The sequence below is a fragment of the Phenylobacterium sp. genome, assembly GCF_036402295.1.
In the GTDB taxonomy this organism is placed as follows: domain Bacteria; phylum Pseudomonadota; class Alphaproteobacteria; order Caulobacterales; family Caulobacteraceae; genus Phenylobacterium.
The window spans coordinates 1-46087 of record NZ_DASWTE010000302.1 but is presented as its reverse complement, the minus strand read 5'-3'; the positions used below and the strand labels follow the sequence as shown (position 1 = coordinate 46087).

The 46087-nt window shown below is 70.4% G+C and carries 47 protein-coding genes and 1 tRNA gene; 32 read left to right on the top strand and 16 right to left on the bottom strand.

Annotated features, from left to right (window positions below; all coding sequences use genetic code 11):
• The 14 genes from VGD44_RS18370 to VGD44_RS18305 form a co-directional block, all read left to right on the top strand.
• Window positions 1-288 (top strand): DNA-directed RNA polymerase subunit alpha C-terminal domain-containing protein (locus VGD44_RS18370; protein ID WP_331089805.1); only part of this gene is annotated, 288 nt, incomplete at its 5' end.
• 177 nt (window positions 289-465) lie between these two features.
• Window positions 466-885, top strand: coding sequence for a 50S ribosomal protein L17 (rplQ, locus tag VGD44_RS18365; RefSeq protein WP_331089803.1), 420 nt, complete (start codon window positions 466-468; stop codon window positions 883-885).
• A 311-nt stretch (window positions 886-1196) separates the two neighbouring features.
• Entirely contained in the window at window positions 1197-1676 is a 480-nt protein-coding gene (locus VGD44_RS18360) for a VOC family protein (protein ID WP_331089801.1), read from the top strand.
• Window position 1677: 1 nt separating this feature from the next.
• Window positions 1678-2151 carry a VOC family protein gene (locus VGD44_RS18355; RefSeq protein WP_331089799.1) on the top strand — a complete coding sequence of 158 codons (474 nt, stop codon included), beginning with the start codon at window positions 1678-1680 and terminating at the stop codon, window positions 2149-2151.
• Entirely contained in the window at window positions 2144-2599 is a 456-nt protein-coding gene (locus VGD44_RS18350; RefSeq protein ID WP_331089797.1) for a VOC family protein, read from the top strand. The genes VGD44_RS18355 and VGD44_RS18350 overlap by 8 nt, the downstream gene beginning before the upstream one ends.
• Before the next feature lie 154 nt (window positions 2600-2753).
• Window positions 2754-3077: a metalloregulator ArsR/SmtB family transcription factor gene (locus VGD44_RS18345; protein ID WP_331089795.1), complete on the top strand. Its 324-nt coding sequence runs from the start codon at window positions 2754-2756 to the stop codon at window positions 3075-3077.
• A complete protein-coding gene (locus tag VGD44_RS18340) occupies window positions 3074-3541 on the top strand; it encodes an SRPBCC family protein (RefSeq protein ID WP_331089793.1) in 468 nt (155 codons plus the stop codon). The genes VGD44_RS18345 and VGD44_RS18340 overlap by 4 nt, the downstream gene beginning before the upstream one ends.
• Window positions 3542-3593: 52 nt before the next feature.
• Complete coding sequence (locus VGD44_RS18335; protein ID WP_331089791.1) at window positions 3594-4856, top strand: TCR/Tet family MFS transporter; 1263 nt, start codon at window positions 3594-3596, stop codon at window positions 4854-4856.
• The gene (locus tag VGD44_RS18330) at window positions 4853-6097 is read left to right on the top strand and encodes an MFS transporter (protein ID WP_331089789.1); all 1245 of its coding nucleotides are present in this window, start codon (window positions 4853-4855) and stop codon (window positions 6095-6097) included. Before VGD44_RS18335 ends, VGD44_RS18330 begins: the two co-directional genes overlap by 4 nt.
• A gap of 75 nt (window positions 6098-6172) precedes the next feature.
• A complete protein-coding gene (locus VGD44_RS18325; RefSeq protein ID WP_331089787.1) occupies window positions 6173-7573 on the top strand; it encodes a Do family serine endopeptidase in 1401 nt (466 codons plus the stop codon).
• An 18-nt stretch (window positions 7574-7591) separates the two neighbouring features.
• Window positions 7592-8899 carry a replication-associated recombination protein A gene (locus VGD44_RS18320; RefSeq protein WP_331089785.1) on the top strand — a complete coding sequence of 436 codons (1308 nt, stop codon included), beginning with the start codon at window positions 7592-7594 and terminating at the stop codon, window positions 8897-8899.
• Between the two features lie 73 nt (window positions 8900-8972).
• Entirely contained in the window at window positions 8973-9413 is a 441-nt protein-coding gene (locus VGD44_RS18315; protein ID WP_331089782.1) for a hypothetical protein, read from the top strand.
• A gap of 10 nt (window positions 9414-9423) precedes the next feature.
• Window positions 9424-10149, top strand: coding sequence for an RluA family pseudouridine synthase (locus VGD44_RS18310; RefSeq protein ID WP_331089780.1), 726 nt, complete (start codon window positions 9424-9426; stop codon window positions 10147-10149).
• Between the two features lie 74 nt (window positions 10150-10223).
• Window positions 10224-10712: a CC0125/CC1285 family lipoprotein gene (locus VGD44_RS18305; RefSeq protein ID WP_331089778.1), complete on the top strand. Its 489-nt coding sequence runs from the start codon at window positions 10224-10226 to the stop codon at window positions 10710-10712.
• 2 nt (window positions 10713-10714) lie between these two features.
• Here VGD44_RS18305 and VGD44_RS18300 read toward each other — a convergent pair whose 3' ends face one another.
• Window positions 10715-11965: a hypothetical protein gene (locus VGD44_RS18300; RefSeq protein ID WP_331089776.1), complete on the bottom strand. Its 1251-nt coding sequence runs from the start codon at window positions 11963-11965 to the stop codon at window positions 10715-10717.
• 56 nt (window positions 11966-12021) lie between these two features.
• On the opposite strand from VGD44_RS18300, the gene crcB reads away from it, so the two are divergent.
• The 3 genes from crcB to VGD44_RS18285 are packed head-to-tail and all read left to right on the top strand — an operon-like array spanning window position 12022 to window position 14872.
• Window positions 12022-12405 (top strand): fluoride efflux transporter CrcB, encoded by a 384-nt coding sequence (gene crcB / locus VGD44_RS18295; RefSeq protein ID WP_331089774.1) that lies wholly within the window; start codon window positions 12022-12024, stop codon window positions 12403-12405.
• Window positions 12402-13379, top strand: a complete 978-nt coding sequence (locus tag VGD44_RS18290) for an RluA family pseudouridine synthase (RefSeq protein WP_331089772.1) — start codon at window positions 12402-12404, stop codon at window positions 13377-13379. Before crcB ends, VGD44_RS18290 begins: the two co-directional genes overlap by 4 nt.
• Window positions 13376-14872: a putative 2OG-Fe(II) oxygenase gene (locus VGD44_RS18285; RefSeq protein WP_331089770.1), complete on the top strand. Its 1497-nt coding sequence runs from the start codon at window positions 13376-13378 to the stop codon at window positions 14870-14872. Before VGD44_RS18290 ends, VGD44_RS18285 begins: the two co-directional genes overlap by 4 nt.
• A 95-nt stretch (window positions 14873-14967) precedes the next feature.
• On the opposite strand, the gene dinB is transcribed toward VGD44_RS18285, so the two are convergent.
• The 5 genes from dinB to VGD44_RS18260 all read right to left on the bottom strand — a co-directional run bounded on the left by dinB (window position 14968) and on the right by VGD44_RS18260 (window position 20475).
• The gene (dinB, locus tag VGD44_RS18280; protein ID WP_331089768.1) at window positions 14968-16209 is read right to left on the bottom strand and encodes a DNA polymerase IV; all 1242 of its coding nucleotides are present in this window, start codon (window positions 16207-16209) and stop codon (window positions 14968-14970) included.
• A 74-nt stretch (window positions 16210-16283) separates the two neighbouring features.
• Window positions 16284-17129 (bottom strand): MBL fold metallo-hydrolase, encoded by an 846-nt coding sequence (locus VGD44_RS18275; RefSeq protein ID WP_331089766.1) that lies wholly within the window; start codon window positions 17127-17129, stop codon window positions 16284-16286.
• A gap of 152 nt (window positions 17130-17281) precedes the next feature.
• Window positions 17282-17740, bottom strand: a complete 459-nt coding sequence (locus tag VGD44_RS18270; RefSeq protein WP_331089764.1) for a hypothetical protein — start codon at window positions 17738-17740, stop codon at window positions 17282-17284.
• Window positions 17741-17872: 132 nt separating this feature from the next.
• On the bottom strand, window positions 17873-19048 hold the full coding sequence (locus VGD44_RS18265; RefSeq protein WP_331089762.1) for a DUF1501 domain-containing protein: 1176 nt from the start codon (window positions 19046-19048) through the stop codon (window positions 17873-17875).
• Window positions 19045-20475, bottom strand: a complete 1431-nt coding sequence (locus VGD44_RS18260; RefSeq protein WP_331089760.1) for a DUF1800 domain-containing protein — start codon at window positions 20473-20475, stop codon at window positions 19045-19047. Before VGD44_RS18260 ends, VGD44_RS18265 begins: the two co-directional genes overlap by 4 nt.
• 71 nt (window positions 20476-20546) lie before the next feature.
• On the opposite strand from VGD44_RS18260, the gene VGD44_RS18255 reads away from it, so the two are divergent.
• Entirely contained in the window at window positions 20547-21281 is a 735-nt protein-coding gene (locus VGD44_RS18255; RefSeq protein WP_331089758.1) for an ATP12 family chaperone protein, read from the top strand.
• On the opposite strand, the gene VGD44_RS18250 is transcribed toward VGD44_RS18255, so the two are convergent.
• The 6 genes from VGD44_RS18250 to VGD44_RS18225 form a co-directional block, all read right to left on the bottom strand.
• Window positions 21278-21571 carry a putative quinol monooxygenase gene (locus VGD44_RS18250; protein WP_331089756.1) on the bottom strand — a complete coding sequence of 98 codons (294 nt, stop codon included), beginning with the start codon at window positions 21569-21571 and terminating at the stop codon, window positions 21278-21280. The two genes, VGD44_RS18255 and VGD44_RS18250, sit on opposite strands and share 4 nt — an antisense overlap.
• 47 nt (window positions 21572-21618) lie before the next feature.
• Entirely contained in the window at window positions 21619-22560 is a 942-nt protein-coding gene (locus VGD44_RS18245; protein ID WP_331089754.1) for a homocysteine S-methyltransferase family protein, read from the bottom strand.
• An 11-nt stretch (window positions 22561-22571) separates the two neighbouring features.
• Window positions 22572-23387, bottom strand: a complete 816-nt coding sequence (locus VGD44_RS18240) for an alpha/beta hydrolase (protein ID WP_331089752.1) — start codon at window positions 23385-23387, stop codon at window positions 22572-22574.
• An 80-nt stretch (window positions 23388-23467) separates the two neighbouring features.
• Window positions 23468-24226 carry a sterol desaturase family protein gene (locus VGD44_RS18235; RefSeq protein WP_331089750.1) on the bottom strand — a complete coding sequence of 253 codons (759 nt, stop codon included), beginning with the start codon at window positions 24224-24226 and terminating at the stop codon, window positions 23468-23470.
• Between the two features lie 78 nt (window positions 24227-24304).
• Entirely contained in the window at window positions 24305-25090 is a 786-nt protein-coding gene (locus VGD44_RS18230; RefSeq protein ID WP_331089748.1) for a hypothetical protein, read from the bottom strand.
• Window positions 25091-25186: 96 nt separating this feature from the next.
• On the bottom strand, window positions 25187-27010 hold the full coding sequence (locus tag VGD44_RS18225; RefSeq protein ID WP_331089746.1) for a hypothetical protein: 1824 nt from the start codon (window positions 27008-27010) through the stop codon (window positions 25187-25189).
• A 108-nt stretch (window positions 27011-27118) separates the two neighbouring features.
• Here VGD44_RS18225 and VGD44_RS18220 point away from each other — a divergent pair, with 108 nt between their 5' ends.
• From VGD44_RS18220 to VGD44_RS18205, 4 genes are all read left to right on the top strand, one after another.
• The gene (locus tag VGD44_RS18220) at window positions 27119-28651 is read left to right on the top strand and encodes an acyl-CoA carboxylase subunit beta (protein ID WP_331089744.1); all 1533 of its coding nucleotides are present in this window, start codon (window positions 27119-27121) and stop codon (window positions 28649-28651) included.
• Window positions 28652-28888: 237 nt separating this feature from the next.
• Window positions 28889-32743, top strand: a complete 3855-nt coding sequence (locus tag VGD44_RS18215) for a type VI secretion system tube protein Hcp (protein WP_331089742.1) — start codon at window positions 28889-28891, stop codon at window positions 32741-32743.
• Between the two features lie 86 nt (window positions 32744-32829).
• Window positions 32830-33990, top strand: a complete 1161-nt coding sequence (locus tag VGD44_RS18210; protein ID WP_331089740.1) for a BON domain-containing protein — start codon at window positions 32830-32832, stop codon at window positions 33988-33990.
• An 88-nt stretch (window positions 33991-34078) separates the two neighbouring features.
• A complete protein-coding gene (locus VGD44_RS18205) occupies window positions 34079-34576 on the top strand; it encodes an ion channel (RefSeq protein ID WP_331089738.1) in 498 nt (165 codons plus the stop codon).
• On the opposite strand, the gene VGD44_RS18200 is transcribed toward VGD44_RS18205, so the two are convergent.
• Together VGD44_RS18200 and msrB are read right to left on the bottom strand one after the other, a co-directional pair.
• A complete protein-coding gene (locus VGD44_RS18200; protein WP_331089736.1) occupies window positions 34573-35397 on the bottom strand; it encodes a hypothetical protein in 825 nt (274 codons plus the stop codon). The genes VGD44_RS18205 and VGD44_RS18200 overlap by 4 nt on opposite strands.
• On the bottom strand, window positions 35397-35897 hold the full coding sequence (msrB, locus tag VGD44_RS18195; protein ID WP_331089734.1) for a peptide-methionine (R)-S-oxide reductase MsrB: 501 nt from the start codon (window positions 35895-35897) through the stop codon (window positions 35397-35399). The genes VGD44_RS18200 and msrB overlap by 1 nt, the downstream gene beginning before the upstream one ends.
• Window positions 35898-35951: 54 nt before the next feature.
• Between msrB and VGD44_RS18190 the strand changes: the two genes are divergently transcribed.
• From VGD44_RS18190 to VGD44_RS18180, 3 genes are read left to right on the top strand one after another with little or no spacing between them, the layout of a single operon-like run.
• Entirely contained in the window at window positions 35952-36275 is a 324-nt protein-coding gene (locus VGD44_RS18190; RefSeq protein WP_331089732.1) for a heavy metal-binding domain-containing protein, read from the top strand.
• Window positions 36276-36283: 8 nt separating this feature from the next.
• Window positions 36284-38257 (top strand): acetyl/propionyl/methylcrotonyl-CoA carboxylase subunit alpha, encoded by a 1974-nt coding sequence (locus VGD44_RS18185; RefSeq protein WP_331089730.1) that lies wholly within the window; start codon window positions 36284-36286, stop codon window positions 38255-38257.
• A 25-nt stretch (window positions 38258-38282) separates the two neighbouring features.
• Window positions 38283-38678 (top strand): DUF805 domain-containing protein, encoded by a 396-nt coding sequence (locus VGD44_RS18180; protein ID WP_331089728.1) that lies wholly within the window; start codon window positions 38283-38285, stop codon window positions 38676-38678.
• A gap of 8 nt (window positions 38679-38686) precedes the next feature.
• On the opposite strand, the gene VGD44_RS18175 is transcribed toward VGD44_RS18180, so the two are convergent.
• Window positions 38687-38953 carry a hypothetical protein gene (locus VGD44_RS18175; RefSeq protein ID WP_331089726.1) on the bottom strand — a complete coding sequence of 89 codons (267 nt, stop codon included), beginning with the start codon at window positions 38951-38953 and terminating at the stop codon, window positions 38687-38689.
• Window positions 38954-39539: 586 nt separating this feature from the next.
• On the opposite strand from VGD44_RS18175, the gene VGD44_RS18170 reads away from it, so the two are divergent.
• Together VGD44_RS18170 and VGD44_RS18165 are read left to right on the top strand one after the other, a co-directional pair.
• Complete coding sequence (locus tag VGD44_RS18170) at window positions 39540-40127, top strand: CAP domain-containing protein (RefSeq protein WP_331089724.1); 588 nt, start codon at window positions 39540-39542, stop codon at window positions 40125-40127.
• 61 nt (window positions 40128-40188) lie between these two features.
• The gene (locus VGD44_RS18165) at window positions 40189-41850 is read left to right on the top strand and encodes an amidohydrolase (RefSeq protein WP_331089722.1); all 1662 of its coding nucleotides are present in this window, start codon (window positions 40189-40191) and stop codon (window positions 41848-41850) included.
• Here the strand turns inward: VGD44_RS18165 and lipB are convergent.
• On the bottom strand, window positions 41847-42569 hold the full coding sequence (gene lipB, locus VGD44_RS18160; protein ID WP_331089720.1) for a lipoyl(octanoyl) transferase LipB: 723 nt from the start codon (window positions 42567-42569) through the stop codon (window positions 41847-41849). The two genes, VGD44_RS18165 and lipB, sit on opposite strands and share 4 nt — an antisense overlap.
• Before the next feature lie 10 nt (window positions 42570-42579).
• Between lipB and VGD44_RS18155 the strand changes: the two genes are divergently transcribed.
• The 5 genes from VGD44_RS18155 to VGD44_RS18135 form a co-directional block, all read left to right on the top strand.
• The gene (locus tag VGD44_RS18155; RefSeq protein WP_331089809.1) at window positions 42580-42888 is read left to right on the top strand and encodes a FliM/FliN family flagellar motor switch protein; all 309 of its coding nucleotides are present in this window, start codon (window positions 42580-42582) and stop codon (window positions 42886-42888) included.
• Window positions 42889-42952: 64 nt separating this feature from the next.
• Window positions 42953-43037: transfer RNA gene (locus VGD44_RS18150), tRNA-Leu, on the top strand.
• 64 nt (window positions 43038-43101) lie between these two features.
• A complete protein-coding gene (gene mgtE / locus VGD44_RS18145; RefSeq protein WP_331089717.1) occupies window positions 43102-44517 on the top strand; it encodes a magnesium transporter in 1416 nt (471 codons plus the stop codon).
• A 70-nt stretch (window positions 44518-44587) separates the two neighbouring features.
• Window positions 44588-45880, top strand: a complete 1293-nt coding sequence (locus tag VGD44_RS18140) for a lysozyme (RefSeq protein ID WP_331089715.1) — start codon at window positions 44588-44590, stop codon at window positions 45878-45880.
• 37 nt (window positions 45881-45917) lie between these two features.
• The coding region (locus VGD44_RS18135; RefSeq protein ID WP_331089807.1) for an acyl-CoA dehydrogenase family protein at window positions 45918-46087 on the top strand (170 nt) is incomplete at its 3' end.

The following is a 46087-nucleotide window of genomic DNA, read 5'->3' as shown; positions in this document are numbered from 1 at the left end:
GCCAAGCCGGAACTGCCGTTCAACCCGGCGCTGCTGAAGAAGGTGGACGAGCTCGAGCTCTCCGTCCGTTCGGCCAACTGCCTGAAGAACGACAACATCGTCTACATCGGCGACCTGATCCAGAAGACCGAGGCGGAGATGCTCCGTACCCCGAACTTCGGCCGCAAGTCGCTGAACGAGATCAAGGAAGTTCTCGCCGGGATGGGCCTCCACCTCGGCATGGACGTGCCGAACTGGCCGCCCGAGAACATCGAAGAGCTCGCCAAGAAGTTCGAAGACCAGATGTAAGACTGCTTTCGCGCCGGCTCCGGGCCGCTTCGGCGGTCTGGGCCCGATGAAGCCGCAACAGCGGTGGAGGGTCCCGGCGCTTCGTATTGACCCAGGCGGGAGCAGGCTGGGCCTTGGTTAGGCAGACGCCCAGGAGATCGGGCGTCAGGCGGGCCGCAGCGCCCAGGAGAACTTGAGATGCGTCACGGCAAAGCCCACCGCAAACTGGGTCGTACGACCGCCCACCGGACGGCGATGTTCGCCAACATGTCCGCGAGCCTGATCAAGCACGAGCAGATCGTGACCACCCTGCCGAAGGCGAAGGAGCTGCGGCCCGTCGTCGAGAAGCTGGTGACGCTCGCCAAGCGCGGCGACCTGCATGCCCGCCGCCAGGCGATCAGCCAGGTCCGCGACGTTGAACAGGTCGGCAAGCTCTTCGCCGTGCTGGGCCCGCGCTACAAGGACCGCAACGGCGGCTACATCCGCGTGCTCAAGGCCGGCTACCGTCATGGCGACAACGCCCCGATGGCGGTGATCGAGTTCGTCGACCGCGATCCGGCCGAAAAGGGCAAGGATTCGGGTCCGACGGCGGAAGGCCTGTTCGGCGCGGACGAATAGTCCGAACACCATAAGTTTCGGAGACGCCCCGGAAGCCCAGCTTCCGGGGCTTTTCGTTTGCGGAAAGCGTCGTGCGGTGCGGCTATCTGACCGCCATGTTGCGCCTCCTTGCCGTCTGCCGCCGGGGCGCGACGCGCCGCCTCTGTCATCCTGATCTCGATCGACGGGTTCCCGGCCCGACTATCTGGCGCGGCTACTCCATGTGCAGCCGGCCCGAGGCGTGGATGGGCGGATCGCGGACGAGCGTTCGGCCTTGACGAGATAGTTGCGATATGCGTTAAATATTGCGGCTGAAGGCAAGGAAATTGGTCATGACCCAGCGTCCCGCCGTCGTACCCTGCATCTTCTACAAGGACCCCATCGCCGCCATGAAATGGCTCGAGGCCGCGTTCGGCTTCGAGACCACCGAGCTGGTGACCGACGCTGAGGGCAATGTCGGTCACGCCGAGATGGACTGCCTGGGGTCGCCCATCGGTGTCGGCGGCGAGTGGGCCGGGCCGCAGCTGGGCGGAGCGGCCATGAAGTCGCCCGCCAGCCTGGGCGGCGTGGGCACCGTGTTCCTGCGCATCACCCTTCCGGAAGGTCTCGACGCCCACTGCGAACACGCCCGCGCAGCCGGCGCCCGCATCACCGACGAGCCGGCCGACCAGTTCTACGGCGCGCGCACCTACCGGGCGATGGACCCGGAGGGCCACATCTGGAACTTCGCGCAGGAGGTCCGGGTGGTTTCGACCGAGGACATGCACAAGGCCAGCGGGCTGACGTTCGCGACCTCGCTCAAGGAGGCCTGAGATGGACGAGCGTTCCGCCCTGCCCACCATCGGACCGTTGCTCTGGTACCAGGACCCGAAGGCGGCCATCGCCTGGCTCGAGCGCGCCTTCGGCTTCGAGACCCGCCTGATCGTGGAGAGCGCCGACGGCGGCGTGGTCCATTCGGAACTCCTCCTCGGCGACGGCTACGTCATGGTCGTGGGACCGCCGGAGGGCAAATCGGTCAGCCCGATGGCCTTTGGCGGCCGCTCCACCCAGTCGGTGCATGTGCAGCTCAAGGACGGGATCGACGCGTGCTGCGAGCAGGCGCGCGCCATCGGCGCCAAGATCGAGCGCGAGCCCGCGACCCAGCCCTACGGCGACCGCGTCTTCACCTGCCGCGACCTGGAGGACCATCCGTGGTCCTTCGGGCAGACGGTCAAGGTCATGACCCGCGACGAGATCGCCGAGGCCACGGGCCACACCATGCACACGAAGGAAGCCTCCCATGGCTGACTGGCGCGGAAGCCTGATGTCGGCCGTGGTCTATCGCGACCCAAAGGCGGCGCTGAGGTTCCTGGAGGCGGCGTTCGGCTTCGAGCTCTTCATGCTGATCGAGGACGACGCCGGGAACCTGGCCCACTCCGAGATGCGGCTGGGCGATAGCGTGCTGATGGTCGGCTACGAGTGGAGCGACGAATACAAGAGCCCGGCGTCCATCGGCGGCAAGGTCACACAGTCGATCCACATCCAGATCGAGAGCGACGTCGACGGCCACTGCGCGCGGGCGCGGGCGGCGGGCATGGAGATCCTGATGGAGCCGTCCGACCAGTTCTACGGCGACCGCACCTACCGCTGCCGCGACCCGGAGGGGCACATCTGGACGGTCGGCCAGAACGTGAAGGCCGTGAGCCGCGAGGAGGCGGAAGCCGCCAGCGGGCTCAAGATCACGGGGTGGATCTGATGGTTTTCCGGTTCCGCTCATCCCGGCGAATGCCGGGACCCAGATCCCATAGCGCCCATGCGGGTTGGATCGGCGCGAAGTCCCGGGAACCCACCTCTGCAGTTGTCCATCTGGGTCCCGGCATTCGCCGGGATGAGCGGAGGAGGGGGTAGCCTTGCCCGCCGCCGCTCTCGACCAGACCCTGGCCGCGCTGGCCGATCCGCATCGGCGTCGCGTCGTCGACTTGCTGGCCGAACGTCCGCGCGCGGCCGGCGAACTGGCGCGCGAGCTCGACATCTCGGCGCCCGCCATGAGCCGCCACCTGCGCACCCTGCGGTCCAGCGGCCTCGTCGAGGAGTCGCATCCGGAGTTCGACGCGCGCGTGCGCATCTATGCCCTGAGGCCCGAACCCATGGTCCACCTGCTGCGTTGGCTGGAGGAGAGTGAGCGGCTCTGGAGCGCCCAGCTGCTCGCCTTCAAGGCCCACATCGAGAGATGACTTCGAAAGTCTATGTGGCGCTGCGGGTGAAGGCGACGCCCGACCGTGCATTCGCCGTGTTCACGCAGGAGATCGGCGCGTGGTGGCGACCGAACATGATGTTCCAAACCACGCCGCGGCCGCCCGGGCGGCTGGCGTTCGAGCCTGGGGAAGGCGGCCGGCTGACCGAGACACTGGCCAGCGGCAAGGTGTTCGAGATCGGCAAGGTGCTGGCCTGGGAGCCACCGGACCGGCTGGCGTTCTCCTGGAGGCAAGCGAACTTCCCGCTGGATCTTCACACCGAGGTGGAGGTGCGCTTCGAGGCCGTCGGCGACGAGACCCGGGTCAGCATCGAGCACCGCGGCTTCCATCAGGTCCCGGCCGAGAGCGCCGCGCGGCACGGGTTCCCCGACCAGATCCTGCTCACCCGGCTGGGCGAGTGGTGGCAGGCGCAGCTGCGTTCGATCCGCGACACGGTGGCGTAACGCGGTTGCGCGGGTTCTTGTTTTGTTTCAAGGTGACGGCGAGGGAGACGTCATGAGCGAGGGCCGGGAAGCAGGCGCCGCCGTGCGCGGCCGGCGAGCCGCCGTCGGCTTCATCCTCGTCAGCGTCTGGCTCGACGTGCTGTCGCTGGGCGTCATCATCCCGGTCTTCGCGCCGCTCATCCAGAACGAGTTTACCAACGGTAGCGCCGCCGTCGCGGCCGGGTGGATCGGCATCTTCTCGACGACGTGGGCGCTGGCGCAGTTCGTGGGCTCGCCGATCCTGGGCGCGCTCTCCGACCGCTTCGGGCGTCGGCCGGTGTTGCTCATCTCGCTGTTCGGCTTGGCGTTCGACTACCTGGTCATGGCCTTCGCCCCGGAGCTCTGGTGGCTGTTCGTCGCCCGGGTGGTCTCGGGCTTCACGGCGGCAGGCATGGCGGTCGCAAACGCCTACATCGCCGACGTCACGCCGCCCGAAAAGCGGGCGCACACCTTCGGCCTGATCGGCGCGGCCTGGGGCGTGGGCTTCATCGTGGGCCCGGCCATCGGCGGCTTCCTGGGAGACTTCGGCCTGCGCGTCCCGTTCTTCGCCGCGGCCGCGCTCACCTTCGTTGGCGCGCTCTACGGCGTGTTCGTCCTGCCGGAATCGCTCAAGCGCGAGGACCGCGCGCCCTTCGAGTGGCGCAAGGCCAATCCGGTGAGCTCGCTGGGCTTCCTGGCGGCGCACCGCGAGCTCCTGCCGCTGTCGCTGGTGAACCTGCTGGTGCAGACCGCGCACTACGTCCTGCCGACCATCTACGTGCTCTACGCGTCCAACCGCTACAACTGGACGCTGTCGCAGACGGGCGGGGCGCTGGCCCTCACCGGCGTCTGCAACATCATCGTCCAGGGCCTCCTGGTGAAGCGGGTGGTGGGCCTGATCGGCGAATGGGGCGCGGTGCTGGCCGGCCTCGTCCTGGGCGGCCTGGGTTTCGCGCTGTTCGGGATCGCGCCGGAGGGCTGGGGCTTCCTGGCGGCCACGCCGGTGTTCTCGCTGATCGGCCTGTTCGGCCCCGGCTTCCAGGGCCTGATCACGCGGCGCGTGGCGCCCAGCGAGCAGGGCCGGCTGCAGGGCGCCAACGCCAGCCTCGCGGGCCTCGCCGGGGTTGTCGCCCCGACGGTGTTCGGGTTCACCTACGCTTGGTTCGTCGCGGCGGGACACCCTTACGTGCCCGGCTCGGCATTCCTGCTGGCCGCCGGCCTGCACGCCATCGCCGCCCTCATCGCGCTCACGGTAATGGCCCGGGCGCCCAAGACTGCCGGAGCTGCTTCCCCGTGACCGATCCGACGTCCGCAGCCGCCGGCCGTCGCGCCAGCTTCGGGTTCATCTTCGCGCTGGCGCTGATGAACTCGATCTCGTTCGGCATCATGATCCCGATCCTGCCCAACCTGATCCGCGAGCTGGCGGGCGGCGACACGGCGGCGGCCTCCGAGTGGAACGTGGTCTTCGCCACCTCGTGGGGGATCATGCAGTTCTTCTGCGGTCCTTTGCTGGGGATGCTCTCCGACCGGTTCGGGCGGCGGCCGGTGCTGCTCCTGTCGCTGCTGGGCCTGGGCGTGGACTTCCTGTTCATGGCGTTCGCGCCGACGCTGTGGTGGCTGCTGCTGGGCCGGCTGCTGAACGGGGCCACGGCGGCCTCCTTCTCGACCGCCAACGCCTACCTGGCCGACGTCACGCCGCCGGATCAGCGGGCCAAGGTGTTCGGCTGGATGGGCTCGGCGTTCTCGTTCGGCTTCATCATCGGCCCGACGATCGGCGGCCTCTTGGGCGAGCACGACCTGCGCACACCGTTCCTGGCGGCCGCGGCGCTCACCTTCGCCAACTTCCTCTACGGCCTGTTCGTGCTGCCGGAGTCGCTGCCCCCCGAACGGCGGGCCAAGATCTACGACTGGCGGCGCGCCAATCCGGTGGGCGCGCTGCGGCTGCTGCGCTCGCGGCTGGGGCTGCTGCCGCTGGCGATCGTGGGCTTCCTGTTCCAGTTCGGCCACATCGTGCTGCCGACCATCTTCGTGCTCTACACGACCCATCGTTACGGCTGGAGCCCGGGCGTCCTGGGCCTGACCTTCCTGCTGACCGGCGTACTGGGTGTCCTGGTGCAGATGTTCCTGGTGGGGCCGACGGTGGCGCGGATCGGCGAGCGGCGCACGCTGCTGCTGGGCCTGGCGGCCGGGGCGGCGGCCTTCATCTGGTACGGCTGGGCGTCGATCGGCTGGGTCTACCTCCTGGGCGCGCCGGTGTTCGCGCTGACCGGGTTCATCATGCCGGGCCTGCAGGGCCTGATGACGCGGAAGGTCGAACCCTTCGAGCAGGGCCAATTGCAGGGCGCGAACCAGAGCCTGACCGGCATCGCCGCCATGGCCGGCCCCGCCGTGTTCGGCCTGATCTTCGCCTGGTCGCTGCGACATGGCCATCCGCCGGGCCTGGCGATCTACGTGGCGGGCGGGCTGTTCCTGCTGGCGTTCGCGCTCGCCTACGCCGCCGCGCGCCAGCCCGCGCCGGCCGCGGCTGCGGCGGAGTAGGGTCCGCGGGGCGGCTTCGCCATGATTGCGCCGGAAACCGGTGTAGCGTTCCGCCGTTCGACCACCGGAGACCCTATGCGCGCGCATCGCGTCCTGCCCCTGCTGATCGCTCTCACCGCCGGCGCCGCCCAGGCCCAGCCGGCCATGCCCGACGCCACCCGCAAGCCGCCTGAGAGCGCGGCGGCGATGAAGGCGTCGTTCGCGCCCGTCGTGCGGCGCGCCGCGCCCGCGGTGGTGAACATCTCGGCCAAGCGGCTGGTGCGCCAGCAGGTCGACCCGTTCTGGTCGCTGTTCGGTGCGGGCGTGCCCCGCGCGCGGGTGGCTCAGAGCCTGGGCTCCGGCGTGATCGTTCGGCCCGACGGCGTCATCGTCACCAACAACCACGTGGTGGAAAACGGCCAGGAAATCACCGTCGCGCTGAACGACCGCCGGGAGTTCGCCGCCCGTATCCTGCTGGCCGACCCGCGCACCGACCTGGCGGTGCTGAAGATCGACGTGCCGCTGGGAGAGCGCCTGCCCACCCTCGCGCTGGACGACAGCGACGACACCCAGGTGGGCGACCTGGTGCTGGCCATCGGCGACCCCTTCGGCGTCGGCCAGACGGTGACCAACGGCATCGTCTCGGCGCTCAACCGGACCACCGACCCCAGCGGGGAGGCGGGCTCGGCCTTCATCCAGACCGACGCGGCGATCAACCCGGGCAACTCGGGCGGCGCGCTGGTCGACATGGACGGTGACCTGATCGGGGTGAACAGCTTCATCCTGTCGCGTTCGGGCACCTCGTCGGGCGTGGGCTTTGCGGTACCCGCGGCGGTGGTGCGCCGGGTGGTCGAGACCGCGGCCGGCGGCGGCCGGGCCGTGGTGCGCCCGTGGCTGGGGGCGCGCACCCAGACCGTGAGCGCCGAGATCGCGCGTAGCCTGGGCCTGGCGGCTCCGCAGGGCGCCCTGATCGCCGACCTCTGGCCTGGCGGCCCGGCCGCGCGGGCGGGCCTGCGTCAGGGCGACGTGGTGCTACAGGCCGACGGCCGGCCGGTCACCGACGCGGCGACACTCAGCTACGTGATCCGCAACCGCCGACCGGGCGAGACCATCCCGCTCACGGTGCGGCGCGCGAACGGCCAGGACCAGCAGCTTACCCTGCGCGCCGAACCCGCGCCGGCCACGCCCGCCCGCGACGAGCGCAAGCTGGCCGGCCGCCACCCGTTCGACGGCGCCACGGTGGTCAACCTGTCGCCGGCGGTCGCCGACGAGCTGGGCCTGGACGCCTTCGCGGGCAACGGCGTGCTGGTGAGGGACGTCGGCGTGGGGGTCGCGCGCAGCCTCGGCCTGCGTCCGGGCGACATCGTCCGCGCCGTGAACGGCCAGCGCATCGAGAGCGTCCGCGACCTGGCGGGCGTGGTCGGCGAGCCGCAAGCGGCCTGGCAGCTCACCATCGAGCGCGACGGCCGCCAGGTGACGGCGACCTTCCGGGGTTAGCATGCTAGACGCAGGCCCATGGCCGATCTGTTCGAAGCCGCGGGCCTGAAGCCGACCCAGCCGTCGCCGCTGGCCGACCGTTTGCGCCCGCAGACGCTCGCCGAAGTGGTGGGCCAGGACCACCTGCTGGGGCCGGAAGGTCCCATCGGGCGGATGGCCGAGGCGAAGCGGCTGTCGTCGATGGTCCTCTGGGGCCCGCCGGGCACGGGCAAGACCACCATCGCCCGGCTGCTCGCCAAGGCGGCCGGCTATGAGTTCCAGCAGCTTTCGGCGGTGTTCTCGGGCGTCGCCGACCTCAAGAAGGCCTTCGAAGGTGCGCGGATGCGGCGCGCGGCCGGGCAGGCCACGCTGCTGTTCGTCGACGAGATCCACCGGTTCAACCGCGCCCAGCAGGACGGCTTCCTGCCCTTCGTGGAGGAGGGCATCGTCACCCTGGTGGGCGCGACCACCGAGAACCCGTCGTTCGAGCTGAACGGGGCCTTGCTGTCGCGCTGCCAGGTGTTCGTGCTGAAGCGGCTGGACGACGAGGCGCTGGAGCAGCTCTTGGCCAAGGCCGAGGCGCACGAGGCGCGCCAGCTACCGCTTGAGCCCGAGGCGCGCGGGGCGCTGATCGCGCTGGCCGACGGGGACGGCCGCTACCTGCTGACGCTGGCCGAGACCCTGTTCAACATCGCCTCGGCCAAGCCGCTGTCGACGAAGGACCTGGGCCAGGTGCTGCAGAAGCGCAGCCCGGCCTACGACAAGGACCGCGAGGAGCACTACAACCTCGTCTCGGCGCTGCATAAGTCGATCCGCGGTTCGGACCCCGATGCGGCGCTCTACTGGCTGGCGCGCATGCTGGCCGGCGGCGAGGACCCGCTGTTCATCGCGAGGCGCCTGGTCCGCGCCGCGGCCGAGGACATCGGCGAGGCCGACCCGACGAGCCTGATCCTCGCCAACGCCGCCAGGGACACCTACGACTTCCTGGGCTCGCCCGAGGGCGAGATCGCGCTGGCGCAACTGGTCGTGCACCTGGCCTGCGCGCCGAAATCGAACGCCGTCTACATGGCCTTCGGCGCGGCGATGAAGGCCGCCAAGGAGACCGGCTCGCTGACGCCGCCGTCGCACATCCTGAACGCGCCCACCCGGCTCATGAAGGAACTGGGCTACGGCAAGGGCTACGCCTACGACCACGACGCCGCCGAGGGCTTCTCGGGCCAGAACTATTTTCCGGACGGCATGGCGCGGCGGCAGTTCTACCAGCCGCGCGGTGAGGGGAACGAGGCGCGGATCAAGGAGCGCCTGGAGCGGTGGTCCGAGCTGCGTCGGAGCCGCGGCGAGGGCTGATCCGGCGACCGTTGTTCGCTCAGGCGACGCAGCCTAGGCTCCGCTCCGGGAAATCCCTGGGGAGGGAGCGAGAATGACGACAACGACGGAAACCGAAGCCCCGCGCAGCACACCCTGGCACTTCTGGGTCGTGGCGGTGGTGAGCCTGCTCTGGAACGGCTTCGGCGCGTTCGACTACACGATGAGCCACGTGCAGGGCGAACCCTACTATCGGCAGATGGGCATGACCGACGCCCAGATCGCCTACATGGACACCTACCCGACCTGGATGCACGCCGTCTGGGCCATCGGGGTCTGGGGCTCGGCGCTGGGGGCAGTGCTGCTGCTCCTGCGCTCGAAGTGGGCGTTCCACGCCTTTGCGGTGTCGATCCTGGGCGCGATCGGCAACGTGCTCTACTCGGCGATGAATCCGAGCCCCGAAATGGGCCTGACCATGCCGGTCGTGATCGTGGTGATCTGCGCGGTGTTCATCTGGTTCGCATGGACGATGACGAAGCGGGGCGTGCTCCGCTAAACCCCGCGGGGTGAAGGTCCCGGTCAAGCTCACCGCCGACGAGGTCGCGTTCGTGCGCGGCCTCGTCCTGTACGAAGACGCCGATATCCTGGCGCTGAACAAGCCTGCGGGCCTGTCCAGCCAGGGCGGGCGCGGGCAGGTGAACACCCTGGACGAGCTCCTGTGGGCGTTCGCGAAGCCGGGCAAGGCGCGGCCGCGGCTGATCCACCGGCTGGACCGCGACACCTCGGGCGTGATCCTGACGGCGAAGACCCACCCGGCTGCAAGTTTCCTCGGCAAGGCCATGATGCGGCGGGCTTTTTCCAAGACCTACGTGGCGATCGTGACGCCCGGCGCGCCCGAGCCGAAGGGCGGGGTGATCGATGCGCCGCTGCGCCGGGTCGAGGCGGGGCGCGAGGCCTATATGCAGGTCTGCGCGGCCGACCATCCAGACGCGGAGGCGGCGCGGTCGCGCTACAAGACGCTGAAGGCGGGCGAGGGCGCGGCGCTCTTGCAGCTCGATCCGGAGACCGGGCGCATGCATCAGCTGCGGGTGCACTTGGCCTCGATCGGGCGGCCCATCGCGGGCGACGCGCGCTACGGCGGGGCGCTGATGGTGGGCGGCCATCCGGTCCCGCGGCTGATGCTGCACGCCCGCGCGCTGGGCTTCCCCCATCCCGGCGGCGGGACGAAGCGGCTGGAGGCCGAGCCGCCTGCGGATATGGCCGAACTGATCGGAAAGCTCGGCCTCGGTTGAACCGGGGCGCGGCCGTGGCCGTTTCGGGCTACAAGCTACGGAAGGGACGCCGTTTTTCGCTCGGACCGTTCGCCATGACCCGCTTGCTTCTCATCGCCGCCGCCGCGCTCAGTCTTTCGGCCTGCGCCAGCGCGCCCACGCTGTACCAGCCGGCCCAGGGGCCGCAGGCCGTGGGCTACCACGAGTACCGGATCGAGCCCGGGCGCTACCGCGTCACCTTCCAGGGCGGTCCGGGCGCGCCGGTGCAGCAGGTGCAGGACTACGCGCTGCTGCGCGCCGCCGACCTCGCCCTTGCCGACGGCTACGACTGGTTCCGGGTCGCCGACCGCTTCCTGCAGGGCCGCCCCGACCGCGGCCCGCATATGAGCCTGGGCGTCGGCGGCGCCAACTACGGACGCCGCTCGGCCGTGGGCGTCGGCGTGGGGCTCGGCAGCATCAGCCTGGGGCCCGGGCCCTCGGTCTCGACGACGATCGAAGTGGTGATGGGCCGTGGCGAACGACCCCGCGGGACCGACACCTATGACGCCCGGGCGCTGCGCCGCACGCTGGGCGAGCGGGTCTAGCCTCAGGCCACGTCGCGGCGGCTGACGGTCTTCGGGACGCCGCGGGTGGCGGCGTGGGTGAAGCCGGCGGCGTCGGCCATCTCGAGGTGCAGGCGCTCGCCCAGGCCCTGCGCGATCAGCGCCGGCGCCTTGCCGCGCATCTGGTGGGCCATCAGGCGCATGAAGGCCTCGAGCTTGGCGTCCGGCAGCCCGAGGTCGGCGAAGTCCACCGTCAGGCCGTTGAAGCGCGCGCCCGCGACAGGGCTCAGCGCATCGCGGGTGGGCTGCAGGCGGGCCAGCACGCCGCGGGTGACACGGCCGACCAGGCTCGCCACCTCGACGAGGCGGCCGTTCGGCGTGCCGCGGTCGACGTCCACGAACTCGATCATCGCCCCCTGGCGCACCTGCTCGGGGGAGGCTCCGGGCACGTTGATCAAGAGCTGGCGGCCCTTGCGCCCGGCCAGGGTGCGGAACGAGGCGGGCAGGATCAGCGGCGGCTGGAGCCGCGCGTCCTCGGGCATGAACAGACCGCCGAAGGCCAGGGTGGCCCGGTCGATGGCGTGCATGTCCTCGTCGGCCAGCTTCAGGAACTTGCGCGGCGGGATGACCTCGCCGGTCGCGTGGAAGGCCACGGTCGGCTCCACCCGCAGCACCGCGGTGACCCCGTGGCGCAGGCTGACCACGTGCTCCAGCGCGTAGTCGATCTGCAGCTTCTGGCCGTTGGAGGCTACGAATGACACGGGATTGCGCTCGCGCTCGGCCTCGGCGCTGACCAGGCTGCGGTACGGCGACACCGCTTGGGCGCGCTCGGGATCGGAGTGACGGGCCGTGGCGCGGGCGGTGGCGATGGCCTCGGGGTCGATGTCGTTGCAGGCGAGATAGGGGCCGTCGATGCGGTTGACGGCGCGGATGCGGATGTCCTTGCGCTCGGCGGCGCCCAGGAAGAACTCCAGCACGTCCTCCAGCACCTTCATGCCCACCGCCTGGGCGGCCACGCCGTCCTCGGTGGTCATGGCGACCAGGACCTCGGTCTCGCTGAGCCGATGGTGGATGTCCTGGTACGAGAGATACTCGTTCAGCTTGCGGCCGAGATAACCCCAGACGTCGTCGCGCTTCTTGTCCCAGCGGTCGCCGGACCGCTCCCTGATCGCCTCGACGCTGACGATGAAGACAGCACCGCGCTCCAGCCGGTCGGAACCGGCCAGCCGCTCCAACACAGAGGCCGCGTCCGCGGCCGCCGTGATGCGGGTGATGTCAGCGGGGGCGCGCGACATGCCGTCACCTTCGCTGACGTTGGCAAACGAAGTCTTGCCGCGCATAAGCGCACGAGATGCAGACTCTCCTTCTCGTGGCGGGCGGCGGCGCGACCGGCGCGGTCCTGCGCTATCTCGTCGGCGTGCAGGCGGTGCGGACCCTGGGCCACGGCTGGCCGTATGGGACCCTTGCCGTCAACGTCCTGGGCGGGCTCCTGATGGGCGTGCTCGTGGGCGCGCTGGCGTTCCGCGGCGGGGCCGACCAGGAGAAGTGGCGGCTCTTGCTGGGCGTCGGCGTCCTGGGCGGCTTCACCACGTTCTCGGCCTTCTCGCTGGAGGTGGCCCTGATGATCGAGCGCCGCGCCTGGGGCGAGGCCTTCGGCTACAGCCTCGTGTCGGTCGTGCTGTCGGTGGCGGCGCTGTTCATGGGCCTCTACCTCATGCGGCGGGTGCTGGTGTGAAGGAGGTCAGGACGCTCTACGTCGACAAGGGCGAGGAGGGTGTGCGCCTGGACCGCTGGTTCAAGCGCCGCTGGCCGCATCTGAACCACATCCAGATCCAGAAGCTGACCCGCTCGGGGCAGATTCGCGTGGACGGCGCCCGCGCCAAGCCCGACACGCGGCTCTCGGCCGGCAGCCAGGTGCGCGTGCCACCGCTCCCCGACGCCCCGCCGCCCCGCGAGAAGGGGCAGATCGACCCGCGCGAGGCCGCCTACGCCAAGAGCCTGGTGATCTACGAGGACGAGGAGGTGCTGGCGCTGAACAAGCCGTCGGGCCTGGCCGTGCAGGGCGGCACCAAGACCACCAAGCACGTCGACCGGCTGCTGTCGGCCTGGGGTGAGGGCCTGGAGCGGCCCCGGCTGGTCCACCGCCTGGACCGCGACACCTCGGGCGTGCTGGTGCTGGGCAAGACGCCGGGCGCCGCGGCGAAGCTCGCCGGCGCGTTCGCCAGGCGCCGGGCGCAGAAGATCTACTGGGCCATCGTGGCGGGTTTCCCGAAACCCGGCCAGGGCGTGCTGGAGCTGCCCCTGGCCAAGAAGGGCGTCGGCGACCGCGAGATGATGGTCCCCTGTGATCCCAAGGACGAGCGCGCCGAGGCCGCCGAGACCGAGTTCACCACAGTCGCCCGCGCCGGCCCGCGCGCCGCCTGGATGGCGCTCTGGCCCCACACCGGGCGCACGCACCAGCTGCGGGCGCACATGCTGGCCATGGGCCACCCGATCCTGGGGGACCCCAAGTACAACAACGAGGCCTCGGTCGCGTTGTCCGAAGGACTGAAGTTGCAGCTCCACGCGCGGCGGCTGGTGCTGCCGCATCCCTCGCGCGGGACGCTGATGCTGGAAGCGCCGATCAGCCCCGAGCTGAAAGCCGGCTTCGAACGCTTCGGCTTCGAGGAGCATGAGGCCGATCCCGAACCGTTCAAGAGGCGCCGTTGAGCCAAGACCCCCTGGATCGGGCGAAGGCCCTGCTGGACAGCGGACGACTGGACGAGGCGCTGGCGATCACCCGGCCGCTTGCCGACCATCCGGAACCGAGCCACCGCGCCCTCGCCATGCACGCCACGACGCTGAAAGCGCTGGGCCGGCGGGAGGAGGCGTTGGTGTTCGACGACCGGGCCACCCGGCGCTTCGCGAGCAGCGGTGTCGCCTGGCACAACCTGGCCGCCACCCTGGGCGACCTCGGGCACGGCGCGGAGGCGGTGGAGGCCATGGAGCGCGGCTTCCGGCTGGGGCTGGACGGCGCTCTCAGCTGGGGCGTCATGGCCCGCGCCAAGGCCGCGGCCGGCGACCTGGACGGCGCCGAGCATGCCTATCGCGAGGCGCTTCGCCGCGCGCCGGGCCGCGCCGAGACGGCCGCCGAGTACGCCGACCTGGCCTGGATGCGGCGCGGCGATCTGAACGAGGCGCAGACCATCCTGGATCGCTGCGCGCACTCGGGCGGCCCGCCCGCGCCGCTGCTGCTGACCAAGGCCAGGTTCTTCGAGGCCGCCGGCCAGGCCGATAAGGCGGCCCAGCTGCTGGCCGCCGCCGCCGAGCGCTTGCCCGACGAGGTCGCGCTGGTGATGGCGGCCGCGCAGGCGGCGCTGGAGCAGGGCCGGCTGGACGAGGCCGAACGCCTGGCCAAGGTCGCCGAGGCGCGCGTGCCGGAGTCGCCCGGCGTCCTGAACCAGGTGGTGATCGTCGAGCTCGCCCGCGGCAGGGCGGACGTGGCGCTGGCCAAGGCACGCAAGGGGCTCGAGTTCTCGCCGGGCAACCAGTCGCTGATCGGCTGGGCGGCGACCGCGGCGCGGATCGTGGGCGACCCGCTGCACGCCCAGCTCTACGACTTCGAGGGACTGGTCGGCGCCTACGACATCACGGCTCCGGAGGGTTGGGCGGGCCTGCCGGCCTACCTCGCCGACCTCGCCGCGGCGCTGAACCGGATCCACCTCTACGAGACCCATCCCTCGTCGCAATCGCTGCGCCATGGCAGCCAGACCACCTATCGCCTGACCGGCTCGGCCGACCCCGCGATCAAGGCCTTCTTCCGGGCGATCGACGCGCCGATCCGCGCGCACATGGCGAAGATGGGACAGGGGACCGATCCGGCCCGCGCCCGCAACACGGGCGAGTACCGCATCGAAGGCGCCTGGTCGGTGCGCCTGAAGCCGGGCGGCTTCCACAAGGACCACTTCCACCCCGAGGGCTGGCTCTCGTCGGCCTTCTACGTAGAGACGCCGGACAGCGCGCTCGAGAGCGCCGAGAAGCAGGGCTGGATCCGCTTCGGCAAGCCGCCCTTCGCGACCGAACCGCCGCTGGAGCCGGAGCACTACGTGCGGCCGAGGCCCGGGCGGCTGGTGCTGTTCCCGTCGTACATGTGGCACGGCACCGTGCCCTTCACGACCGACGAACGCCGCCTGACGATCGCGTTCGACGCCGTGCCGGCATAGGGCCTCCGCCTCGGGAGCGGCCGTCCACCGTGGGCCTTGAACGCCGCCCGCGCCGCTAAGGCGAGACTGCGGCATCCGGATTACATCCGACGCCCTCACAGTTCCCTTTCGGCCAGACTGCGAAAGTCATCCGGCGCCGACCGCGAAGCGCCGGGCGCGGCCGAAGCATAGTTCACCGCTTCCCAGCCGAACCGCTCGCGAATCGCGTCGATGGCGCGATCGGCCCGCAACCGCGCGATCCCCCGGCGGGTCCCCGGCCGTCTACCGTCGTCGGCGAGGCAGAACGGCAGTTCGAGCTGCAGAACCTGATCCTCGCCGAGATTGGACGCGGAGATGGCCAGCAGCGAGATCGTTCGTTCGTGGGGGTTGTCGGCCAGCACCCCGCGCACGAGTTCGATCGCCACGTCCGCGAGCGCCACGGTGGCGCTGATCGGCGCCGGCAGCGTCAGCGCCCGCGTGGCCGAGCGAAGGTCGGCGAAGCGTACGCGAACGGTCACCGTCCGGCAGGGACGATCCTTGGCGCGGAGGCGCCGCGCGATGCGGTCGGCCAGGTGCAGAAGGACGGGCCGGAAGACGGCCTCGGTCGCCGGCTGGCGTCCCAGGGCCGATTGCGCCCCGGCCGAGTGCGCGCGTCGCCGGGTCTGGATGACGCGCGGATCGCGGTTCCACGCTAGGGAGTTAAGCTTGCGGCCGACGGCGCGGCCGAGCAGGCGCTCCATCGCGCGGGTCGAGCTTTGCGCCAACTGACCGATCGTGGTGACCCCGGCCTCCGCCAGCTTGGCCCTCGTCGCCGGTCCGACCCCCCACATGAGCTCGACCGGGAGGTCGTGCAGGAAGGCGAGCTCGCCGGCCGGATCGACGACGACCAGGCCATCCGGCTTGGCGACCTGCGAGGCGATCTTCGCGAGGTGCTTGGTGCGCGCGACGCCGATGGAAATCGCCAGCCCGAGCTCGTCTCGCACTCGCGTCCGCACGCGGGTGGCGATGTCGGCGGGCGCGCCGAAGAGCTGCGTCGACCCGGAGACGTCCGCGAACGCCTCGTCGATAGAGATGCGTTCGATATCCGGCGTGAAGTCGGCGAGCACGGCGATCGCCGCATCGCCCAAGCGCTGGTACTCGCTGTAGTGGCCCTCGGTGAAGATGAGGCTGGGGCAGAGCTCGCGCGCCCGGCGCCCCGGCATGCCGCTCCTCACGCCGAAGGCGCGTGCCTCGTACGACGCGGCGAGCACCACGCCGCCGCCGACGGCGATCGGCTTGCCGCGAAGCTCAGGCTGAAGCAACTGCTCGACCGAGGCGTAGAAGGCGTCCAGGTCGGCATGGAGAATGGAGGGGTCCACGGGAAATACTTGTTCCCGTTTTGTTCAAGGCGCAAGCCAGCGAGAACCAGACCTGGGTGGACGCATCCGGCAGCTCAGAACACGTCGAGGTCGTGCCCAGTGACGACCTTGCCGTCATAGGTCTCCTGAACCTCCTGCAGCACCGTCTCCTCGGGGTTGGGCGCACCGACGGCCCCGGGATTGGCGCGGTGGTAGAGGATCAGCAGCCGGGGCTTGGCCTTGCCGGCCAGTTCGGCCAGCTGCCGCGACGAAGTGTGGTGCTTCAGGCGATACTGCTGGTAGGCCGGCGAGACGGTCGCGAAGGTCTTGAGGCTGTAGGCCTCGTGGATCAGCACATCGCAGCCATTGCAGGCGTCGATGACGCTCTGGCTCGGCGCGGCGTCGCCGGAGATGACAATGGTCTTGTCCGGGGTCTGGAACCGGTAGCCAAACGCCTGCGGCACGTCGCCGTGGTCGACCGCAAACGCCGTCACCGTGACGTTCCTGTCCTTGTAGATCACCCCGGGCGCAATCTCGTGCACGTCGACCTTGATCCCGTCGGCGTACCCGGACGCGCCCAGCCTCCGCTTGTCGTTCGACCGTATGCGGATGTCCTCGCGATAGGCCTTCAGCACATGGTCGGTCATCCAGCTCAGCCCCTTGGGCCCATAGAGCCGGAGCGGCCGGTTTCGTCCGACCGCCCAGGGCGTCAGGATCAGGTCCGCGAGGCCAGCGGTATGGTCCGAATGCAGATGCGTCAGGAACGCGGTCTGCAGATTGACGACCGCCAGGCCGCGTACGCCATTCTGCTGGGCCGCGGCGGCTCTGCGGACAACACCCGGTCCGAAGTCGACCAGGTAGGGCGTGCCATTGACGACGATCGCCGTGGCGGGGCCGGAGCGGTCCGGGTCGGGGCTCGGCGTACCTGTCCCAAGAAGCACGACCTGTGTCTGATGCTGCTCTGTAGGCGCAACCCCACCGACGGCCTGGGCTGCCGAAAGCCAGGCTGCAGTCAGAAGAGGCGCAATCCCGACTAGCATCGCGGGACTACACCTTCTCCGGCATCATCGAACAAGACGGCCCAGACTACCGGCTACTTGATGAACCGTATTTCTCGCGCGGTGAGCCCGCCGCGGTTGGTGCGCATGGCGTCGCGCCCGGCGAAGGCCTGGTTGCTCTTCACCACGCTACCGAACACCTTCGCCGCGGTGGCTTCCGACTCTGCGAGCGGACGATCGAAGGCGGCCATGTTCTTGTACTGGACCATTAGGATGACGTCGGGCTCGCCGTCTCGCGGCTGATCGACCTGCAGCACCTTGTAGTCGAGGACCACCCCGGCGCGCTTGTCGGCCTCGTTGCTCTCGCGCCACTGCTTGGACAGATAGGCCATGTAGTCATCGAACATGCCGGTCTTGGTTTGGATGTAACTGATCACCCAGACGGGCCCGTTGTCGTAGACCCGCTCGGCGCTCTGGGCCTGGGCAACGCCGGGTGCGCCCAGGGTAAGGCTCAATGCGGCCGCCACAGCGATGGCGCGGATGAAGGTTTTCATGGTGGATCTCCCACGGGAGCATAATGGCGCGGCCCGCATGAGCCCCGCCCGCCCCTGGTTCACCGAGCGCCGTTCTTCAACGACGCGCAAGCGCGTTCTGGCTGTGCCCGCTCAGCCGCAAGGCGATCCCGTCTAGACGAGGCCGGTCAGAGGCCGAACCCCGGCGCTTTCCGGGAATACCAGGGTGTCCAGCGCCCGGCGCTCGACGCCCAGGTGATCGGCCAGCAGGCCCTTCTCAAGCGCGCGCAGATCGAGCGCCGGGTAGACGTCACGCTCCTCGAACAGGGCCTCGCGCTTGAGCGTGGGCCAGTCGCCGACGATGCCGCCGAGCTTCAGCGCACCGCCGAGGAGCAGGGCGGTGGAGGCGGTGCCGTGGTCGGTGCCGCCGGTGCCGTTGACGCGTGCGGTCCGCCCGAACTCGGTGACGGCCAGCACGACGGCATCTTTCCAGACGGGGCCGAGGCCCCCGTGCAGGCCATCGACCAGGGCGTCGAGGCTCGACAGCCGCACGCCCAGGAGGCCGGCCTGGTTCGCGTGGGTGTCGAATCCGTCCAGCGAGACGGCGGCGACTTGGGGGCCGCCCGGCGCCTTCAGGAAGCCGGCCAGCGCCTCGCCCATGGCCCGCGCCGCCTCCCGGCCCGGTCCGGCGCGGCCCTGCATGCCCTGGCCGCCGGTCATGTTGGCGCCGGTGTCGCGCGCCAGGGTCTCGGTTTGCAGGCCCCGGGCGAGGGCCGGGCCCAACAGCGGGTCGTCGCGGTAGAGGTCCTGCAGCAGGGTGGGCAGCCGCGCCTGCGCGTCGACCGAACGGCCGGGCGACCACGAGCCGGCCGCCGCAGGCCCGCGCAGGATCAGCGGCGCGGTCGGACCGACCGAAAGGGCTTCGACCTTGCCCATGGCCGACACCGCCCGGTTCAGCCAGCCGGAGGTGGTGGCGTAGACCCCGGCGGCGCCAGTCTCGAGGACGTCCTGGGCCTCGAAGTGCGAGCGCGCACGGTCGGACGTGGCGACTGCCGGCGCGATCCGCGCCTGGCCGGCCCGGGCAAGCTTGTGGATCGCCGGCAGCGACGGGTGCAGGCCGAACGTTCCGTCCAGCTTCAGGGCCGTATCGCCCAGGGCCAGCGCGCCGCGCAGAGCCCGGTAGTCCGGGTCGCCGACCGGCGGGGCGACCGACAGGCCGTCCATGCCGCCGCGGCAAACGATCACGACCAGCTTCCGGTTCGCCGGGACCGCCGCCTCGGCGACGCGGGCGAGGAAGGGCAGGGAGAGGCCGGCGGCGAAGGCCCGGCGGCTGAGCGACGGTCCGATCATCGGCGCTGGAACTCCGGCGACATGAGGAGAAGAGCCACGGCCTCGGGCCGTGACTCGGCGCGGGCGATGGCCGTGGCGGCGGCGGGACCCAGGCGATCGCCCAGGGTTCGCTCGGCCAGTGCGGCAGGGTCCTGCACCCGCGGACCCACGACGGCGGCGAGGGTCTGGGCGAACTGCATCCGCTTCACGAGGGCGTCGGAGGCGGCCCAGGGCGCGGCCTCGTCGGGCCATCCCTTGGGCGAGGGCGCGCCGAATGGCCGCTGGCCCAGGCTGCCGAGGACGCCGTTCACCTGCCCGACGCCGCGCGGTTCGCCGCCCAGGGCGCGATAGCTGGAGACCACGAACTCGTAGGGCGTCTTCAGCTTCACGGGCTGCGGCGTCCACGCCTCGGGCGCCTCGATCAGGGTCTCGGCCACGCGGGCGAGGTCGCCGCCGGTGGCGAGCCAGGTCGTCTCCAGCCCCGTGACCAGGGCCGGCGGCGGGTCGTCGGCGACGAAGTGGCGGGCGATCTTCGTACAGACGAACCGCGCAGTCTCAGGCCTCGCGGCGAGGTCGGCCAGGATCGCGCCCGCCTGCTCCTTGCCGCCGGCGGGGTAGCGGACGCCCATGACGGTGCGCGGGCCGGGTTCATGGGCCTGGCCGCGGAAGACCGCGCCCTGGACGCCGGCGTCGCGGGGGCCGGCGACGGAGAGGCCGGTGAGCGCGCGCGCGAACTCGGTGACATCAGCCTGGGCGTAGCCGCCGTCGACGCCGACGGTGTGCAGCTCCAGGATCTCGCGGGCGAGGTTCTCGTTGAGCCCGGGCTGCCGGGGCTGCGCATCCTGGCCCCTGCCGCGCCGGCCGCGGCCGCGGAACTGCGCGGCTCGGCTGTTGGGCCCGATCGACTGCGCCTGGTCCAGGTAGAGCAGCATCGCCGGATGGGTCTCGGCCGCGCCCAGGAGGTCGGCGAAGCGGCCGAAGACGTGCGGACGGATGGCCTCGTTCTCGAACGGGCCGACAAGGCCTGAGACGGGCGCCTTGATCGCTGAGACGGTGAAGTGGTTGGCCCAGAACAGCGTCCAGCGCTCGCGGAAGCCGGCGTCCGTGGCCGCGGCGAGCTGGACGCGGGCCAGGATGTCGCCGGAGGTGTTGTCGCGGATGAACTGGCGGGCGCGCATGACGGCGTCGTCGCCCACACCGTCCTTGCCTTGAGCGCCCTGCTCCGCAGCCCTGCGCTCGCGGCGGTAGTCGCGGAACTCGGCCAGGCGTTGGTTCGCGGTCTCGCCGCCGGTGGTGAAGGGCTCGGCGCCCTCGCGGCGGATCTGGGCCTTCAGCCAGCCGCGGGGATCGCGTGACGCCTCGGCGATCTCGCCGCCCCGGGCGCCCAGGCCGAAGCGGGTGACGGCGATGGCGGCTTCGAGGTCCCTTCGGCTGGCGGCCACGGGCATCCTCCCTTGCGGTCGGTTCGTTTTGTCCCCATTCCACGCCCGCCGCCACACGTTCCGTCGGGAGATTTGAGTTGGATCTGCGCAAGGGCTTCCACGAGCCGGCCGAGAAACCGAAGCGGTTCTACAAGGTCGTGTCGGTGGTCGAGACCGACGGCGGCTTCGGCGTGCTGCTGGACGGCCGCAACCTGCGCACGCCCAAGGCCGAGCGGATGGTCCTGCCGACCCTTGCGGCAGTTGAGCAGGTGGCCGCGGAGTGGGCCGCGCAGGGCGAGACCATCGAGATGGCGGTGATGCACGCCACCCGCCTCGCCAACACCGCCATCGAGACCATCGGGGCCACGAGAGAGGGCGTCGCCGCCCAGATCGCCCAGTACGCCGGCTCGGACCTCGTCTGCTACTTCGCCGAAGATCCCGCGGCCCTGGTGGCGCGGCAGGAGGCCGGCTGGAGCCCGCTCGTCGCCCGGGCGCAGGCCGACGAGGGTCTGCGCTTCGAGCGGTGCACGGGCATCGTGCACAGGGACCAGCCGCCCGAGACCCTGGCCAAAGTGCGCGAGATCGCGCTCGGGCTCGACGACTTCGCGCTGGCGGGCATGGCGTTCGGCGCGGCGCTGTTCGGCTCGGCGGTGCTGGCCATCGCGCTGCTGCGCGGCTGGATCGACGCCGACGAGGCCTTCGACCTCTCGCGCCTGGACGAAGCCTTCCAGGAAGAGAAGTGGGGGATCGACGAGGAGGCGGCCGAACGGACCGCGCGCCTGCGCGGCGAGGCGCGGGTGCTCGAGCGCTGGTTCCGGGCGCTGGCGGACTAAGTCCGCTCGACGATCGGCAGGACTTTCACGCGGGTGCTGGTCGCGGCGAGCTCGCGGATGGCGGTCATGAATTCGTGCGAGCCGGTCCGGGCGAAATGGGTGTCCAGCGCGGCGCGGTCGGCCCACTCCTCATAGAAGAACAGGGTCAGCGGGTCTTCACAGTCGACGTGGACGCTGTGCTTGAGGCACCCAGGCTCGGCGCGCGAGCGGGCGACGTGGGCGAGGGCGGCTTCGCGCAGCGCCGCGAAGGTCTCGGGTCGGGCGGTGACCCTGCCGGTGACGACGAGCATCGAGATTCTCCGTTCGCCGCCACCGTGCCGATCCCCCGGGCCTGGCGCTAGGCCTCGACCGCCACGCACGCCCGGCCGAGGGCCGCGACGTGGCGATGGTCTGTGCCGCAACAGCCGCCGAGGACACGGATGTGCCCGTGGCGGCGCAGCAGCTCGGCGTGCTCACGGCCCAGTTCGACGGGGTCGCCGTCGTCCAGGTCCGGGGCGTCGTTGAGCTCCTGATGGCTGCGCCTGGACGCATTGGCCCGGAGGCCCGCGATCCGTTTCGTCCACGACGCGCGAGCGTCGAGCACGCCCGCGAAGTGGGTCGGGTGGGCGCAGTTGACCATGTAGTAGGCGGGCGCATCGCCGGTGGCGGCGTCGACCGTCTCGATGGCGCCCCGCAGCGTCTGGCCGGTGGGCAGGCGCCCGTCGGTCTCGACGGTGAACGAGATCGCCACCGGCAGGCCGGCGTCGCGCGCCGCCCGAACCACCCCGATCGCCTCGGGGAGGTTGGTCATCGTGATCGCGCCGATCATGTCCGCGCCGGCCGCCGCGTAGGTGGCGATCTGCGGGCCGTGATAGGCGCGGGCCTCGTCGGCCGTCATCACCTCGCCAGGGTCGTAGCCGTCGCCGCGGGGGCCGACGCAGCCGGAGACCACGATGCGGGGCAGGCGGCCCTCCCACTCGGCCTTCAGCTCCTGGAGCAGCCGGATGGCGTCGCGGTTGTAGAGCTCGAGCTCGCCGGGCGTCATGCCCAGCCGCCCGGCCCAGTCAGGGCTGGCCCGCCAGGTCGGGGCCTCCAGCACGAAGCCCAGGCCTTCGGTCGCGGCGATCTCCAGATAGCGCCTGTAGTAGCGCCGGAGTGTCGCGCGGCCGACCTCGTCCTTCAGCAGGACGAAGGCCGCGAACAGGGGCAGGTCGATCCTGTCGTGGAAGATCAGCGTGGTCTCCAGGCCGCCGTCGGTCAGGAACAGGCCGCCGGCGAGCTGGGGCAGTTGCGGGGTCATGGCGATCCTCGTCATCGGGCGGGAACGGGCGCGGCGTGGCGCTGCACGAAGTCGGCGACGAGGTTGGCCACGCGAGAGGGCTCCTCCCAGTGCGGATCATGGCCCGTGCCCTCGAAGACCTCCAGGGTGGAGTCCGCGATGGCGGCGGCGAGACGATCCTGGTCGCTGCGCAGGACGAAGGTGTCGCGGTCCCCCCAGAGCAGGAGGGCCGGGACCTTCAGCCGGGCCAGGTCGGCCGTGGTGTCGATCTGCATCATGTCCTGGAGGATCTGTTTCCAGGCCCGAGCCGGGAGCTTCTGGGACTCGCTGGAGACCAGGTCGATGAAGGCCTCGGGCACCGGACGCACGATGGTGCTGACCTGGAATTCGCGGGCGAACGTCGGGTCGATGGGGTCGCCCAGCGTGCGGATCTCGCCCTCGTAGAACGCGGCCACCGCCGGATTGCCCTTCAGGCCCGGGAACGCGCCTTCCAGGACGAGGCCGGCCACGCGATCGGGGTGCTTCAGCGCGAATCGCTGGGCGACGACGCTGCCCATCGAATGGCCGAAGACCACCGCCCGGCGCACGGAGAGCCGGTCCATGACGGCGGCGACGTCGGCGACGAAGGCGTCGGTCGTGTACGGCCCGGCCGGCTTGGACGAGTCGCCGTGGCCGCGCTGGGTGATGGCGATCGCCCGGACGCCTTTCGGCAGCTCGTCCATCAGCACCCGCATCGAGGCGTTGGAGTCGGACAGGCCGTGCAGCAGCAGGAGCGGGACGCCGGTCGGGTCGCCGGACTGGATGACGTCGAGCTCGACGCCGGGGGAGACGGTGACGCGTGTGCGCATGATCTGGGCTCTCAGGGGTTGGGGGGAGACGAAGGCCCGCGGCTCGGGCGGGAGATGAAGGTCGGGCGGCGGCGCGAGCATCAGCGGGCAGCCTCCGGAACGAGGCCACGCTCGCCGCCGGCCACGTCCCGGCCGATCAGGAGGTCGCCCAGGCGGTCGGACGCGCCGTCGTAGAAGCCGGCCTGGCCATCCCAGGTGGTCGGGTTGCGGTAGGTGCCGAAGACCATGTCCCACAGCGGAATGTCGCCGTAGTTGAACCGGTGCACACCGCGCTCATGGTGCAGGCTGTGCATCTCGGGCCGGGCGATGAACCAGCCCAGCCAGGGCGGGGTGCGCAGGTTGGCGTGCTGGAACAGGCCGCAGAACGTGGCCGCCAGGAAGGCGTACAGCACCGCCTCGGGCGCGAAGCCGAAGACGAACACCAGCATGAAGCTGCCGACGAACGCCCAGCCCAGCATGTCCAGCGGGTGGAAGTAGAGCGAGCCCCAGATGTCGACGCGCTCGGCCGAGTGGTGGGTCTGGTGGAACGTGCGCCACAGGACGTCCGAGGCGTGCATCGTACGATGCCAGGCGTAGACGCCCAGCTCGTAGATCACGAACGCCGCCGGCGCGCCCAGCCAGATGGGCAGGCCGTCGGCGTCGATCAGCCGATGTTGGCCCAGGAACCCGTCCCACAGGAACGGGGCCCGGGTGGAGACGAACCAGTAGAGGACGGCGGCTATGACGCCCTTCAGGCGCCAGCCGCGGACGGCGGGGAAGTCCCTGGCCGGCGCCAGGATGTCGATGGCGGCGAAGACGGCGAAGAGGCCGAACAGCCAGTAGTCGTAGAACCCGAACACGGACGGCTCCTTTTCTCTTGGGTTGCCTTCCAAGAGCGTGAGCCGGGGCCTCACATTGTGAGGCGGCGCCGTGAGGGGTTACGGAGGCGGTGGCGCGGCGGCCGCCTCCAGTTCGCGGATGCGCCGATCGTAGGCGGCCGCCAGCGCGCGCGGGTCGGCGATCGGGTCGCGCGTGCGGCGCCAGTCCGCCTGGCTCTCGCGCAACGTGATCGGGTCGGCGCCGGCGATGATGGCGCGTCCATAGGCTTCGCGCATCTCGTGCTCCAGCAGGTTGAGCGCCAGGTCGCGGCAGAGCAGGCGGTCGGCCGGCGACGGCGGCGTCGCGCAGGGATCCAGCCTGGACGGCGGAGCCGGCTCAGCCTCGGCGACGGTTCGCGGCGCCGGTTCGGCGGGCGGTTCGACAGGCGGCGGGGTCTCAGCCGGCGGGGCGATGTCGGCCCGGACCGTCATCGCCCGCGGGACAGGCGGTGGCGGAGCGGTTGCGGCGGTCGGAACTGCGGCCGGCGAGTCACCCCCGGGGAGTCCAGGCGCGCCGCTCAGTACCCAGGCCACGGCCGCGCCGGCCGTCACGACGCCCGCAAGGACGAGGCCGATGATGGGTTTGCGGCGCGCCGGCGCACGAGTGGGCTGCGACAGCTCGAACGTGAAGTCCTCCAGCGGCGGGCCCACGTCGATCGGGAGGACGTCGTCGTTCTCGAAGGGCGGCTCCGGATCAGGCTGCCTCAGCGGCGCTCGACCAGAGGCGCGGGCCGTCAGCTCGGCTTCCAGCTGTTCAGCCAGGGCGTCCTGGCCGCGGGCGCGGGCCGAGGCGAGCAGGCTCCGGACTTCGGATAGGCGGAGGGACGAGACGTCGATCCGCAGCATGAGGCAGCGCTCCACGCCCCCCGGCACGGTGAAACCCAGGGTGGTCCAGGCCGGCCCGCAAACGCAAGCGTAGCCACGGAAGAAGCTGGTGCGACGTCAGGTCACCGTCCAGCGGACTGCGGCCTCGGGCTGGTAGGCGCAGAAGGCCCCAGTGCGGATCGAAGCCTCGAGGTGGCGGCCGAGCGGCGGGTGGGCCTCGGCGATCTTCTTGATCGCGCTCCGGATGCGCCAGGTCACGGCGGTGCGCGCCTTCTCGGCCGGATCGCCCAGCTTGCGGCCGCGGCCGCCCAGGCCCACGGCGGCCGAGAGCTGCTCGATCACCGCGTCCAACTCCTCGCCCAGGCGCTCGGTGCGGGCGAAATCGTTGTGGCGCTCTGCCTCGGCGATCTCGGCCTGCAGGTCCTGGATGCGGCGCTGACAGGCCGCACGGGCCTTGGCGTCCATGGCGGCGCCCGAGTCGCCCTCCACCAGCCGTCCGGCCAGCTCCATGCAGTGCACGCGCTCGCGCGGCGAGGCGAGCAGGACGGCAAGGTCTGCGCAGCCCTTGCTGTCGGGCAGGACGGCGCGCCGGCCCGCGAAGTCCACCTCCCACATGGCTCCGCTGCGGGCGAATCGCGCCGTGGCGTCGGCCGCGCGAGCGACGGGCGGCATCGGGCAGGGCTGACCGGTGGGCAGGCCGGCCAGGGCCAGTCCCTCAAGCAGGAACGCGGCGTCCTCGTCACGCGCGAAGGGGTTGGCGTCCATCACGTGCCGCACCGCTTCCTCCGGGCCCGCCGGGCGACCCTGCGTGATGTCGCGCAGGTAGGCATGCAGGAAGTGCGGGACCTGGGCGCGAGCCTCGTCCAGGCGGCCGAGGTGGGCGTAGCTCGCCGCCATCAGGGCGGCCTGCTCGAAGATCTGGTCGGGCGGCGACCGCTCCAGGATCGCGAGGCCGGCCTCCAGGCGTCGCGCGAGGAAGTGCGGCATGATCGAGACGAAGTAGTACCAGGGCTCGTGCAGCGGGTTCAGACGGAAGGCCTTGGCCGCCATCTCCAGCGCCCGCTCGGGCTCGCCCAGGTAGGCCCACAGCGGCGACATCTGCATCAGGCCATCGGCGCGGTTGGGGCTGAGCTCCAGGGCGCGCTCCAGATGGCGGCGGCCCTCGCCGAAGTTGCGGCGGTAGACCTGCAGCCGGCCGGCGACGACCTGGACCACGGGGTCCATCTCGTCCAGCGCCTCGGCGCGGTCCATGTACTGCTGGCTGAGGCGGTCGTCCTCGGCCTCCTGCGGCGTGGCGTGGCGCCAGTTCCAGCGCTTGAAGTGGCTGACCGACAGGCCGGCGTAGGCCCGGGCATATGTCGGGTCGATCGACAGCGCCCGCTGGAACAGCCGGCGCGCCTCGTCGTCGCCCTCGGGCGTGGCGCGTCGCAGGCACTCCAGGCCCCGCAGCCAGCAGTCCTGGGCCGGCAGGCTGGTCAGGGGCCGATGGCGCGCCTCGGCCAGCCTCGAGAGGGTCACCCGGGCCGACAGGCGGTTGGCCACCTGCACCGCGATCTCCTCCAGCACCGCGCCTGCGTCGATGAGCGGCGACTCGTAGCGGTCGGCCCAGATGGCGCGGCCCGAGGCGGCTTCCACGAGGTTGACCTTCACCAGCACGCCGCCCGGGCCGGGTCGCACGGACGCGTCCAGCAGGTGGGTGACGCCGTAGGCCTCCAGCATCCGCCGCGGCTCGAGCTGTTCCGACGTCAGCGACAGCGAGGTGCGCGCGGCCAGCACCTCGATGTCTGGCAGGCGCGAGAGCTCGGCGATCACGTCCTCCAGGAAACCGTGCGCCAGCCGCGCCTGGTCGGGCGCGAGCGGCACGGGGTCGAACGGGACCACCGCCACCGAGGCGACGCGGCGATCCCGCTCGGGACTGGGCGGGTCCCGCTGGAAGATCATCATTCGGTCATACAGCAGCGCCTCGGGCGTCGCGAGGGCTCCCCGGGGGCAACTTGCCTGCGCCGTCGCACCGCACTACGCCTGCGCTTTCGTGAAGGAAGGCCGCCCGTGAAGCATATTCTGCAAGAACTCGAGAAGCGCCGCGACGACGCCCGCCAGGGCGGCGGCCAGAAGCGGATCGCGAGCCAGCACGCCAAGGGCAAGCTCACCGCCCGCGAGCGTATCGACCTGCTGCTCGACGAGGGCTCGTTCGAGGAGTTCGACATGTTCGTCGAGCACCGCGTCAGCGAGTTCGGCATGGACAAGCAGCGGATCCCCGGCGACGGGGTCGTCACCGGCTGGGGCCGTATCAACGGCCGCGTCGTCTTCGTCTTCTCGAAGGACTTCACCGTCTTCGGCGGCTCGCTGTCCTCGGCCCACGCCGAGAAGATCATCAAGGTGCAGCGCCAGGCCATGAAGGTGGGCGCCCCGGTGATCGGGCTGTTCGACGCGGGCGGTGCGCGCATCCAGGAGGGCGTCGCGGCCCTGGGCGGCTACGCCGACATCTTCCTCGAGAACACCCTGGCCTCGGGCGTCATCCCGCAGATCAGCGTGATCATGGGCCCCTGCGCCGGCGGCGACGTCTACTCGCCCGCCATCACCGACTTCATCTTCATGGTGAAGGACACGTCCTACATGTACGTGACCGGCCCCGACGTGGTGAAGACGGTCACCCACGAGGACGTCAGCCACGAAGACCTCGGCGGCTACCGCGTGCACGCGTTGAAGTCCGGCGTGGCCGACGGCGCCTTCGAGAACGACCTCGAGGCCCTGACCCAGGTCCGCCGCCTCATCGACTTCCTGCCGCTCTCCAACCGCGAGAAGCCGCCGGTCCGCGAGAGCTACGACGACGGCAAGCGCATCGAGATGAGCCTGGACACCCTGGTCCCGGCCAATCCGAACAAGCCCTACGACATGAAAGAGCTGATCCTGAAGGTCGTGGACGAGGGCGACTTCTTCGAGATCAGCCCGGACTTCGCCAAGAATATCGTCGTGGGCTTCGGGCGCATGGACGGCCAGCCGGTGGGCATCGTCGCCAACCAGCCCCAGACGCTGGCAGGGGTGCTCGACATCGACTCGAGCCGCAAGGGCGCACGCTTCGTGCGCTTCTGCGACTGCTTCGAGATCCCGATCATCACGTTCGTCGACGTGCCGGGCTTCATGCCGGGCACCAAGCAGGAGCAGGGCGGCCTGATCCGCCACGGCGCGAAGCTCCTGTTCGCCTTCGCCGAGGCCACGGTGCCGAAGATCACGGTGATCACCCGCAAGGCCTACGGCGGCGCCTACGACGTGATGAGCTCCAAGCACATCCGCGGCGACGTGAACTACGCCTGGCCCTCGGCCGAGATCGCGGTGATGGGCGCCAAGGGCGCGGTGGAGATCATCTTCCGCTCGGAGATCGGCGACCCCGAGGCGATCGCTGCGCGCGAAGCCGAGTACAAGGCCCGCTTCGCCAACCCGTTCGTCGCCGCCTCGCGCGGCTACATCGACGACGTGATCATGCCCCACTCGACCCGCAAGCGGATCGTCAACGCGCTGAAGAACCTAAAGGGCAAGCAGCTCACCAACCCCTGGAAGAAGCACGACAACATTCCCCTGTGAGGATATATGGACGCGGCCGAGCTTGAGGTGGCGACCTGACTTGCCACGTCGTGCGCGCAAGTTGGCGCCGACCGCGATTTCTCTAATTTCCTTGTATTTGTTCGCCCGAATGGAGAACAGCTCCCGGGCTAATCTGACAACTGAGTGAAGTCTCAGGCCGCGTCACGCTTTTGACTCGACACCGCTGCGGCCGTCGTCTGACCTGCGCCGCGTCATAGGGTGTGCTGGGGCGACATCATGTCAGAGCAATACTTCCTTGAGGTCTCGGGCCTCGGCGGCGACGTGCGCGCCAAGGGTTTCGAGGGCGCGTTCGACGTCACCGCCTTCGCTTTCGCAGGCGCCAACAACGGCTCGCTCCTGGGCGCCGGCGTGACCGACTTCGGGCCGCTCACCGTGGCCTTGGATAACGAGACGGGCCTGACCGCATTTCTCGCGCTGGTTGCCGGCGGGCAACATACACCGCTGGCATCGCTGATCGTGACGAAGACGAGCGGCGACGGCCTACAGGAAACCTACCGGATCAATCTCGCCGATGTGACGGTGATCGGCGTCCGCGAGGGCGACGGCGACGGGTTCGTCGTGACGATGGACTACGACCAGATCGGCGTCATCGTCCAGACGCAGAAGCCCGACGGTTCCTTGGGTGCGCCCCAGACCTTCGGCTTCGACGAGGAGACCCATGCGATCATCGCACCGCCGGCCAACGCCGCGCCGGGTGCGGCGGTGAACGGAGCCGGCAACGGCGCGCACTACTTCCTGCTGATCGACGGGATCGACGGCGGGTCGACCGACGAAGGCCACGTCGGCTGGTTCGACCTGTCGGAATTCGAGTTCGACGCCGCGGCGCTGGCCAGCGCCGGGGGCGGTGGGGGCGGCGGCTCGGTCACCGAATTCGGCCTGCTGGACCTGCAGCTCGACAACCTGGCGGGCATCACGACCCTCCTCGCAAAGCTTGTCGCCGGGCAGACGATCAAGGGTCTGCGCATCGAGGGCGTCACGAACGACGGCCAGACCGTCTACCAGCTCGACGCGGCCGATCTGCTTGTCCGCAGGGTGGCGGACACCATCGACGCCGGACACCAGGCGAGCCTCGAGTTCGGCCGCATCAAGCTGGCCACTTTCGCTCAAGGCCCCAACGGCGCTCTCGATCCGCCGAACATCTTCACCTGGAACACGCTCACCCACACGAGCGACATCGGCGTGCTGCCGGCGATCGCGCCGGCCAACACGGGCGGCGTGGCCTCGGGCGAGGGCGCGGACCTGTTCCTCGAGGTCACCGGCCTCGGGGGCGACGCGACCGCCGACGGCTTCGAGGGCGCCTTCCAGGTGGTCTCTTATGGCTTCACCGGCCAGAACAGCCTGACCCTGGTCCAACTGGCGGGCGGCGGCGCAGGCGTGGCGGACTTCGGCCCGCTCACCGTGGCGCTGGCCAACGAGACGGGGCTCACCGAGTTCCTGGCGCGGGCCGCCGGCGGCACACACATCCCGGCGGTCTCGCTGATCGCCGCCGTCGGCGCCGAGGGCCTTGAGGAGGTCTACCGCATCAACCTCGGCGACGTGACCGTCACCGGCGTGACGGAGGACGGCGCCGACGGGTTCGTCGTCACCCTGGCCTACAGCCAGATCGGGGTCATCGCGCAGACCCAGAATGACGCGGGCGGGTTTGGGACGCCGCTGACCTTCGGCTTCGACGTAGAGACCAACGCGATCATCCCTCCGCCGGCGGACGCCATCCCAGGCGCGCCCGCAGACGGAGCCGGCAACGGGGCCCACTACTACCTGCTGATCGACGGGATCGACGGCGGCTCCACGGCGGAGGGCCACGAGGGCTGGTTCGACCTGTCGCAGTTCGACTTCGGCGACGCGCTGGTGGCGGCGGTCGCCGGCGGGGCGGCCGGAAAGCCCGCCTTCGGCCCGTTGAACGTCGCCCTCGCTGACGAGAGCGGGCTCACGGCGCTGCTCCTGCGCCTGGCCACGGGCCAGATCACTTCAGGCCTGCGCATCGAGGGCGTCACCAACGACGGTGACACCGTCTATCAGCTCGACCTCGCCGACGTCGCCGTCACCGGGGTCGAGGAGACGGACTCCGCCGGATACCGCGCCAGCTTCGACTACGGGAGGGTGAAGCTCACCACCTTCGCCCAGGAGCCGGACGGTTCGCTCGGCTCGCCCGAGGTCTTCACCTGGAACCGGATCGACAACACCTCGAACGTCGATCCGCTGCCGGTCCTTGGCGCCGGAGGCGGCGTGGGCGGCCTGGGGCAGGGGGACACCTTCTTCCTCGAGGTGACGGGCCTCAGCGGCGGCTCTACCGCGGACGACTTCCAGGGCGCCTTCGATGTCGTCTCGTTCGCCTTCTCGATCGCAAACCCCGCCACGGTCGGGAGCGGCGGCGGGGGTGCAGGCGCGGGCAAGGTCACCTTCAGCCCCCTGACCTTGACGTTCGCCAACGAGACGGGGCTGACCGACTTCCTGGCGCTGGTCTCCAGCGGCGAGGTCCTTTCCAGGGTGTCCCTGATCGGCGCCAGGAGCGGCGGCGACGGACTGGATGAGGTCTACCGCGCCAACCTCGGCTTCGTGGTGGTGAGCAACGTCGAGGAGGACGGGGCCGACGGGTATCGGGTGACCCTCGACTACGCGACCATCGGCGTGGTCCAGCAGACGCAGAACCCGGACGGCTCGGTCGGACCGCCGCAGACCTTCGGCAACGTGTCGGATGCCGTGCCGGCTGGGTCGGGCGACCCGCTGGGCAACGGCAGCCAGTACTTCATGCTGATCGACGGCGTCTTCGGCGACTCGAACCAAGACCAGCATGTTGGCTGGTTCGACCTGCCGGGCTTCCACCTCGACGTCGAGAGTCTCCTGGGGAGCGGCGGCGGCGGCTCGGGGGCGGGCGTGGTCGACTTCGATCCACTCGTGGCGGACCTGTTGAGCCTGAACGGCCTGACCGGCGTGCTCACCAAGCTGGCCAACGGCCAGATCATCAAGGGCGTGCGCATCGAGGGCGTCACCAACGATGGCGAGACCGTCTATCGGCTGGACATCGCCGACGTGGTGGTGCGCCAGGTGCTGGACGACGACGGCGCCGGCTTCCGCAGCAGCTTCGAGTTCGGCCGCGTCCGCCTGCAGCTCTTTCCGCAGGAGCCGGACGGCTCGCTGGGGCCGCCGGAGACGTTCAGCTGGAACCTGGTCACCGGCACGTCCGACATCGGGACCCTGCCGGTGATCGCGGCCAACCACCCGCCGGCGGCGGGCGACGACAGCGGCGTCGTGGACGAGGACGCGAGCCGCGTCTTCACCTGGGAAGAGCTGTTCGGCAACGACTCGGACGTGGATGTGGGCGATCCGCTCACCATCACCTCGGTGCAGGCGGGGCTCGGCTCGGTGGTGCTGGACAGCGTGGCCAGGACGGTGACCTATTTCGCCAACCACGACGACTTCGACCTCTTGGTGACCGGCGGCGCGCCCGCCGCCGACAGTTTCACCTACACCCTGACCGACAAGGCGGGCGCGACCGCCACCGGCAAGGTCACCATGCAGGTGAATGGCGTGGCTGACGGCGTGAACTTCCCGCCGTTCGGCGGCGGGCCGGACAACGCCATCCTGACCCCCGGCGACGACACCGCGAGCGCCGGCAACGGCAACGACACCGTGTTCGGGGCCGCAGGCGCCGACGTGGTGCGCGCGGGCGCCGGAGACGACCAGATCGACGGCGGCGACGGACACGACAAGCTGTTCGGCGAGAATGGCAACGACCAGCTGTTCGGCGGCGCGGGCAAGGACACCCTGCAGGGCGACGCCGGCAACGACACCCTGACGGGCGGGTCCGGCAACGACGTGATGACCGGCGGCGCCGGCAACGAGCGCTTCGTGTTCGCGAACACAGGCGCTCCAACCGAAGTGGATATCGTCACCGACTTCCGCTCCACCGGCGAGGACCGCATCGTGCTGCAGGGCGGCCTTACGGTCGCGACGGTCCAGATCATGGACTACGACCACACCGGACCGCCCGACACGGTGATCACGCTGTCCAGCGGCCAGACTGTGGTGTTGGCCGGCTACACCGGCCCGCTGGCGGGCTTCGTGATCTAGGGCGGAACAAGGCGCTCCGACCCCTCGTTCTGAACGGCGCGGCGAGTTCGCTCGCCAAACGACTTCAAGAACGAAGGAGAACAGCCATGGCCGGTCGTTGGAGCGACGATCAGGAGCGGTACTGGCGCGATCGGGATCGCGAGCGGGGGCGGGAGCGGTATGACGACCGCTATGACGTCTTCGGCCTGAACGACGAGCGCGAGCGGTGGTCGGGCGCGGAGAACCGCACGTTCGACCGCGGACATGAGCGCGATCGCGAACAGCGCGCCTTCGGCGAGCGGGAAACGGGCGCGGGCTACAACGCCCCGCGCGGCGAAGGCCGCTACTACACGCAGAGGGCGGATGAGGACCGCTACGGCCGCGGCGGCTGGCAGGACCCGGACTACGGCGGCGTCTCGCCGGCCATGCGGCGCGGTGACTACGAGACCGGCTACCGCGCCAATCCGCGCTTCCGCAACCAGGACTACACACGCGACGGCGGCCGCTATTACGGCGACGACGGCCGTGCGCGCCTCTACCGCGAGGAGTGGGAGTACGGCGGCGGCCCGTCGCGCGGCTACGACCCGGAAGGCCGCCGCTTCGGCAGCCGTGAGGCCGACCAGCGGTGGGAGCGCGAAATGGGGCGTCCCTACGGCGAGGGCGGCGCGCGCGGAACCTACTCCGGCGGGACCGGCGGCTACGACTATGAACGCGGCTACGGCGACGCGGGGCGCTCGGAGGGCCGCCGCGGCGGCGAGGGCTTCGAGGAGCGCGCGCGTGAGGCGGGGGACTTCTTCCGCCGGACGGGCCGTCGGATCTCGAACTGGTTCTCGGACGTGGCGGGCGAGGGGTCATATGACCGCGGCTACGCCGAGGACCGGGAACGCTACGAGGCCTATCGCGGCGCCCGTGGCCTGGGGCCCAAGGGTTACAAGCGCTCGGACGAGCGGGTAAGCGAAGACGTCCACCAGCGGCTGGCCGACGACCCCTGGCTCGACGCCACGAACGTCAATGTCGCGGTCTCGGGCGGCGAGGTGACGCTGTCGGGCTCGGTGGACAGCCGCGAGGCCAAGCACCGCGCCGAACGGATCGTGGAGGACCTGACCGGCGTGAACCACGTGCAGAACAACCTGCGCATCCAGCCGGGCAACTACTTCAAGAGCGCCGGCCGCGGCTATGGCGACAGCGCCGAGGCGGCGGGGATGTCCAGCGCCCAGCCCGTGAGGGACGTCACAGACGGCGACAAGTCACCCCAGAAGCGGAACTGACCCCCGCGGCGGCGCGACATAGATCAATGCCGCGCCGCGCGCCGGATGGTCTGCTGCGGCGATTCTCACTTGGGAGACCCGCCGCGTCATGGGGAACTTGCCACACGCCCTGGCCATCGCGACGGGCCTGGTCGGCGCCACCGTGGTGATACACATGGTGGGGCTGGATCTGCTGATGCGCCTCACCCGGCTGCACCTGCGCTGGTTCCTGAGCGTCTGGCACGACCTGGACCGCCTCCTGGTGCCGATGGGGATCGTCACCGGCCTGTTCGTGCTGCACGGCGCCGAGATCTGGCTCTACGCTTTTGCCTACAAGGCGCTGGGGCTGCTGCCGACGATCGAGGCGGCCCTCTACTACTCGACGGTCGCGTACTCGACCTTGGGCGAGGGCGGTGCGCCGCTGCCCACGGACTGGCGCATCCTGGGCGCCCTGGAAGCGATCAACGGCATGCTGATGCTGGGCTGGTCCACGGCGTTCCTGTTCCAGGTGCTGAGCCACCTGCTGGAACCAGGCGAGGCGCATGCGTTGCCCAAGGGCGCGATCTCGCGGACGGCGCGCCGCGAACGGGTGCAGCAGAGCTCCTAGAGGGGCGGCGCCTCGGGGGCCAGACCCGGTCGCGACGCCACCGGCCCGCCGTCTGCGAACTGGCCGCAGCGGTCCCAGTTGAAGGCGGCCACGCCGAACACCTCGACGCAGGCCGGGACTTCGTCGCGGCCGATGCGGCCCTGCTTGGCGAGCCAGGTGCACTGGGCGACCGTGCCGATCAGGTAGCTGGCCACCGGCGTGCCGTTCGAGCGGCGATTGGGGATCGCCGCCTGGTTCGCCTTGGTGTCGGTGAAGGCGTTTCCGAAGCCCATGGGCGTCAGCACGATGGTGTGGGCGTACTCGTGCGCCGCGACGTTGATCGCGCAGGAGCGCGCGACCGGGTCGGGCCGGCCGTAGGCGGCGAGCACGATCTTCTCGATCAGGATGTCGGAGTAGCGGCCCAGGGCCGCACCTTCGCCGGCCGCGCCGAGCCCGCCCGAGGTGTTCTCCACCAGCTCCACCTGCGCCGGGGCGAAGCGGGCGCCCGCGGGCTCTAGGCTCACGATGCTGGCGATGCGGGGGATCGTGGCCGCCTGCTCGGAATCGCGGGCGTAGACGGCGGGGTAGCGGTCGGACAGCGCCAGCAGGTTCGACCGGAACTCCGGGGAGCGCAGGGTGGCGTGGGCGTCCGCAAGCAGGCGTGTAAGCTCGGTCGTCTCGGCGTCGCTCGTCGTGCCGACGATGCGGCCGTACGGCGTGCGGTCGGGACGGGTATCCTCGGCGCGGTTCTCCCAGGCGATCCAGCCCACCATGGCGATGGCCGCCAGGAACGCCCAGAGGCCGGAGGTGAAGACATTGTGCCGCTCGGGCGCTTCGGACATCAGCCGGCGGCGGCCGCGGCCTGCAGCGCGGCGTCGTCGCCCCGCCCCAGCGGGTCGCGCAGGTGGCCGCCGTTCGGCACGAACTCCAGAGACACCGAGTTGATGCAGTAGCGCTGGCGCGTCGGCGGCGGCCCGTCGGGAAACACGTGGCCCTGGTGGCTGTCGCAGCGGGCGCAGCGGGTCTCGATGCGGACCATGCCGTAGCTGACGTCGCGGACGCCCACCACATGCGCCTCGTCGAACGGCGCCCAGAACGAGGGCCAGCCGGTGCCGCTCTCGAACTTGGTCTTGTGCCGGAACAGCGGCAGCGCGCAGAGGCGGCAGCAGTAGACGCCGTCGTCCTTCTGATCGAGCAGGCCGCCGCAGAACGGCGCCTCGGTGCCGTGGTGCAGCAGGACGTTGGCTTCCTCTCGGGAAAGGCCTGCCTCCAGTCGCTTGCGTTCCTCAGGGTCAGGAGGCGAGAGAGAGAACCCGGAAGGGGAGACCGCTGGCGTGCTCATGGCCGCCAATCTAAGGTCCCGCCCTTCGCGGCGGAAGACGGGAGTCGATACCGAATGATCATCGCCACCACACCCGAAGTGCCGGAAGGCCGGGTGGTGAAGACGCTGGGCGTCGTCACCGGCGAGGCCATCATCGGCGCCCACATCTTCCGCGACTTCTTCGCCGGCATCACCAACATCATCGGCGGCCGCGCCGGGGGCTATGAGAAGGCCCTGCGGCAGGCCCGCGACATCGCCCTGCAGGAGATGCAGCTCGAGGCCAAGTCCTTGGGCGCAGACGCCGTCGTGGGGGTGGATCTCGACTACGAGAACCTGGGTGTCCAGAACGGGATGCTGATGGTGACCGCTTCCGGCACGGCTGTGAAATTGGGCGCGTAAGACACGGAATGTTCTCGAAAATCCTGATCGCGAACCGGGGCGAGATCGCCGTCCGGATCATCAAGACCTGCCGCCGGATGGGCATCAAGACGGTGGTCGTCTACTCCGACGCCGACGCCGACTCGATGGCCGTGGAGATGGCCGACGAGGCGGTGTTCATCGGCGGCGCGCCGGCGTCGGAGAGCTATCTGGTGGCCGACAAGATCGTCGACGCCGTGCGCCAGACCCGCGCCGAGGCGGTGCACCCGGGCTTCGGCTTCCTGTCCGAGAACGCCGGCTTCGCGCGCCGGCTGGCGGCCGAGGGAATCGTCTTCATCGGCCCCAATCCCCACGCCATCGAGGCGATGGGCGACAAGATCGAGTCCAAGAAGTTCGCCGCCAAGGCCAACGTATCGGTGGTGCCCGGCCACGTGGGCGAGATCGACGACACCGCGCACGCCGTGAAGATCTCCGATCAGGTCGGCTACCCCGTGATGATCAAGGCGTCGGCCGGCGGCGGCGGCAAGGGCATCCGCGTCGCCTGGAACCGCAAGGACGTGGAGGAGGGCTTCCCGGCCGTCCGCGCCGAGGCCAAGGCCAGCTTCGGCGACGACCGCATCTTCATCGAGAAGTTCATCGAGAGCCCGCGCCACGTCGAGATCCAGGTGCTGGGCGACAAGCACGGCAACGTCGTCCACCTGTTCGAGCGCGAGTGCTCGATCCAACGCCGCAACCAGAAGGTCATCGAAGAGGCGCCCAGCCCGCTGCTGGACGAGAAGACCCGCAAGGCGATGGGCGACCAGGCCGTCGCGCTGGCCAGGGCCGTCGGCTACGACAGCGCCGGCACCGTCGAGTTCGTCGCGGGCCAGGACCGCAGCTTCTTCTTCCTCGAGATGAACACCCGCCTGCAGGTGGAGCATCCGGTGACGGAGATGATCACCGGCGTCGACCTGGTCGAGCAGATGATCCGCTCGGCGGCCGGCGAGAAGCTGCCGTTCGCGCAGAAGGACCTGAAGATCAACGGCTGGGCCATGGAGAGCCGGATCTACGCCGAGGACCCGTACCGCGGCTTCCTGCCCTCGATCGGGCGGCTGGTGCGCTATTCCCCGCCGCAGGAGGGCGACACGTCCTACGGCTTCGTCCGCAACGACGCGGGCGTGCGCGAGGGCGACGAGATCTCGATGTTCTACGACCCAATGATCTCCAAGCTGTCGACCTGGGGGAAGACCCGCGACGCGGCGATCGACGTGATGGGCCGGGCGCTGGAGGACTTCCACATCGAGGGCCTGGGCCAGAACATCCCGTTCCTGGCCGCGGTGATGGACCAGAAGCGGTTCCGCTCGGGCAAGTTGTCGACCAACTACATCAAGGACGAGTTCCCCGAAGGCTTCCAGGGCCTGCCGCCCACCGAGCGACAGCGCGACCTGATGAGCGCCGTGGCGCTGGCCATGCACCGGGTGCTGACCCGCAGAGCCGCGCCCGACCTGCTGCGCGACGACTGGATCGTGATCGCCGGGCACAAGAAGCGGGCGGTGAACGTCCAGGCCGACAACGGCGACTTCACCGTCGAGTCCGACGGCAAGCGCTTGCGGCTGGAGAACGTCCACTGGCGGCCGGGCCAGCCCGTGTTCCGCGGCCGCTTCGATGGCCAGGACTTCACGGTGGCGGTGAAGCCCGCGGCCGAGGGCTTCGTGATCCGCCACCGCGCCACGACGCTGCAGGTGCTGGTGCTGACGCCCCGCTCGGCCGAGTTGCACGAGAAGCTGCCGCCCAAGAAGGCCGCCGACACCTCCAAGATGGTGCTGTCGCCGATGCCGGGCCTGGTGGTCTCCATCGACGTGGCCCAAGGCCAGGACGTGAAGACCGGCGAGATCGTGGCCGTGCTCGAGGCGATGAAGATGCAGAACATCCTGCGCGCGGAGCGCGACGGCACGGTCAAGGCCGTCAGCGTCAAGGCGGGCGACAGCGTCGCGGCCGACGAGGTTCTGGTAGAGTTCGCCTGAGCGACTGACCTCGCTGGGAGATTCGATGGGCTTTGCGGAGCTCTTCCTGTCCGCGCAGGGCCGTGCGCCGCGCCTGCCGTCGCTGATCGCGGCGGCGGTGCTCCTGGGGCTGGCGGCGCTCTACGAGGCCCTGGTGGGCGCCACGCTTCACTGGATCACCGGCTGGTTCGTCTACCCGGCGCTGTTCTACGCGGGCGCCTGCGCGCTCTCGAAGCGGCTGCATGACCGCGGCCGCTCGGGCTGGTGGGCGACGCCGACCCTGGTCTCGGTCGTTGCCGTGTGGCCGCACCCGGCGGGTTTCCTCGACTTCGTGTTCTTCCTGGTGCTGGTCTGGGCCTTCGTCGAACTGGCGCTGATGCCGGGCGAGCAGGGCGCCAACCGCTATGGCGTGAACCCGCTGGCGCCATTCGGGGCGGCCTGACAGTCGGATCAGTGAACGAGCGGCGACGGATGACCGGCGGCTGGGGACGAGGCCCCTCTCGTCACGGGTGCGTTCTCATCCCGCGGCAGGCGGTCGATCAGCACCCGGTTGCGCCAGATTTCGACCTTGGCGGCGGTGCAGACGTCGAGCGCGCGGCGTATTGCTTCTTCGTCGCTCGGGGCCGGGAAGTCTTCGCAGAGGACGTATCCGCTCGCGAAGTACTCGATCAGTCGGTAGCGCCGCACACGGCCGCGCCGGGTGTTCTTCGGCTTCATCTTGGTCGTCCCGCGCTGCGGCCGGCAAGGCATGGCGGGTCGTGCAGCCACCGCAGCCACATCGATGCTGCTGAAAGCAAGCGTTCAAGGCGAGAAACAAGCCCGCCCGAACGTGAAAGTTAATAGCGGGCCGTACTCAAAATGCCAGTCATCTTGACGTGAAATAACAAGCGCACCGGTTGCGTATTTGGAGCAACGGAGACTGTAGTAGAGCTTTGGTGAGCTGGCGCGTGACGCATTACGATATGTTAAATGCGCGCGCATGGGATCTCCGTGGGCGGCGGCTTACTACAAATTCCCCTCAAGGGGGAATTGTTTGCTTGCAGTTTCAACGGTGATAGCGAAATGCCGGGCGAGATGCTCCGCCTTCGTCCTCGGGCCGTCGTGGCCTGAGCCCAGGCGTTCCCGTCGGGAAGGTTGCACCCCCTTTCCGGCTGGGGGGTTGGCGCCCTCGACTTCGGCTGAGGGCGACTTCTTACCGTAGGGGGCGGCGACGCTCGGCCGCACCCGTTATCCATCCGCCTTAACGACCTGGAGGCTTCTCACCGGGAAGCTGCAGGCGAGGGCGTTTGAGTCGGGATTTCGTATGCGTTTGCGAGTGTTGGCGGCCGCGGCCGCGGTCTGCTTCCTGTTGGCCCCATCGGCGCAGGCGGCCGGAAGCTTTGAGGAAGAGGTGCTCGCGGCCATCAACTATGCCCGCACCAAGCCGCAGGCGTTCGCCCGCCACCTCCGCGACGCCGATCCTGAGTATGCGAGCTGGGCGGGGGACGAGCCAGGCGCGCTGGACGAGGCGGTCGCGTTCCTGATGCGCCAGCCGCCGCTGCCGCCGCTGCGCTGGGACGAGCGGCTCGGAACGGCGGCCCGCGACCATGCGGACGCGCAGGGCTGGAGGGGGCAGGAGGGCCACACCGGCCCGCGCGGTGACACCTTCGCCCAGCGTCTGCAGCGGGTCGGCCTCTACGCCGGCCTGAGCGCCGAGAGCATCTCCTATGGCCAGATGTCGCCCGAGGACGTCGTGCGGCAGCTGATCGTCGACAGCCGGGTGCGCAATCGCGGCCACCGGCGCGACATCTTCAGCCGCGGATTCCAGGCCGCCGGCGTCGGCTGTGCCGACCACGCCCGCTACGGCGCAATGTGCGTGATCCAGTACGCCGGGGCGATCGTGGCGCGCTGAGGTCGCCTCCGCTAGGCTAGCGGGCGGCGAACACGTTCGCCCAACCGAAAGCGAGGGCGGCGTGCGTGTGCTGACGATGACGGTGCTGTTTACGCTCGCGGCGGGCGGGGCGCAGGCCGGCGAGCTCTACCTCGTGAACGGGAGGGTGTTCACCGCCGATCCGCAGCGACCCGCAGCCGAGGCCGTGGCGATCCGCGACGGCCGGATCGTGGCTGTTGGCACGTCGGCGGAGATCCGCGCGCTGGCCGCCAAGTCGTCGGCGGGGGCGCTGCATGACCTGGGAGGACGGCGCGTCGTCCCCGGGCTGATCGAGGCGCACGGTCATGCCGGGCCCGCGCTGCCTGGCCGGTCGGCGCCGATGCCCAACCTGCCGTGGCCCGGCCCGACGCCCGACGAGGCCCTGAAGGCGATCAAAGAGGCCGCCCGCGAAGGGCCGGGCTGGATCGAGGGCGAGATCGGGCCGCTGGTGGTCAACGACCCGCGCAACTGGCGTCAGGCGCTGGACGCGGTCGCGCCGGACAATCCCGTCGTGCTGCGTCCCTGGTGGGGCCACGGCACACTTATGAACTCGGCGGCGCTCAAGGCGCTGGGCGTGGCCGAGGACGTGCGCGACCCGCTGGGCGGCTGGTACAGCCGTGATGCATCTGGCCGGTTGGACGGGCGCGTCCGCGAGACGCCCGAGTGGGTGCTGATGCGCCGGCGCGGCGCGGCCGTCGACCAGGCCACGGCGTCGGCGGCGTATCGCGCGACGGCGGAGCTCTACGCGGCCTGGGGCGTCACGACCTACCATCAGATGATGCAGAACCAGCCGCTGGGCGAGGGCCTGCAGGCGCTGGCGGCGGCGAAGTTGCCGATCAAGTGGAGCGTCTACGGCTGGGCCACGCCGCAGCGCGCGCCGGCCGACGCCTGGGACATGTTCCGCGGCGCCGCCTCGCCGGCAGCCAACGTGCGTATCGCCGGCATCAAGTGGGTGCTCGACGCCACGCCGATCGAGCGGGACGCCTACATGGCGGAGCCATACGCCGACCGGCCGGGCTGGCGCGGGCGGCCGAACTATCCCGGCCAGCTCGACGCGATCCTCAGGGCGACCCTGGCGAACGGGAAGCAGCCGGCCTTCCATGTTTCGGGCGATGGCCAGCTGACCGATCTCCTGGCGCGGATGGAGGCGCTCGCGCCCGTCGAACGGTGGCGGGCGCTGCGGGCGCGGATCGAGCACGCCGACGGCCTCACGCCCGGCCTGATGGCCCAGACGCGGCGGCTGGGCGTGGTGATCGTGACGAACCCGCTGCACCTGGACCCGATGCCGGACGCCTCGGGCACGCCGCTGATGAGGGCCCGCCTCGGCGATCGCGCGGCCGCTTTCCAGCCCATGAAAAGCGTTGTCGCCGCGGGCATCCCCTTCGCGATCGGATCGGACGCGGGCGGGCCGCCGGCCAATCCGTTCCTCAACATGATGCTGGCGGTGATCGACCCTTCGAACCCGAAGGAGGCCCTGACCCGCGAACAGGCGCTCCTGGCCTACACCAGCGGCGGCGCGTTCGCCGAAGGGCAGGAACGGGTGAAGGGAATGATCAGGCCGGGCATGGCGGCCGACCTCGCCGTGCTGTCGCAGGACATCCTGGAGGTTCCGCTGCAGGCGCTTCCGGGCACGAAGAGCCTGCTCACCCTGGTGGACGGTGAGCCGGCGCACGCCGACGGACCGTTTGCCGACCTGAAGCGCTAGGCCGGCGCCTCGGCGTCCTCCACTGCGCCGAACACCCGCCGGAAACTGGCCTTCAGGGCCCCGTCGGCCTCGTCCATGGTCACCGGCAGGCCCAGGTCCACCAGGCTGGTCACGCCGTGCTCGGTGACCCCGCAGGGGACGATGCCGCCAAAGTGGGCGAGGTCAGGCTCGACGTTCAGCGAAACGCCGTGGAACGAGACCCAGCGGCGCAGCTTCACGCCGATGGCGGCGATCTTGTCCTCGCGGGGCGGGGCGCCGGGCGCGCGCCGCTCGACCCAAACCCCCACGCGGCCGTCGCGGATCTCGCCCTTCACGTTGAAGGCGTCGAGCGCGCCGATCACCCAGTCCTCCAGCGCGGCCACGAAGGCGCGCACGTCGCGCCGCCGCTGGGTGAGGTCGAGCATCACGTACGCCACCCGCTGTCCGGGCCCGTGATAGGTGTACTGGCCGCCGCGACCGCTTGCGAAGACGGGGAACCGGTCGGGATCGATCAGGTCGCCTGCCTTGGCCGAGACACCGGCGGTGTAGAGGGGCGGGTGCTCCAGCAGCCAGACGAGCTCGCCCGCGCGGCCTTCGGCGATGGCGGCGGCGCGCGCCTCCATGGCGGCGACGGCCTCCGGATAGGCGACCGGCGTGCGCGAAACCGCCCAGCCGGTGGGGGCGGCGTCCGTGCGGCCGAATGGCGCTTCGGCTGGCGAACTTAACGACCGATCAAGCATGTTGCGACCAATGTGGGGCTCGGGCGTGCGTCGCGCAAAGCCCAGCACAGTGTCGAGGTCCTCCTTCGTGAGCCAGGTCAAGGCGGTCAATGTCGAAATCCAGGTGGTGCTCGGCCGCGCCACCTTGCCCATGGCGCAGCTGTTGCGCATGGGCCGCGGCGCCGTCATCCCGCTGGACACGACCGTGAACGAGGAGGTCTGGATCCTCGCCAACAACCATCCGGTGGCCCGCGGCGAGATCCAGATCAACGACGAACGCATCGCCATACAGGTGACCCGCGAGGCCAATGTCTACGACTACATGGCGGGCAGCGTCTAAACGCCGTAGCGACGGGCACTTGAGTATGCGGCCGGTGTTTGCTACCTGCGCCGCCTCACCACGAGCGGTCGTGGCGGAATTGGTAGACGCGCAGCGTTGAGGTCGCTGTGGGGCAACCCGTGGAAGTTCGAGTCTTCTCGACCGCACCAGTGAATCAGGGCCTTTACCGAGGAACGAGCAAAGCCGTCCGCACATAGCTTCGGGGAGGTCCGCATGAGTCGCGAAACGGACGACCTCACCGACGTTGCGGACCTCGAGGAAGATCTCGAGGACCTCGCCCTCGAAGACGACTACGCGCTCAATCCGGAGTTCGTGTCCGACGTCGCCGACGCGCTGGACCGCGGCGACGCCGAGCGTCTGCGCGAGCTGATCGCGGCCCTGCACCCGGCCGACGTGGCCGATCTCATGGGCTTCCTGGCGGCCGACGCCCGCGAAGAGCTGATCCCGCACCTCGATCCCGAGACGCTGGCCGAGATCCTGTCCGAGCTGGACAGCGAGATCCGCGAGGAGGTGCTGGAGCACGTCCCGTCAGCCACGCTGGCCAAGGCCATCGGGGAGATGGAGTCGGACGACGCGGCCGACGTCGTCGACGACCTGGAGGACGACAAGCGCGCCGAGGTCATGGCCGCCATGCCCGAGCTGGAGCGGGCGGCCATCGAGACCACGCTCAGCTACGGGGACGAGACCGCCGGCCGCCTGATGCAGCGCGAGGTCGTGGCCGCGCCGCAGTTCTGGACCGTCGGCCAGGCCATCGACCATTTCCGCAAGGATCCGGACGAGCTGCCCGAGCTGTTCTTCGACATCTATGTCGTGGATCCGGCCTTCAAGCCGGTGGGCGCCGTGCCGGTCAGCGGGCTGCTGCGGGTGGGCCGTCAGACGCCGCTGGCGCAGATCATGGAGCCGGTGACCGAGATCACCGTCGACCTCGACCAGGAAGAGGTCGCCTACATCTTCGACAAGTACCACCTGATCTCGGCGCCCGTGGTCGACGCGGCCGGCCGGCTGGTGGGCCAGATCACCGTCGACGACATCGTGGGCGTCGTGCAGGAGGAGGGCGAGGAGGACATCCTGGCTCTGGCCGGTGTGTCGGACGCCGGCCGCGACGCCGGCGTCATGGGCATCGTGCGCTCGCGCCTGCCGTGGCTCCTGGTCAACACCGTGACGGCGGCGCTGTCGGCCAGCGTGATCGGGGCCTTCGAGGGGGAGATCGAGAAGCTGGCGATTCTGGCCGCCCTGATGCCGGTGGTGGCCTCGCTCGGCGGCAACGCCGGCACCCAGACCCTCACCGTCGCGGTGCGCGCCCTGGCGAGCCGCGAACTGTCGGCGTTCAACGCCATGCGGACCGTGAGCCGCGAGATGGTCGTGGGCCTGATGAACGGGGCGATCCTGGCGGTGATCACCGGCGGCGTGCTCTGGGCCGTGTTCCACGACGTGGGCCTGTCGATCGCCTTCGGCGCCGCGATGATCATCAACTTCTTCATGGCGGCGCTGGCCGGGGCGGTGATTCCGCTGGCGCTGGACCGGATGGGACGGGACCCGGCCGTTTCCTCTTCGGTCTTCGTGACTTTCGTGACGGACTTCACAGGTTTCTTCGCCTTCCTCGGCCTCGCCGCGCTAATCCTGTTGTAAGTGGCGTCGGGCTTGCGCCGGGGTACCCCGGGCGAAGGCCGCCTGTGCCGAATTGGGTCAATTGGGAGCCATGCTCTCGCGTCACCGCGTGTCCCGGGCGGCCATCGAGCTGATCAAACGGTTCGAGGGCTACCGCCGAAACGCTGCCCAGCTGCCCGACGGGCGCTGGACGATCGGCTATGGCCATACGCTGACGGCCCGCGAAGGGGCCGAGGTCTCCGAGCCCGACGCCGAGGCGTTGCTCGTCTATGACCTGATCGCCGTGCAGCACGCGGTGAACGAATGCGTCTACGCGCCGCTCGACCAGAACCAGTTCGACGCCCTCTGCAGCTTCGCGTTCAACGTGGGGCTCGACAACTTCCGCCGCAGCCAGGTGCTGAAGCGGCTGAACGCCGGCGCCCACGTGCAGGCCGCCTGCGCCATGGAGTTGTGGCGGAAGACCGACTTCGAAGGGGAGCGGATCGTGCTGGACGCGCTGGTCCGCCGCCGCGCCTCGGAAAAGGCCCTGTTCCTCAGCCCCGACGACGGGAACTGGACGCCGGCGCCGTCGCCGCTGCTTCGGCCGGTCATCGACCTCGACGCCCTGGACCTGGTGCCGCTGCGCCGGCCGGTGGAGGTGGAAGCGTCGTTCGAGGGCGACCGGGTTACGGCCCGTCGCGACGACCTGGCGTCGGCCGGGCCCGACGACGAAACAGCCCTGCCGCCCGAGCCAACGCCCGTCGAGCCGGCTGCGCCCGCCGTCGCCGCCGCCGCCGAGGCTGTCACGGCCCGGCTTGAGACGATCTTCGCCGATCCGGGCTCCGAACCCGAGCCGGAGCCGGAGTTCGTCGCCGGGCCGATCGAGGGCCCGGTGCTCGAGGAATCGCCCGCCGAGCCGGAACCCATCGAAGAGGCGCTCGCCGAAGAGGTGCGTCCGCAGGCCGACTTCGCGCCGCCGATCACCACGGTCGCCGAGCCCGAACCCGCGCCGGCCGCCACCTTCACGCCCAGGCCTTTCGCTGAACCGGCCGACGCGGAACTGGACATCCCCAAGACGCCGGCCTCGTCGCTTTACGGCGACGAGCGCGACGGGCCGCAGGTGAACGTCGAGGTCGCGCCCTACGAGTTCATCCCGGCCCGCACCCGGCCGCCGCCGGCCCCGAAGGAGATTTCGGTGGTGTGGGACCTGCTGCTGGCGCTGTTCGGCCTGGCCTTCTTCGGCTTCGGTGTGTTCTGGGGCCTGAACGCGCGCGCGGCGCCGACCGGCGGCCTGGTGACGCCGATCATGGTGGCCTGGCCTGCCGGCCTGGCGGGCGTCGGCTTCGTGGTGGTGGCCGTTTTCCGCCTGCTGCAGCGCCTGGGCCGCGAGGCCGAGCGGGACTAACTCGCGAGCGGCCGCGACGCGTGCTAACAGCCGCCGCATGATCCCGAACCACGGACCCGCCATGGAGTTCGGCCTCGGCGAAGCTGCCGACGCCATCCGCGAGACGACCGCCCGCTTCTCAGCGGACAAGATCGCGCCGCTGGCCGCGGAGATCGACGCCACCAACGAGTTCCCGCGCGCGCTCTGGCCGCAGATGGGCGACCTGGG

Coding starts and splice junctions, on each gene's coding strand:
- rplQ (WP_331089803.1), top strand. CDS start 466: ATGCGTCACGGCAAAGCCCACCGCAAACTGGGTCGTACGACCGCCCAC.
- VGD44_RS18360 (WP_331089801.1), top strand. CDS start 1,197: ATGACCCAGCGTCCCGCCGTCGTACCCTGCATCTTCTACAAGGACCCC.
- VGD44_RS18355 (WP_331089799.1), top strand. CDS start 1,678: ATGGACGAGCGTTCCGCCCTGCCCACCATCGGACCGTTGCTCTGGTAC.
- VGD44_RS18350 (WP_331089797.1), top strand. CDS start 2,144: ATGGCTGACTGGCGCGGAAGCCTGATGTCGGCCGTGGTCTATCGCGAC.
- VGD44_RS18340 (WP_331089793.1), top strand. CDS start 3,074: ATGACTTCGAAAGTCTATGTGGCGCTGCGGGTGAAGGCGACGCCCGAC.
- VGD44_RS18335 (WP_331089791.1), top strand. CDS start 3,594: ATGAGCGAGGGCCGGGAAGCAGGCGCCGCCGTGCGCGGCCGGCGAGCC.
- VGD44_RS18325 (WP_331089787.1), top strand. CDS start 6,173: ATGCGCGCGCATCGCGTCCTGCCCCTGCTGATCGCTCTCACCGCCGGC.
- VGD44_RS18320 (WP_331089785.1), top strand. CDS start 7,592: ATGGCCGATCTGTTCGAAGCCGCGGGCCTGAAGCCGACCCAGCCGTCG.
- VGD44_RS18315 (WP_331089782.1), top strand. CDS start 8,973: ATGACGACAACGACGGAAACCGAAGCCCCGCGCAGCACACCCTGGCAC.
- VGD44_RS18305 (WP_331089778.1), top strand. CDS start 10,224: ATGACCCGCTTGCTTCTCATCGCCGCCGCCGCGCTCAGTCTTTCGGCC.
- VGD44_RS18300 (WP_331089776.1), bottom strand. CDS start 11,965: ATGTCGCGCGCCCCCGCTGACATCACCCGCATCACGGCGGCCGCGGAC.
- crcB (WP_331089774.1), top strand. CDS start 12,022: ATGCAGACTCTCCTTCTCGTGGCGGGCGGCGGCGCGACCGGCGCGGTC.
- VGD44_RS18270 (WP_331089764.1), bottom strand. CDS start 17,740: ATGAAAACCTTCATCCGCGCCATCGCTGTGGCGGCCGCATTGAGCCTT.
- VGD44_RS18265 (WP_331089762.1), bottom strand. CDS start 19,048: ATGATCGGACCGTCGCTCAGCCGCCGGGCCTTCGCCGCCGGCCTCTCC.
- VGD44_RS18260 (WP_331089760.1), bottom strand. CDS start 20,475: ATGCCCGTGGCCGCCAGCCGAAGGGACCTCGAAGCCGCCATCGCCGTC.
- VGD44_RS18250 (WP_331089756.1), bottom strand. CDS start 21,571: ATGCTCGTCGTCACCGGCAGGGTCACCGCCCGACCCGAGACCTTCGCG.
- VGD44_RS18245 (WP_331089754.1), bottom strand. CDS start 22,560: ATGACCCCGCAACTGCCCCAGCTCGCCGGCGGCCTGTTCCTGACCGAC.
- VGD44_RS18240 (WP_331089752.1), bottom strand. CDS start 23,387: ATGCGCACACGCGTCACCGTCTCCCCCGGCGTCGAGCTCGACGTCATC.
- VGD44_RS18230 (WP_331089748.1), bottom strand. CDS start 25,090: ATGCTGCGGATCGACGTCTCGTCCCTCCGCCTATCCGAAGTCCGGAGC.
- VGD44_RS18225 (WP_331089746.1), bottom strand. CDS start 27,010: ATGATCTTCCAGCGGGACCCGCCCAGTCCCGAGCGGGATCGCCGCGTC.
- VGD44_RS18215 (WP_331089742.1), top strand. CDS start 28,889: ATGTCAGAGCAATACTTCCTTGAGGTCTCGGGCCTCGGCGGCGACGTG.
- VGD44_RS18210 (WP_331089740.1), top strand. CDS start 32,830: ATGGCCGGTCGTTGGAGCGACGATCAGGAGCGGTACTGGCGCGATCGG.
- VGD44_RS18205 (WP_331089738.1), top strand. CDS start 34,079: ATGGGGAACTTGCCACACGCCCTGGCCATCGCGACGGGCCTGGTCGGC.
- VGD44_RS18200 (WP_331089736.1), bottom strand. CDS start 35,397: ATGTCCGAAGCGCCCGAGCGGCACAATGTCTTCACCTCCGGCCTCTGG.
- msrB (WP_331089734.1), bottom strand. CDS start 35,897: ATGAGCACGCCAGCGGTCTCCCCTTCCGGGTTCTCTCTCTCGCCTCCT.
- VGD44_RS18190 (WP_331089732.1), top strand. CDS start 35,952: ATGATCATCGCCACCACACCCGAAGTGCCGGAAGGCCGGGTGGTGAAG.
- VGD44_RS18185 (WP_331089730.1), top strand. CDS start 36,284: ATGTTCTCGAAAATCCTGATCGCGAACCGGGGCGAGATCGCCGTCCGG.
- VGD44_RS18180 (WP_331089728.1), top strand. CDS start 38,283: ATGGGCTTTGCGGAGCTCTTCCTGTCCGCGCAGGGCCGTGCGCCGCGC.
- VGD44_RS18175 (WP_331089726.1), bottom strand. CDS start 38,953: ATGAAGCCGAAGAACACCCGGCGCGGCCGTGTGCGGCGCTACCGACTG.
- VGD44_RS18170 (WP_331089724.1), top strand. CDS start 39,540: ATGCGTTTGCGAGTGTTGGCGGCCGCGGCCGCGGTCTGCTTCCTGTTG.
- lipB (WP_331089720.1), bottom strand. CDS start 42,569: ATGCTTGATCGGTCGTTAAGTTCGCCAGCCGAAGCGCCATTCGGCCGC.
- VGD44_RS18155 (WP_331089809.1), top strand. CDS start 42,580: ATGTGGGGCTCGGGCGTGCGTCGCGCAAAGCCCAGCACAGTGTCGAGG.
- mgtE (WP_331089717.1), top strand. CDS start 43,102: ATGAGTCGCGAAACGGACGACCTCACCGACGTTGCGGACCTCGAGGAA.
- VGD44_RS18140 (WP_331089715.1), top strand. CDS start 44,588: ATGCTCTCGCGTCACCGCGTGTCCCGGGCGGCCATCGAGCTGATCAAA.